62 protein-coding genes and 3 tRNA genes (1 of these 65 running past the window's edge) are annotated in these 54,505 nt (G+C 65.6%); 5 read left to right on the forward strand and 60 right to left on the reverse strand.

All coding sequences use genetic code 11. The features are described 5' to 3' along the window. Positions 1–45 precede the first annotated feature (45 nt). Together CLD20_RS15045 and CLD20_RS15050 are read left to right on the forward strand one after the other, a co-directional pair. The gene (locus CLD20_RS15045) at positions 46–1,002 is read left to right on the forward strand and encodes a DMT family transporter (protein ID WP_224407479.1); all 957 of its coding nucleotides are present in this window, start codon (positions 46–48) and stop codon (positions 1,000–1,002) included. An 81-nt stretch (positions 1,003–1,083) separates the two neighbouring features. Then, positions 1,084–2,055 (forward strand): DMT family transporter, encoded by a 972-nt coding sequence (locus CLD20_RS15050; RefSeq protein WP_224407480.1) that lies wholly within the window; start codon positions 1,084–1,086, stop codon positions 2,053–2,055. Here CLD20_RS15050 and CLD20_RS15055 read toward each other — a convergent pair. From CLD20_RS15055 to CLD20_RS15310, 52 genes are all read right to left on the reverse strand, one after another. Beyond that, entirely contained in the window at positions 2,033–2,821 is a 789-nt protein-coding gene (locus tag CLD20_RS15055; RefSeq protein WP_224407481.1) for a hypothetical protein, read from the reverse strand. The two genes, CLD20_RS15050 and CLD20_RS15055, sit on opposite strands and share 23 nt — an antisense overlap. A gap of 129 nt (positions 2,822–2,950) precedes the next feature. After that, positions 2,951–4,483, reverse strand: a complete 1,533-nt coding sequence (locus CLD20_RS15060) for an acyl-CoA carboxylase subunit beta (RefSeq protein WP_224407482.1) — start codon at positions 4,481–4,483, stop codon at positions 2,951–2,953. Between the two features lie 115 nt (positions 4,484–4,598). Further along, entirely contained in the window at positions 4,599–5,357 is a 759-nt protein-coding gene (locus CLD20_RS15065) for an ATP12 family chaperone protein (protein WP_224407483.1), read from the reverse strand. A 95-nt stretch (positions 5,358–5,452) separates the two neighbouring features. Beyond that, the gene (locus CLD20_RS15070) at positions 5,453–6,439 is read right to left on the reverse strand and encodes an RluA family pseudouridine synthase (protein WP_224407484.1); all 987 of its coding nucleotides are present in this window, start codon (positions 6,437–6,439) and stop codon (positions 5,453–5,455) included. A gap of 4 nt (positions 6,440–6,443) precedes the next feature. Continuing rightward, complete coding sequence (gene crcB, locus CLD20_RS15075; protein ID WP_224407485.1) at positions 6,444–6,824, reverse strand: fluoride efflux transporter CrcB; 381 nt, start codon at positions 6,822–6,824, stop codon at positions 6,444–6,446. Positions 6,825–6,965: 141 nt separating this feature from the next. Next, positions 6,966–8,606, reverse strand: a complete 1,641-nt coding sequence (locus CLD20_RS15080; protein WP_224407486.1) for a BCCT family transporter — start codon at positions 8,604–8,606, stop codon at positions 6,966–6,968. Between the two features lie 442 nt (positions 8,607–9,048). Beyond that, the gene (locus CLD20_RS15085) at positions 9,049–10,368 is read right to left on the reverse strand and encodes a replication-associated recombination protein A (protein WP_224407487.1); all 1,320 of its coding nucleotides are present in this window, start codon (positions 10,366–10,368) and stop codon (positions 9,049–9,051) included. Next, complete coding sequence (locus tag CLD20_RS15090; RefSeq protein WP_224407488.1) at positions 10,368–11,831, reverse strand: DegQ family serine endoprotease; 1,464 nt, start codon at positions 11,829–11,831, stop codon at positions 10,368–10,370. Before CLD20_RS15090 ends, CLD20_RS15085 begins: the two co-directional genes overlap by 1 nt. 200 nt (positions 11,832–12,031) lie before the next feature. After that, on the reverse strand, positions 12,032–12,451 hold the full coding sequence (rplQ, locus tag CLD20_RS15095) for a 50S ribosomal protein L17 (protein WP_224407489.1): 420 nt from the start codon (positions 12,449–12,451) through the stop codon (positions 12,032–12,034). 51 nt (positions 12,452–12,502) lie between these two features. Next, the gene (locus tag CLD20_RS15100) at positions 12,503–13,525 is read right to left on the reverse strand and encodes a DNA-directed RNA polymerase subunit alpha (protein ID WP_224407490.1); all 1,023 of its coding nucleotides are present in this window, start codon (positions 13,523–13,525) and stop codon (positions 12,503–12,505) included. A gap of 87 nt (positions 13,526–13,612) precedes the next feature. Continuing rightward, positions 13,613–14,002: a 30S ribosomal protein S11 gene (rpsK, locus tag CLD20_RS15105; protein ID WP_224407491.1), complete on the reverse strand. Its 390-nt coding sequence runs from the start codon at positions 14,000–14,002 to the stop codon at positions 13,613–13,615. Positions 14,003–14,017: 15 nt separating this feature from the next. Then, positions 14,018–14,386, reverse strand: coding sequence for a 30S ribosomal protein S13 (gene rpsM, locus CLD20_RS15110; RefSeq protein ID WP_224407492.1), 369 nt, complete (start codon positions 14,384–14,386; stop codon positions 14,018–14,020). 200 nt (positions 14,387–14,586) lie between these two features. After that, the gene (locus tag CLD20_RS15115) at positions 14,587–15,243 is read right to left on the reverse strand and encodes an adenylate kinase (protein WP_224407493.1); all 657 of its coding nucleotides are present in this window, start codon (positions 15,241–15,243) and stop codon (positions 14,587–14,589) included. Beyond that, on the reverse strand, positions 15,240–16,577 hold the full coding sequence (gene secY, locus CLD20_RS15120) for a preprotein translocase subunit SecY (protein WP_224407494.1): 1,338 nt from the start codon (positions 16,575–16,577) through the stop codon (positions 15,240–15,242). The genes CLD20_RS15115 and secY overlap by 4 nt, the downstream gene beginning before the upstream one ends. A gap of 20 nt (positions 16,578–16,597) precedes the next feature. Further along, entirely contained in the window at positions 16,598–17,089 is a 492-nt protein-coding gene (rplO, locus tag CLD20_RS15125) for a 50S ribosomal protein L15 (RefSeq protein WP_224407495.1), read from the reverse strand. A gap of 29 nt (positions 17,090–17,118) precedes the next feature. Beyond that, positions 17,119–17,307 (reverse strand): 50S ribosomal protein L30, encoded by a 189-nt coding sequence (gene rpmD, locus CLD20_RS15130; protein WP_224407496.1) that lies wholly within the window; start codon positions 17,305–17,307, stop codon positions 17,119–17,121. Positions 17,308–17,310: 3 nt separating this feature from the next. Beyond that, positions 17,311–17,895 carry a 30S ribosomal protein S5 gene (gene rpsE, locus CLD20_RS15135; protein ID WP_224407497.1) on the reverse strand — a complete coding sequence of 195 codons (585 nt, stop codon included), beginning with the start codon at positions 17,893–17,895 and terminating at the stop codon, positions 17,311–17,313. 64 nt (positions 17,896–17,959) lie between these two features. After that, complete coding sequence (gene rplR, locus CLD20_RS15140; RefSeq protein WP_304504365.1) at positions 17,960–18,334, reverse strand: 50S ribosomal protein L18; 375 nt, start codon at positions 18,332–18,334, stop codon at positions 17,960–17,962. Positions 18,335–18,346: 12 nt separating this feature from the next. Further along, positions 18,347–18,880, reverse strand: a complete 534-nt coding sequence (gene rplF / locus CLD20_RS15145; RefSeq protein WP_224407498.1) for a 50S ribosomal protein L6 — start codon at positions 18,878–18,880, stop codon at positions 18,347–18,349. 29 nt (positions 18,881–18,909) lie between these two features. Beyond that, positions 18,910–19,308 carry a 30S ribosomal protein S8 gene (gene rpsH / locus CLD20_RS15150; RefSeq protein WP_224407499.1) on the reverse strand — a complete coding sequence of 133 codons (399 nt, stop codon included), beginning with the start codon at positions 19,306–19,308 and terminating at the stop codon, positions 18,910–18,912. 10 nt (positions 19,309–19,318) lie between these two features. Continuing rightward, the gene (gene rpsN / locus CLD20_RS15155; RefSeq protein ID WP_224407500.1) at positions 19,319–19,624 is read right to left on the reverse strand and encodes a 30S ribosomal protein S14; all 306 of its coding nucleotides are present in this window, start codon (positions 19,622–19,624) and stop codon (positions 19,319–19,321) included. A 45-nt stretch (positions 19,625–19,669) separates the two neighbouring features. Continuing rightward, positions 19,670–20,242 (reverse strand): 50S ribosomal protein L5, encoded by a 573-nt coding sequence (gene rplE, locus CLD20_RS15160; RefSeq protein WP_224407501.1) that lies wholly within the window; start codon positions 20,240–20,242, stop codon positions 19,670–19,672. Next, positions 20,235–20,552, reverse strand: a complete 318-nt coding sequence (rplX, locus tag CLD20_RS15165; protein ID WP_224407502.1) for a 50S ribosomal protein L24 — start codon at positions 20,550–20,552, stop codon at positions 20,235–20,237. The genes rplE and rplX overlap by 8 nt, the downstream gene beginning before the upstream one ends. A gap of 16 nt (positions 20,553–20,568) precedes the next feature. Next, on the reverse strand, positions 20,569–20,937 hold the full coding sequence (gene rplN, locus CLD20_RS15170) for a 50S ribosomal protein L14 (RefSeq protein ID WP_092816581.1): 369 nt from the start codon (positions 20,935–20,937) through the stop codon (positions 20,569–20,571). 37 nt (positions 20,938–20,974) lie between these two features. Next, positions 20,975–21,247 carry a 30S ribosomal protein S17 gene (rpsQ, locus tag CLD20_RS15175; RefSeq protein WP_224407503.1) on the reverse strand — a complete coding sequence of 91 codons (273 nt, stop codon included), beginning with the start codon at positions 21,245–21,247 and terminating at the stop codon, positions 20,975–20,977. A 10-nt stretch (positions 21,248–21,257) separates the two neighbouring features. Continuing rightward, positions 21,258–21,464 (reverse strand): 50S ribosomal protein L29, encoded by a 207-nt coding sequence (rpmC, locus tag CLD20_RS15180; RefSeq protein ID WP_224407504.1) that lies wholly within the window; start codon positions 21,462–21,464, stop codon positions 21,258–21,260. An 11-nt stretch (positions 21,465–21,475) separates the two neighbouring features. After that, entirely contained in the window at positions 21,476–21,889 is a 414-nt protein-coding gene (gene rplP / locus CLD20_RS15185) for a 50S ribosomal protein L16 (protein WP_224407505.1), read from the reverse strand. Positions 21,890–21,911: 22 nt separating this feature from the next. Beyond that, positions 21,912–22,610, reverse strand: coding sequence for a 30S ribosomal protein S3 (gene rpsC / locus CLD20_RS15190; protein ID WP_224407506.1), 699 nt, complete (start codon positions 22,608–22,610; stop codon positions 21,912–21,914). A 17-nt stretch (positions 22,611–22,627) separates the two neighbouring features. After that, positions 22,628–23,008 (reverse strand): 50S ribosomal protein L22, encoded by a 381-nt coding sequence (gene rplV, locus CLD20_RS15195; RefSeq protein ID WP_224407507.1) that lies wholly within the window; start codon positions 23,006–23,008, stop codon positions 22,628–22,630. Between the two features lie 2 nt (positions 23,009–23,010). Continuing rightward, on the reverse strand, positions 23,011–23,289 hold the full coding sequence (gene rpsS / locus CLD20_RS15200; protein ID WP_224407508.1) for a 30S ribosomal protein S19: 279 nt from the start codon (positions 23,287–23,289) through the stop codon (positions 23,011–23,013). A gap of 34 nt (positions 23,290–23,323) precedes the next feature. Beyond that, positions 23,324–24,160 (reverse strand): 50S ribosomal protein L2, encoded by an 837-nt coding sequence (gene rplB / locus CLD20_RS15205; RefSeq protein WP_224407509.1) that lies wholly within the window; start codon positions 24,158–24,160, stop codon positions 23,324–23,326. 3 nt (positions 24,161–24,163) lie between these two features. Next, positions 24,164–24,457: a 50S ribosomal protein L23 gene (locus tag CLD20_RS15210; protein ID WP_224407510.1), complete on the reverse strand. Its 294-nt coding sequence runs from the start codon at positions 24,455–24,457 to the stop codon at positions 24,164–24,166. After that, positions 24,454–25,074, reverse strand: coding sequence for a 50S ribosomal protein L4 (rplD, locus tag CLD20_RS15215; protein ID WP_224407511.1), 621 nt, complete (start codon positions 25,072–25,074; stop codon positions 24,454–24,456). The genes CLD20_RS15210 and rplD overlap by 4 nt, the downstream gene beginning before the upstream one ends. Continuing rightward, on the reverse strand, positions 25,074–25,823 hold the full coding sequence (gene rplC, locus CLD20_RS15220) for a 50S ribosomal protein L3 (RefSeq protein ID WP_224407512.1): 750 nt from the start codon (positions 25,821–25,823) through the stop codon (positions 25,074–25,076). The genes rplD and rplC overlap by 1 nt, the downstream gene beginning before the upstream one ends. Before the next feature lie 27 nt (positions 25,824–25,850). Next, the gene (rpsJ, locus tag CLD20_RS15225) at positions 25,851–26,159 is read right to left on the reverse strand and encodes a 30S ribosomal protein S10 (protein ID WP_026380996.1); all 309 of its coding nucleotides are present in this window, start codon (positions 26,157–26,159) and stop codon (positions 25,851–25,853) included. A gap of 54 nt (positions 26,160–26,213) precedes the next feature. Further along, positions 26,214–27,389 (reverse strand): elongation factor Tu, encoded by a 1,176-nt coding sequence (tuf, locus tag CLD20_RS15230; protein WP_224407513.1) that lies wholly within the window; start codon positions 27,387–27,389, stop codon positions 26,214–26,216. Positions 27,390–27,430: 41 nt separating this feature from the next. Further along, complete coding sequence (fusA, locus tag CLD20_RS15235) at positions 27,431–29,521, reverse strand: elongation factor G (RefSeq protein ID WP_224407514.1); 2,091 nt, start codon at positions 29,519–29,521, stop codon at positions 27,431–27,433. A gap of 22 nt (positions 29,522–29,543) precedes the next feature. Continuing rightward, complete coding sequence (gene rpsG / locus CLD20_RS15240) at positions 29,544–30,014, reverse strand: 30S ribosomal protein S7 (RefSeq protein WP_224407515.1); 471 nt, start codon at positions 30,012–30,014, stop codon at positions 29,544–29,546. Positions 30,015–30,024: 10 nt separating this feature from the next. Beyond that, positions 30,025–30,396 (reverse strand): 30S ribosomal protein S12, encoded by a 372-nt coding sequence (gene rpsL / locus CLD20_RS15245; RefSeq protein WP_224407516.1) that lies wholly within the window; start codon positions 30,394–30,396, stop codon positions 30,025–30,027. Positions 30,397–30,750: 354 nt separating this feature from the next. Beyond that, complete coding sequence (locus CLD20_RS15250) at positions 30,751–32,346, reverse strand: ATP-binding cassette domain-containing protein (protein WP_224407517.1); 1,596 nt, start codon at positions 32,344–32,346, stop codon at positions 30,751–30,753. A 634-nt stretch (positions 32,347–32,980) separates the two neighbouring features. Further along, positions 32,981–37,204, reverse strand: coding sequence for a DNA-directed RNA polymerase subunit beta' (gene rpoC / locus CLD20_RS15255; RefSeq protein ID WP_224407518.1), 4,224 nt, complete (start codon positions 37,202–37,204; stop codon positions 32,981–32,983). A gap of 99 nt (positions 37,205–37,303) precedes the next feature. Beyond that, positions 37,304–41,458: a DNA-directed RNA polymerase subunit beta gene (gene rpoB / locus CLD20_RS15260; RefSeq protein ID WP_224407519.1), complete on the reverse strand. Its 4,155-nt coding sequence runs from the start codon at positions 41,456–41,458 to the stop codon at positions 37,304–37,306. A 190-nt stretch (positions 41,459–41,648) separates the two neighbouring features. After that, positions 41,649–42,029 carry a 50S ribosomal protein L7/L12 gene (gene rplL, locus CLD20_RS15265; protein WP_224407520.1) on the reverse strand — a complete coding sequence of 127 codons (381 nt, stop codon included), beginning with the start codon at positions 42,027–42,029 and terminating at the stop codon, positions 41,649–41,651. A gap of 51 nt (positions 42,030–42,080) precedes the next feature. After that, on the reverse strand, positions 42,081–42,599 hold the full coding sequence (gene rplJ / locus CLD20_RS15270) for a 50S ribosomal protein L10 (RefSeq protein WP_224407521.1): 519 nt from the start codon (positions 42,597–42,599) through the stop codon (positions 42,081–42,083). Between the two features lie 335 nt (positions 42,600–42,934). Then, positions 42,935–43,633, reverse strand: a complete 699-nt coding sequence (gene rplA / locus CLD20_RS15275) for a 50S ribosomal protein L1 (protein WP_224407522.1) — start codon at positions 43,631–43,633, stop codon at positions 42,935–42,937. A gap of 4 nt (positions 43,634–43,637) precedes the next feature. After that, the gene (rplK, locus tag CLD20_RS15280) at positions 43,638–44,066 is read right to left on the reverse strand and encodes a 50S ribosomal protein L11 (protein WP_224407523.1); all 429 of its coding nucleotides are present in this window, start codon (positions 44,064–44,066) and stop codon (positions 43,638–43,640) included. A 172-nt stretch (positions 44,067–44,238) separates the two neighbouring features. Further along, entirely contained in the window at positions 44,239–44,769 is a 531-nt protein-coding gene (nusG, locus tag CLD20_RS15285; RefSeq protein ID WP_224407524.1) for a transcription termination/antitermination protein NusG, read from the reverse strand. Between the two features lie 37 nt (positions 44,770–44,806). Beyond that, positions 44,807–45,004: a preprotein translocase subunit SecE gene (gene secE / locus CLD20_RS15290; protein WP_224407525.1), complete on the reverse strand. Its 198-nt coding sequence runs from the start codon at positions 45,002–45,004 to the stop codon at positions 44,807–44,809. Positions 45,005–45,131: 127 nt separating this feature from the next. Continuing rightward, positions 45,132–45,207 (reverse strand) — tRNA-Trp (locus CLD20_RS15295). A gap of 173 nt (positions 45,208–45,380) precedes the next feature. Beyond that, positions 45,381–46,556, reverse strand: a complete 1,176-nt coding sequence (gene tuf / locus CLD20_RS15300; protein ID WP_224407513.1) for an elongation factor Tu — start codon at positions 46,554–46,556, stop codon at positions 45,381–45,383. Positions 46,557–46,732: 176 nt separating this feature from the next. After that, positions 46,733–46,806: transfer RNA gene (locus tag CLD20_RS15305), tRNA-Gly, on the reverse strand. A gap of 17 nt (positions 46,807–46,823) precedes the next feature. Beyond that, positions 46,824–46,908: transfer RNA gene (locus CLD20_RS15310), tRNA-Tyr, on the reverse strand. A gap of 171 nt (positions 46,909–47,079) precedes the next feature. On the opposite strand from CLD20_RS15310, the gene rlmB reads away from it, so the two are divergent. Further along, positions 47,080–47,919, forward strand: coding sequence for a 23S rRNA (guanosine(2251)-2'-O)-methyltransferase RlmB (gene rlmB / locus CLD20_RS15315; RefSeq protein ID WP_224407526.1), 840 nt, complete (start codon positions 47,080–47,082; stop codon positions 47,917–47,919). A 4-nt stretch (positions 47,920–47,923) separates the two neighbouring features. Here rlmB and CLD20_RS15320 read toward each other — a convergent pair whose 3' ends face one another. The 3 genes from CLD20_RS15320 to CLD20_RS15330 all read right to left on the reverse strand — a co-directional run bounded on the left by CLD20_RS15320 (position 47,924) and on the right by CLD20_RS15330 (position 49,925). Next, positions 47,924–48,343, reverse strand: a complete 420-nt coding sequence (locus CLD20_RS15320; protein ID WP_224407527.1) for a BA14K family protein — start codon at positions 48,341–48,343, stop codon at positions 47,924–47,926. Positions 48,344–48,510: 167 nt separating this feature from the next. Next, positions 48,511–49,065, reverse strand: a complete 555-nt coding sequence (locus CLD20_RS15325; RefSeq protein WP_224407528.1) for a hypothetical protein — start codon at positions 49,063–49,065, stop codon at positions 48,511–48,513. A gap of 146 nt (positions 49,066–49,211) precedes the next feature. Continuing rightward, positions 49,212–49,925 carry a rhomboid family intramembrane serine protease gene (locus CLD20_RS15330; protein WP_224407529.1) on the reverse strand — a complete coding sequence of 238 codons (714 nt, stop codon included), beginning with the start codon at positions 49,923–49,925 and terminating at the stop codon, positions 49,212–49,214. Positions 49,926–50,175: 250 nt separating this feature from the next. On the opposite strand from CLD20_RS15330, the gene CLD20_RS15335 reads away from it, so the two are divergent. Both CLD20_RS15335 and CLD20_RS15340 read left to right on the forward strand, forming a co-directional pair. After that, a complete protein-coding gene (locus CLD20_RS15335; RefSeq protein ID WP_224407530.1) occupies positions 50,176–50,865 on the forward strand; it encodes a PilZ domain-containing protein in 690 nt (229 codons plus the stop codon). Positions 50,866–51,090: 225 nt separating this feature from the next. Beyond that, positions 51,091–51,744: a transglutaminase-like cysteine peptidase gene (locus CLD20_RS15340; RefSeq protein WP_224407531.1), complete on the forward strand. Its 654-nt coding sequence runs from the start codon at positions 51,091–51,093 to the stop codon at positions 51,742–51,744. A gap of 106 nt (positions 51,745–51,850) precedes the next feature. Here the strand turns inward: CLD20_RS15340 and CLD20_RS15345 are convergent, their stop codons facing one another. The 5 genes from CLD20_RS15345 to CLD20_RS15365 all read right to left on the reverse strand — a co-directional run. Further along, positions 51,851–52,378 carry a gamma carbonic anhydrase family protein gene (locus CLD20_RS15345; RefSeq protein WP_224407532.1) on the reverse strand — a complete coding sequence of 176 codons (528 nt, stop codon included), beginning with the start codon at positions 52,376–52,378 and terminating at the stop codon, positions 51,851–51,853. Next, positions 52,375–52,692, reverse strand: coding sequence for a hypothetical protein (locus CLD20_RS15350; protein ID WP_224407533.1), 318 nt, complete (start codon positions 52,690–52,692; stop codon positions 52,375–52,377). Before CLD20_RS15350 ends, CLD20_RS15345 begins: the two co-directional genes overlap by 4 nt. A gap of 187 nt (positions 52,693–52,879) precedes the next feature. Beyond that, positions 52,880–53,092 (reverse strand): DUF3126 family protein, encoded by a 213-nt coding sequence (locus CLD20_RS15355; RefSeq protein ID WP_224407534.1) that lies wholly within the window; start codon positions 53,090–53,092, stop codon positions 52,880–52,882. 101 nt (positions 53,093–53,193) lie between these two features. Then, a complete protein-coding gene (gene cysE / locus CLD20_RS15360) occupies positions 53,194–54,030 on the reverse strand; it encodes a serine O-acetyltransferase (protein WP_224407535.1) in 837 nt (278 codons plus the stop codon). A gap of 52 nt (positions 54,031–54,082) precedes the next feature. Beyond that, positions 54,083–54,505, reverse strand: partial view of an alpha/beta fold hydrolase gene (locus tag CLD20_RS15365; protein WP_224407536.1) — the end only. 534 nt of this gene lie beyond the right edge of the window; 423 of the gene's 957 nt are visible here — the last part of the coding sequence; its start codon lies off the right edge, out of view; its stop codon occupies positions 54,083–54,085.

Below are 54,505 nucleotides of genomic sequence, written 5' to 3' on the forward strand. Positions count from 1 at the left end.
GGCTTTCACTCTGGCGACACCGCTGCCGATATGCCATGCACGGCCATGAAGACGAGCATCGCCAGCCGCCTGGAAAACACCCCCGCGGAGACCGTCCGCGGCATCGCCATCTTCGTGACGGGGTCGGCGATCATTCCGTCGATGGATGCCGTCTGCAAGCTGCTCATCGTCGAGCATGGCCTGTCGCCGGCGGAGGTTTCCCTCATCCGCCTCGCCCTACAGGGCGTGCTGATCCTGCCGCTGCTGCTGCGCTTTGAGGGCCCGCAGGCCCTGCGCACCCGCCATCTCGGGCTCAACCTCATCCGCGGAGCGCTCCTCGGCATCGCCGGACTCGCCTTTTTCGGGGCCCTGCGCCTGATGCCGCTGGCCGACGCCACCGCCGTCTTCCTCGTCGAGCCGATGATCGTGACGCTCCTTTCCGCGATCTTCCTGAAGGAGACGATCGGCTGGCGGCGCATCACCGCCGTCCTCGTCGGCTTCGCCGGCGCGCTCATCATCATCCGGCCGAGCTACGCCCTCTTCGGCGCCGCCGCGCTGCTGCCCGCCGCCGCCGCGCTCCTGATCGCCGTCTATTTCATCCTGAGCCGCTACGTCTCGCGCAGCACGACGGCTTTCGCCATGCAGGTCTATGCGGCGGTCGGCGGCGTTTCCGTGCTCGCCCTGACGATGATGGTGGGAGACCGGCTCGGCATCGCCGATCTCGCCTTCACCATGCCTGGGGGAACGCTCGTCTGGGTCTTGCTGATCGCCTCTGGCGCCATCGGCACCTTCTGCCACCTGCTCTTCAACCGCGCCTATCAGCTGGCGCCGGCCTCGGTATTGGCGCCTTTCGGCTACATGGAGATCGTCTCCGCGCTCATCCTGGGCCTCGTCGTCTTCGGCGACTTCCCCGACGCGCTCAAATGGCTCGGAATGACGATCGTCGTCGGCTCAGGGCTCTTCATCTATGTTCGCGAGAAACAGCTCGCGCGGGTAACGCCGAAGCCGCCCGCGATGCACTGAGGCCGCTTCGCGCGCGGACGCTGAAGCTGCCACCCCGGGACAACAGGTGGCGGCGCCATCAGGTCTGTGTCATGGACGGCCATGGCCAGCACCTTCCAGAACCGCATCGAGAACACGCCCACAGAGACCCTTCAGGGGATCGGTATTGTGGTGGCGGCCTGCGCGGTGATTCCGGGCCTTGATGCGATCGGCAAGATTCTCGTCACCGAGCATGGCCTTTCCGTGGGCGAAGTCAGTCTCTATCGCTTCGTCCTCCAGGTCGCGCTCACCCTGCCCCTCGGCTTTGCCTTCGAGGGCGCGATGGTGCTGCGCAGCCCACACACCGGCCTCAACCTTCTGCGCGGCGTCTGCCTCGGCGTCACCGGGCTGTGCCTGCTCGGCGGCCTGCGCTTCATGCCGCTCGGCGACACCATCGCCATCTTCCTGATCAATCCGATGATCCTGACGCTGTTCTCGGCCCTCTTCCTGAAGGAGCAGGTCGGGTGGCGGCGCGTGGCCGCCGTGATGGTCGGCTTCGCCGGCGCCCTCGTCATCATCCGGCCGAGTTATGCCGTCTTCGGACCGGCGGCGCTCCTGCCGGCCTTCGCGGCGGCCTTCATCGCGATCTATCTGATCCTGAGCCGGCAGGCCTCGCGCGGCGCCACGCCGATGGCCATGCAATTCTGGGCGGGACTTGGCGCCTCGATCGTCATCCTGGGGGCGATGGGGCTCGGCCATCCCCTGTCCGTCGCCGAGCTAAGCTTTCACATCCCCGAAAGTGCCGTCGCGATCGCGCTCATCCTGACCACGGGCGTCTTCGGCACGGCCGCGCATCTTCTCTTCGTCGCGGCCTACAAGCGCGCGCCGGCCTCCGTGCTGGCCCCGTTCGGCTATGTGGAGATTGTCTCGGCCGTGCTTCTCGGCTTCATCTTGTTCGGCGAACTGCCGGACGCGCCGAAATGGTTCGGCATGGCCGTCATCGTCGGCTCGGGGATCTACATCTTCTGGCGCGAGCAGCGCACCGCGCGCGTAACGCCCCGCACAGATGTCCCTAAGCCGCCTGCGATGCACTGAAGCCGGTCGCACCCGGCACCTGCGAGGGGTCGACCTTCGACATCATCACGGCCGATTCCATGACGACCGAGGCGGCGGTGTCGGGCGCGAGCGCACTCCGCGTCTGCTCGATCAGCGTCCTTGCGGCGAGGGCGACCTCGATCGACCAGCGCGTCGGCGCCGTGCCGGCCCGTTCCAGGATCGCCCGCGTTTCGCTCCATCGCGCCTTGAGCGCATCGAGCGGCAGCTCCCGCAGCCGTCCCTCCCGCGCCATGCTCGGCTCTCCGAAGGCGCCCGTGCCAACCGTTCCCGAGATCCTCTCGAGCAAATCCCCCGGCTCGGGCAGCGTCATCCCCGCCTCGCGCGCCGGACCGGAGACGACCCGCCAGACGGAAAGTTCGCCTTCCTCGCCGCAGGCCAGGACCGTCTCCAGCGGCGTGCCGGAATAGTAGCTGCGCCCGTCGGCGCCGATGGCGATGGTGAAAAGCTTTTCGGACGGCATGCCCGCGGAGGCCGCAAAAGAGCGCACCACCATCTGGGCGGCGAAGCCGGCGAGCGCGCCGGCGCAACTCAGCGCCGTCTCCAGGTGCACGCCGCGCTCGTCGCGGCAGGCGGAAAGGAGATAGCGCAGGATCTCCGCATGCGCCTCCTCTTGCGGCGCGTCGGCGACGGCCCGCGGCACCGGCGGCGGCCCGCGGCGGCGTGCGAGATCGAGCAGCTTCGGCGCCACAAGGCGCGCGGGCGGAAATTCCGCCTCCACCGTCTGGCTCTTGCGCTTCCAGAACATCATGCCCTCCCGACAGTTCGCGGTGGCATGATGAAGACGAGACGCTAAACTTTACTGAATCCGTTCCGGCGAAGAAGGCAAGCCCGTCTGTCCCGGTCTGGCACGGCAGCAGACCTCAAGACCCGCGGATCAAAGCGGGATGTTGTCGTGCTTCTTCCACGGATTGGCGAGCTCCTTGCCGCGCAGCAGCCGGAAGGCGCGCGCCACGCGCTTGCGCGTGGAACGGGGCATGATGACGTCGTCGACATAGCCGCGCTCGGCCGCCACGAAGGGATTGAGGAAATGGTCCTCATAGGCGGCGGCATGCTCGGCGATCTTTTCCGGATCGCCGATATCCTTGCGGAAGATGATCTCCACCGCGCCCTTGGCGCCCATGACGGCGATCTGCGCCGTCGGCCAGGCATAGTTGATGTCGCCCCTCAGATGCTTGGAGGCCATGACGTCGTAGGCGCCGCCGAAGGCTTTTCGGGTGATGACCGTCACCTTCGGCACCGTCGCCTCCGCATAGGCGAAGAGGAGCTTGGCGCCATGCTTGATGAGGCCGCCATATTCCTGCGCCGTGCCCGGCAGGAAGCCCGGCACGTCGACGAAGGTGAGGATCGGGATGGAGAAGCAGTCGCAGAAGCGCACGAAACGCGCCGCCTTGCGCGAGGCGTCGCTGTCGAGGACTCCCGCCAGCACCATCGGCTGGTTGGCGACCACGCCGACCGTGCGCCCCTCGATGCGGCCGAAGCCGGTGACCATGTTCTTGGCGTGGTCTGGCTGGATCTCGAAGAAGGCCGCCTCGTCCACGGTCTTCAGGATCGCCTCGCGGATATCGTAGGGCTTCGTCGCCGAATCCGGCACCAGCGTGTCGAGCGAGACGTCCTGCCGGTCGGCGGGGTCGTAGGCCTCGATCTCCGGCAGCGGCGCCTTGTTGTTGAGCGGCAGGTAGTCGAACAGCCGGCGCATCTCCAGGAGCGTGTCGACATCGTTGTCGAAGGCGCCGTCGGCCACCGACGACTTCACCGAATGCACCGAGGCGCCGCCGAGCTCTTCCGGCGTCACGGTCTCGTTGGTGACGGTCTTCACCACGTCGGGGCCGGTCACGAACATGTAGGAGGTGCCGCGCACCATGAAGATGAAGTCGGTCATCGCCGGCGAATAGACGTCGCCGCCCGCGCAGGGGCCCATGATGACGGAGATCTGCGGGATGACGCCGGAGGCAAGCACGTTGCGCTGAAAAATCTCGGCATAGCCGCCGAGAGCCGCGACGCCCTCCTGGATGCGCGCGCCGCCGGCATCGAACAGGCCGATGATCGGCGTGCCGTTGCGGAGCGCCATGTCCTGCACCTTGCAGATCTTCTCCGCATGGGCTTCCGACAGCGAGCCGCCGAAGACGGTGAAATCCTTGGCGAAGATGTAGACGGGGCGGCCGTTGATCGTGCCCCAGCCGGTGACGACGCCGTCGCCGGAAATCTTCTGCTTTTCCATGCCGAAGGCGGAGGAGCGGTGCTCGACGAACATGTCGAATTCCTCGAAGGAATCCTCGTCGAGCAGGACGGTGATGCGCTCGCGCGCGCTCAGCTTGCCCTTTTCGTGCTGGGCCGCGACGCGCTTCTCGCCGCCGCCGGCCTTGGCGGCCGCCCGCCTTCTCTCAAGCTCCACCAAGACGTCGCGCATCGCGTGCCCCGTTTCCTCCGCAATTGGAAACTGCCTAGCATGGCTTCCAAGAGGTTTGAAACGCCCTTGTCCGGCATCGGCCGGCCTGCGGCCATCCGCGCGCGATGCGCGCGGCCTAGGCGCCCTGCAGCACAAAGACGGAGGCCGAAAACTCCCTCTGGCGTGCCTCCCGGCGGCGCCGTGCCTCAAAGTCCTCGCCCCATCTTGAGATGTTGAAGTCCTCGTCGACATGCGCGGCCGCCCAGGCGGCGTCTCCATCGAGGGCGCCTTCGGCGAGCGCCAGGGCGATGAGCGCCGAGCCCGTCAGCGTCGTCGCGGTATGGAGAGCGGCAAGCTTCAGCGGCTCGTCGACGATGTCGAGCTCGGCCGCGATGGCGGCCAGCGCCGGCTCCGGCTGATCCACCGGCATCACGCCCTCCACCAACGCAAAGCGCGCGCCGAAGCGCCCCTCCGCCCAGACGAGTACCGGGTCCCATGCGGCGCGCTGGCGGGCGACCAGCTCCTCCGGCTCGCCGGCGCGGTAGAAGATGAGGTCGGTGCCGGCATATTCGCCGATCTGGGCGCGCACTGCCTCCATCGCATCGGCGACCCCGTCGATGGCGACATTGGCGAGCCGCGTGAAGGGCATCGTCGCCGGGTCGATATGCTCGCCCTGCGCGTTCCATTCGGCGGCGAGCCGCGCGCCCTGCTCGGGACGCGGCACGGCAAGAGCGCGCCTGGCCGGCGTGCGGGCGGAGCGCCCGTCGAGCCGGAGCTCGAATCCCGATTCCGCCTCAACGGCTTCCGCCGACTTGTAGAATCTCTTTGGCAGGACGGGCTGGGTCAGCCGCTGCGCCTTCAGGATCGGATTGTCCGTGTCCGCAGTTTCGGGCAAAAGCCCCTCCTTGTGTCGTTCCGTGCCCGCCGAGGGGCTTTCGGGTCCAGATAGGCGCCGGCAGTGGCGAGGAAAAGAGGCGAAGGCGCGGGCGGTCAGAGACGCTCGGCAGCCGCCTCGCCGCTCGCTTCCTCGAAACCGAGCACCGCCCAGCTCTGCGCCATGTGCGGCGGCAGCGGCGCGGTGACGTCGATCGTGCCGCCCGAGGGATGCGGCAGGATGATCCGCCTGGCGAGCAGGTGCAGCCGGTTCTGGATGCCGCCCGGCAGCTCCCAGTTCTCCACGTCGAAGTATTTCGGATCGCCGATGATCGGATGGCCGATATGGGCGGCATGGGCGCGCAGCTGGTGCGTGCGCCCGGTCACGGGGCGCATGACGACCCAGGAGAGCCCGCTGCCCGCCTGATCCGCGAGCGCATAATGCGTGAGCGCGTGGTCGGCGCCCTTGTCGCCATGCCGGGCAACGAGCATGCGCTCCGCCTCCTCCCCCTCGCCTCTCGCCAGAAAGGTCGAGATCTTGCCGGAAGAGGGCTTCGGCACGCCCTTCAGCACCGCCCAGTAATATTTGCGGCTGTCGCGGTCCTTGAAGGCCTTTCCGAGGAAGGCGGCGGCGCTTCGCGTGCGGGCCACGACGAGGACGCCCGAGGTCTCGCGGTCGAGCCGGTGCACGAGGCGCGGCTTGCGTCCCTTGCGGTCGCGAAACGCCTCCAGCATTCCGTCGACATGCCGGTTGAGGCCCGAGCCCCCCTGCACGGCGAGGCCGGCCGGCTTGTTGAAGACGTAGACGTCGCTGTCCTCGTAAAGAAGCGCGTCGTTGAGAACATCCGCATCGCGCTTGTCGCGGATGGTGGCGATCGTCTGCGGGCGCGCATCCCCGGTGGCGAGCGGGGGAACGCGCACCTCCTGCCCGATGGCGAGGCGCGTACTGGTCTTCACCCGCGCTCCGTCCACCCGCACCTGCCCGGAGCGCAGGAGCTTCTGCAGATGGCCGAAGCCGAGCCCCGGATAATGCAGCTTGAACCAGCGATCGACGCGCATGCCGGCTTCCTCGCCGTCGACCTTGCGTGTTGCGACTGTGCCCATCGGATCAGCCGAAGCTGCGGCCGAGCGCGAGCCCGGCAACGAGTGCTGCGATGGAAACCGCCACGGACAGGACGGCGTAGAGGATGGCCTTCTCCACCAGCCCGCGCTCCCACAACAGGACGACGTCCAGCGAGAAGGCGGAGAAGGTGGTGAAGCCGCCGAGCACGCCGGTCGCCAGGAACAGGCGCAGATTGCCGCCGCCATGCGTCGCCCGCAGCGCCAGCCAGGCGATCAGCAGCCCCATCATGAAGGAGCCGAGCACGTTGACGATGAGCGTGCCGTGCGGAAAGCCGGAGCCGAAAAGCTTCAGCGCTCCGCCGGAGACGAGATGCCGTCCGGCCGCGCCGATGGCTCCGCCCGCCGCCACGAGAAGAAGATGTGTCATGGGATGTGCGCTTAGAGCGTTTTCGCGGCGAGATGAAGCCCGCTTCGCCGCCGCGGCATCGGTATCACCGACGTGCCATGCCGCCGGCGGCTCGGCACGAAGGAAAAAGGGCGCGGCCTTCGCCGCGCCCTTGTCTCGTTTCTAGGCGGTCGCGGAGGCTTCCTGCGCCGCCGCCTCGGCCTCGTCGAGGGCCTTCTTCTCGCCCCTCAGCCCCTGATAGGTGCAGTAGACCATCAGCACGAGGATGATGGCGAAGGGAAAACCCGTCGCGACGGCCGCCGATTGCAGCGCCGTCAGCCCGCCGCCGAGCAGGAGCGCGATGGCGACGAGACCTTCGAAGCTCGCCCAGAAGACGCGCTGGGCGACGGGAGCGTCCATCTTGCCGCCGGCCGTGATCGTGTCGATGACGAGCGAACCTGAATCCGACGACGTGACGAAGAAGACGATCACCAGGACGATGCCGATGAAGGAGGCGATGGAAGCCAGCGGCAGCTGCTCCAGCACCACGAAGAGCTTCAGCGGCAGGTCGGCCTCGACGGCACCCTGAAAGCCGCTCTGCAGCTGCGAGATCGCCGTGCCGCCGAAGGCCGTCATCCACAGGACGCTGACGACGGTCGGCACGATCAGCACGCTGATCATGAACTCGCGCACCGTGCGGCCGTAGGAGACGCGGGCGATGAACATGCCCACGAACGGCGACCAGGAAATCCACCAGGCCCAGTAGAAGGTCGTCCAGCCCGTGCGGAAGCCGTCATCCTCGCGGCCGATGAAGTTCGACAGTGGAACGATCTTCTCCGCATAGGCGAGCATGTTGGTGAAGAAGCCGGTCAGGATCGCCAGCGTCGGGCCGACGATGATGACGAAGACGAGCAGCAGGAAGGCGAGGACCATGTTGATCTCGCTGATCCGCCGCACGCCCGCGTCGAGGCCCGCCACGACCGAGGTCAGCGCGCAGCCGGTGATTGCCACGATGAGGCCGACCTTCCACGGATCGGTATCGGGGATGCCGAAGATATGGTTGAGGCCCGCCAGCGCCTGCTCCGCCCCGAAACCGAGCGAGGTGGCAAGGCCGAAGAGGGTCGCGAAGACGGCGAGCGTGTCGATGACGTGGCCGAGCCAGCCCCAGACCGCCTCGCCGAAGATCGGATAGAAGGCCGAGCGGACGGTGAGCGGCAGGCCCTTGTTGAAGGAAAAGAGCGCCAGAGCCAGCCCGACCACGGCATAGATCGCCCAGGGATGCAGCCCCCAATGGAAGATCGTGGCGGCCATCGCCAGACTGCGTGCGGCCTCCGGATCGTTGGCGGCGCCCATCAGCGGCGCATCGCCGGAGGTTGCGGCATCGGCGGCGACGGAGGCGCTATAATGCGTCAGAGGCTCCGACACGCCGTAGAACATGAGGCCGATGCCCATGCCGGCGGCGAACAGCATGGCGAACCAGCCCGCATAGTTGAACTCCGGCTTGGCATCCGGCCCGCCGAGGCGAACCTTCCCGAGCGGCGAAAAGATCAGGAACACGGCGAAGATGACGAAGATGTTGCCGACGATCAGGAACAGCCAGTCCAGATTGGAGGTGAGGAAGGGCCTCAGCCAGGTGAAGAAGCTTTCTGCCTGCGCCTGAAACAGAAGGCTGAGCGCGACGAACACGACGATCACGCCGCCGGAGACGAGAAAAACCGGGTTATGAATATCCAGGCCCCACTTCTGGATATTGTCCTGCCCGACCTCGTAATCGGTCTGTATATCTTCTGTTGCGTCGACTGCGTCGACCGTTGGCTCGCTCATATGGCTCCCCGTTGCCTGTTGGACGAATAGCGCGCGCCACGTCGATGACGTGGCGATCCGTCGCATCTATTGGTGAATGTCCGTCGAACTAGCAGTCCCAACGCCAAGGTCAAGGAAGGGTTGCCAGGATTCCGCCACTCTGCCCGTCGCCCGGGCGGACCCGCAAACCGGAAAGGCGGCATCGCCGAAAGGCCGGCGTTCCGGCCCTCAGGAGGAGTCCGATAGCCGCCTCAGGAGGTTAGATCGACTTGTGGGAACCCTCGGGAGCCGCCTCGGGCAGGCTGGAAAATCGCCGCAAACTCGACAGACTCACGGCACATTTTGTCCGACGAGAATGGCGGAAAGACACGCCTGACGCGTATTTTTAGGGAAGACTCGACCTGCTATAGATTCTATTCGCCCTGCGCAGAGCAAGGAAAGAGACTTCCGGCGCCTGCGACGGCTACCTTTCCTTCTTCGCCCGCTCGCGGCGAAGCTTCTCCCAGTGCGCCAGACGCTTTTCGAGCTCCGCCTCGAAGCCGCGCCCGGTCGGCGCATAGAATTCCTGCCGGCCCATGCTTTCGGGAAAATAGTCCTGGCCCGAAAACGCCTCTTCCTCGGCATGGTCGTAGGCGTAGCCGGCCGAATAGCCTTCCGCCTGCATCAGCTTGGTAGGCGCGTTGAGGATGTGCTTGGGCGGCGGCAGGGAGCCGTGCTCCTTGGCGGCGCGCCGGGCGGCCCCGTAGGCTTTGTAGAGCGCGTTCGATTTCGGCGCCGTGGCGAGATAGACGACGGCCTGCGCGATCGCGAGTTCGCCCTCGGGCGTGCCCAGCATGTGAAAGGCGTCCTTGGCCGCATTCGCCTGGACGAGGCCCTGCGGATCGGCAAGGCCGATATCTTCGACCGCCATGCGCACGACGCGGCGGGCGAGATACATCGGGTCCTCGCCGGCATCGAGCATGCGGGCGAGATAATAGAGCGCCGCCTGCGGATCGGAGCCGCGCACCGATTTATGCAGCGCCGAGATCAGGTTGTAGTGCCCGTCCTGGCTCTTGTCGTAGATCGGCGCGCGCCGCTGCAGCACTGCCTGCAGGCGGTTCGCATCGAAAATCTCGTCCTTGCCGGCGGCGCGCCACACTTCCTCGGCGAGCGCCAGAACCGCCCGTCCGTCGCCGTCGGCCATGCGCACGAGCACGCCCCTCGCCTCCTCGTCGAGCGGCAGCTTGTGCCCCTCCGCCTCTTCGGCCCGCTCCACAAGCTTCAGGAGCGCCGCCTGGTCGAGCGGGCGGAAGACCAGCACCGCAGCGCGCGAAAGAAGCGCCGCGTTGAGCTCGAAGGAAGGGTTTTCCGTGGTGGCGCCGACGAGCGTGACGGTACCGTCCTCCATCACCGGCAGGAAGCTGTCCTGCTGGGCGCGGTTGAAGCGATGGATCTCGTCGACGAAGAGGAGCGTGCCCTGCCCCGCCTGACGGCGGGCGCGCGCCTGCTCGAAATGCTTCTTGAGGTCGGCGACGCCGGAGAAGATCGCCGAGAGCTGCTGGAAATGAAGGTCTGTCTCTCGCGCCAAGAGGCGCGCGACCGTCGTCTTGCCCGTCCCCGGCGGGCCCCAGAAGACGAGCGAGCCGAGCGAACGCGTCCGCAGCATGCGCGTCAGCGTGCCTTCCGGGCCCGTCAGATGCGGCTGTCCCACGACCTCGGCGAGGCGCCGGGGCCGGAGGCGGTCCGGGAGCGGTTGCGGCGCGGCCTTTTCCAGCCCCGCCGCGGTGAAGAGATTGTCGGCCATCAGCCCCCGATCATAAGCTGCGAGACACGCCCGCGCCGGTCGATCGTCAGCCGCCAGAGGCGCTGGCGCTCGCCGGTCATCTTGTGAAGGTCGCGCGCCGAGCCGATCCGCCTGCCCTGCACGGCGACGACGACGTCGCCCGGCTGCAGGCCGAGCTGCGCCGCGGGCGAGCGCGGCTCCACATCGGTGACCGCGACGCCTTCCTGGCTGGTCGGCAGGCGGAGCTTTTCGCACAGCCGCGGCGACAGATTGGCGACGGTGGCGCCGGTGAGCGGCGAATAGCCGTCGAGAAGCTGCTCGTCGGCCCGCACCGTTTCCGGTGCCTGCTGCAGGGCAAGAACAAGGTCCCTCTCGCGGCCCTGCCGGATAATCGCCAGCTTCTCGTCCTTGCCGACGCCGCGGATGGCAAGCCGGTATTCCAGCGCTCTCGGGCTCTCGATCTCGCGCCCGCCCGCCGACATGACGAGGTCGCCGGCCTCGAGCCCGGCCTTCTCGGCCGGCGAGCCCTTCTCCACGCTGACGACGAGCGCGCCACGCGGACGGTCGAGGCCGAGCGAGGATGCAATGTCGGGGGTCACCTTCTGGAAGGTCGCGCCGACCCAGGGGCGCACCACTTCGGTGCCGCCGGCGAGCGCCTGCGTCACGACCGATTGCGCCATGTTGGAGGGAATGGCGAAGCCGATGCCGTTGGAGCCGCCCGAGCGTGAGAAGATCGCCGAATTGATGCCGACGAGCCGGCCCTTCACGTCGATCAGCGCGCCGCCGGAATTGCCCGGATTGATGGCCGCGTCGGTCTGGATGAAGAAGGCCATGTCGTTGATGCCGACATCGGTGCGGGCGACCGCCGAGACGATGCCGCTCGTCACCGTCTGGCCGACGCCGAAGGGATTGCCGATGGCCAGGACGAGGTCGCCCACGTCGAGCGCGTCGGAATCGGCAAACTCGATGACCGGGAAATCCTCCTCGCCGCTATCGATCTTGAGCACCGCAAGGTCGCTCTTCTCGTCGCGCAGGAGGATCTTGGCCTCGAATTCGCGCCCGTCCGTCAGCGCCACCTTCACTTCGTCGGCGTCGCGGATGACGTGGTAGTTGGTGAGCACAAGGCCGGAACCGTCGACGATGACGCCGGATCCGAGCGAGGAGCGGGCCCGCTCGCGCGGCACGCCGTAGGGCGAGCCGAAGCGGTCGCCGAAGAAGTGCCGGAAGAAGGGATCGTCCGCGAAGGGCGAGCCGGAACTCTGCACGATCTGCTTGGCGTAGACATTGACGACGGAAGGCGCCGCCTTCTTCACGATCGGGGCGAAGGTGAGCTGGATCTCGCCCTTCGACTGCGGCACTTCCTCGGCGCGCGCGGGGGCGACGGCGCTGCCCTGCCCGGACAGGCTGAGCGCCACCGGCACGCCAATGGCGAGCGGCAGGGCGAGAAGCGCGGCGTAGCGGAGCTTGCGGGAGATGGGGGGCACGGGGGTCTTTCCTCCGGTCTTGTGTTCCGGAAAGGCATGGCGGCGGCAGCAAGGGCGGGACGCCCTCGCCTTCCCGCCAGGAAGAAGCAGCGCAATGGCGAGGATTCTATGGTGCTTCGCCGAACCGAGACAACTAAAAAGCCGGAAAGAAAAAGGGGCCCGGCGGGCCCCTTTGAACGTCTCAGGCAGGATCGGGCGGCTTACGCGGCCTCCGCCTCCTCCGCTTCCATGCGGGCGCGATCGCCCGCGCCACGGGCGCTCTCGTCGCGATCGACGAACTCGATCACGCCAACCGGGGCGCTGTCGCCATAGCGGAAGCCCGCCTTCATGATGCGGGTGTAGCCGCCGTTGCGCTCGCCGTAGCGCGGCCCGATGGTCGCAAACAGCTTCTTGACCATCTCCTCGTCGCGCAGGCGCGACATGGCGATGCGCCGTGCATGCAGGTCGCCGCGCTTGCCGAGCGTCACGAGCTTCTCCACGAAGGGACGCAGCTCCTTGGCTTTCGGCAGGGTCGTGACGATCTGCTCGTGGCGGATGAGCGCCGCTGCCATGTTGGCGAACATCGCCTGGCGATGGCTCGACGTACGGTTCAGCTTGCGGCCGGTTTTCCTGTGGCGCATGGCCTTGTCTCCTCTGCGGACGGCGGCTCCCGCCGCGGTCCATTCAATCGCTCAGTACTGGTCCTCGAAGCGCTTGGCCAGGTCGTCGATATTGTCCGGCGGCCAGTTCGTCACTTCCATGCCGAGATGCAGACCCATGGAAGCCAGCACCTCCTTGATCTCGTTCAGCGACTTGCGGCCGAAGTTCGGGGTGCGCAGCATCTCCGCCTCGGTCTTCTGGATGAGGTCGCCGATATAGACGATGTTGTCGTTCTTCAGGCAGTTCGCCGAGCGGACCGAAAGCTCCAGCTCGTCGACCTTCTTCAGCAGCGCCGGGTTGAAGGCAAGCTCCGGAGTGGTCTCGTGGACCTCTTCCTTCTTCGGCTCGTCGAAGTTGACGAAGATGGAGAGCTGGTCCTGCAGGATGCGCGCGGCATATGCGACTGCATCGTCCGGCGAGAGCGAGCCGTCCGTCTCCAGCGACAGCGTCAGCTTGTCGTAGTCGAGCACCTGGCCCTCACGGGTGTTCTCCACCCGGTAGGAAACCTTCTTGACCGGCGAATAGAGGCTATCGACCGGGATGAGGCCGATCGGCGCGTCTTCCGGGCGGTTGCGGTCGGCCGGGACGTAGCCCTTGCCGATGTCGACGGTCAGCTCCATGCGGATGTCGGCGCCCTCGTCGAGGGTGCAGATCACATGCTCGGGATTGAGGACCTCGATGTCGCCAACGGTCTGGATGTCGCCGGCAACGACGACGCCCGGACCGGACTTGCGCAGGGTCATGCGCTTGGGACCCTCGCCTTCCATCTTGATGGCGACTTCCTTGACGTTGAGGACGATGTCGGTGACGTCCTCACGCACGCCGGCGATGGAGGAAAACTCGTGCAGCACGCCGTCGATCTGCAGGCTGGTGACGGCCGCGCCCTGCAGGGAGGAAAGCAGCACGCGCCGCAACGCGTTGCCGAGCGTCAGGCCGAAGCCACGCTCGAGCGGCTCGGCGACGACCGTCGCAAGACGGCTCGCATCGGAGCCGTGCTTCACCTCAAGCTTGTTCGGCTTGATCAGATCCTGCCAGTTCTTCTGAATGACGTTCACGGGGGCGAACCTTTCGTTTTGGATGACCGGTCGCGAAGCTGAAGCGAGCCCGCGGCGGCGCCGCAGGCTCGCAGGAGCCTGGCTCGGTCAGACGCGGCGCCGTTTCGGCGGGCGGCAGCCGTTGTGCGGGATCGGCGTCACGTCACGGATCGAGGTGATCGTAAAGCCGGCCGCCTGTAGAGCGCGCAGCGCCGACTCGCGTCCGGAGCCGGGCCCGGAGACCTCGACCTCGAGCGTGCGCATGCCGTGTTCCTGCGCCTTCTGGGCGGCGGTTTCGGCAGCGACCTGCGCGGCGTAAGGGGTGGATTTGCGCGAGCCCTTGAAGCCCTGCGCACCGGCCGACGACCAGGAGATCGTGTTCCCCTGCACGTCGGTGATGGTGATCATGGTGTTGTTGAACGTCGAACTCACATGGGCGATGCCCGAAGTGATGTTCTTGCGTTCACGCCGGCGAATGCGGGTGGTGTCCTTAGCCATATTCGTAAAGGCCCCTTACTTTTTCTTGCCGGCGATGGCTTTGGCCGGGCCCTTGCGGGTCCTGGCATTGGTATGCGTGCGCTGACCGCGAACCGGCAGGCCGCGGCGATGCCTCAGGCCGCGGTAGCAGCCGAGATCCATCAGACGCTTGATGTTCATCGCGGCTTCGCGGCGAAGATCGCCTTCCACGATGTAGTCGCGGTCGATCGCCTCGCGAATCAGCAGAATCTCGGAATCGGAGAGTTCGTTCACCCTCCGCGCCATGTCGATATTGGCCTTCTCCACGATCTCTCGGGCCATGGCCGGACCGATACCGTGGATCGCCTGGAGGGCGACGACGACGCGCTTGTTCGTCGGAATGTTGACGCCAGCAATACGTGCCACGCCTGTGCTCCTTCTTGTCTGGCGCTACCCGCGTCTCGCGGAGCGCCCCGTCTTCACCTGTTCGGGACGAAACGCCAAAAAACGACGCCCCAAGCTCAATCAAGCTTCGGCGCCGTTATCCGCACTTCAGGATTGCGCCGGAGATAGTCTTTCAGCGGCCTTTCGTCAACCGCTCCGCCCGAAATACGCAGGCGGGAAACTCAGCCTTTCAGCTCCCCCATCACATCCTCGATCGCCGCGGCGACCTTCTCGGGCGTCGCCATGCCGTCGACCGTCCTCAGCCTGCCCTTGGCGTAGTAGTAGCCAACCAGCGGCGAGGTATCCTTGTAGAACGCGTGCAGTCGGGTTCGCATCGTTTCCGCGTTGTCGTCGGCGCGACGCTTGAACTCGTGCGAGCCGCAGACGTCGCACACGCCTTCCACGGCAGGCTTCTTGTTCGCATCATGGTAGATTTCGCCGCACTTGGCGCAGGTGTAGCGCCCCCCGACGCGTTCCACCAGTGCATCGTCGTCAACGGCGAGAAGAATCACGCCGTCGAGCGGCAATCCCTTCTCCGCCAGAAGCCCCTCGAGCGCGTCGGCCTGCTTCAGCGTGCGCGGAAACCCGTCGAGCACGAAGCCCTTGCGCACGTCGGGCTCGTCAAGGCGTTCGGAGATGATGTTGATCACCACCTCGTCGGGAACGAGCGAGCCCTGATCCATCAGAGCCTTGGCCTGCTTGCCGACCGGCGTTCCGGCAGCGGCGGCATCGCGCAGCATGTCGCCGGTGGAGAGCTGTACGAGACCGTGCTTTTCCACCAGCCTCTGGGCCTGGGTGCCCTTGCCAGCGCCCGGAGGCCCGAGAATGATAAGCCTCATCTGCGACGGCTCCCCCGGAGCTTCGTCTTCTTGACCAGGCCTTCATACTGATGCGCCAGCAGATGCCCCTGCACCTGGGAGACCGTATCCATCGTCACCGACACCACGATCAGAAGCGAGGTGCCGCCGAAGTAGAAGGGAACCGAAAGCTCCGCGATCAGGAATTCCGGCAGCAGGCAGACGATGACCAGATAGGCGGCACCGGCGACCGTGATGCGGGTCAGAACGTAGTCGATGTACTCGGCCGTACGCTGGCCCGGACGGATGCCCGGAATGAAGCCGCCATGCTTCTTCAGCTGGTCGGCGGTGTCCTGCGGATTGAAGACGATCGCCGTGTAGAAGAAGGCGAAGAAGATGATCAGCGCCGCATAGATCGCCATGTGCAGCGGCTGGCCGCGGCCGAGCATCGCCGTCACCTGGGTGAGCCAGGCCGGACCCTGCGCCGCCGAGAAGTTCGCCACCGTGATCGGCAGCAGCAAGAGCGAGGAGGCGAAGATCGGCGGGATGACGCCCGACGTGTTGAGCTTCAGCGGCAGGTGCGAGGTGTCGCCCTGGAACATCCGGTTGCCCATCTGCCGCTTGGGATACTGGATGATGAGGCGGCGCTGCGCCCGCTCCATGAAGACGATGAAGGCGATGACGACGACGGCCAGAATGATCACCGTCAGGATCACCGGCGTCGAAAGCGCGCCCTGGCGCCCGAGCTCCAGCGTTCCGGCGGCGGCCGTCGGCAGGTTCGCCACGATGCCGGAGAAGATGATCAGCGAGATGCCGTTGCCGATGCCCCGCGAGGTGATCTGCTCGCCGAGCCACATCAGGAACACGGTGCCGCCGGTCAGCGTCACCACTGCGGTGAAGCGGAAGAACCAGCCCGGATCGGCGACGATGCCCGAGGACGAGCCTTCCAGCCCGACGGCGATGCCGTAGGACTGCACGGTCGCCAGGACCACCGTCAGATAGCGGGTATACTGGTTGATGATCTTGCGGCCCTGCTCTCCTTCCTTCTTCAGCTGGTCGAGCTGCGGGATCACAGTCGTCATCAGCTGGATGATGATGGAGGCGGAGATGTAGGGCATGATGCCCAGGGCGAAGATCGCCATACGTCCGACGGCACCGCCGGCGAACATGTTGAAGACCCCGAGGATGCCCTGGGACTGCTGCTCGAAGGCCTGCTGAAGGGCCTCGATGTTGATGCCCGGCAGCGGGATGTACGTGCCCAGCCGATAGACGAGCAGCGCGCCGAGGGTGAACCAGATCCTTTTCTTCAGCTCCGTCGCCTTCGAGAAGGCGCCGAAGTTGAGATTGGAGGCGAGCTGTTCGGCGGCGGAGGCCATCAGAACTCCGAAGTGCTGGGTTACGCGTCTTCTTTGGCTTCAGGCGTCTGCGCCGGAGCGCTGACCTTGACCGAGCCGCCGGCCTTCTCGACCGCCTCGATCGCCGAGCGCGAGGCGCCCGCGACATCGATGGTGAGCTTGGCCGTCAGTTCGCCGCCGCCGAGGAGGCGGACGCCGTCCTTCGTGCGACGGATCACGCCGGCTTCCTTCAGCGCGGCGGCGTCGACCGTCTTCTTGGCGTCGAGCTTGCCCGCATCCACGGCCTGCTGCAGCCGGCCGAGATTGACCGTCGTGTAGTCCTTGCGGAAGATATTCGTGAAGCCGCGCTTCGGCAGGCGCCGATGCAGCGGCATCTGGCCACCCTCGAAGCCCTTGATGGCGACGCCCGAGCGCGAGGTCTGGCCTTTCACGCCGCGGCCGCCGGTCTTGCCGAGGCCCGAGCCGATGCCGCGGCCGGGGCGCTTGCGCGCCTTGCCGGAGCCCGGATTGTCGGAAAGTTCATTGAGTTTCATGGGTTAAGCCCTGACTCGGAATCGATTTCTCAGCTCTCTTCGACGACGCGAACGAGATGCTGCACTTTGGCGATCATGCCGCGCGTTGCCGGCGTATCCGGCAGCGTCGAGCGGCGGCGCTGTTTGTTGAGGCCGAGGCCGATCAGCGTCTGGCGCTGGTCGGCGGGCCGGCGCAGAGGGCTGCCCGTCTGCTCAACGGTGACAGTCTTGTCAGCCATTTCTTAGGCTCCCTGCGCTTCGGTGCCGGCCTCCGCCTGACGGCGGGACTGCAGCGTCGAGATCTTGATGCCACGGCGCGCTGCGACGGCCCGGGGGCTGTCCTGACGCTTCAGCGCGTCGAAGGTGGCGCGCACCATGTTGTAGGGGTTCGAGGTGCCGAGCGACTTGGCGACGACATCGTGCACGCCGAGCGTCTCGAAGACCGCGCGCATCGGACCGCCGGCGATGATGCCGGTACCGGCCGGAGCAGCGCGCATCAGCACCCGGCCCGCACCGTGGCGGCCGGCAATGTCGTGATGCAGCGTACGGCCCTCGCGCAGCGGCACGCGGATCATGGTGCGCTTTGCCGCCTCGGTCGCCTTGCGGATCGCCTCCGGCACCTCGCGCGCCTTGCCGTGGCCGAAGCCGACGCGGCCGCGCTGGTCACCGACCACCACGAGCGCGGCGAAGCCGAAGCGACGACCGCCCTTCACCACCTTGGCGACGCGGTTGATGTGCACGAGCTTGTCGACGAATTCGCTGTCGACCTTGTCGTCACGCTCCCTGCGTCCGCCACCGCGATTTGATCGTTCTCTGTGCTGCGCCATGAATTTTTCGTCCGTGTGTCTGCTCGTCTGCCGGGCGTCCCGGCGGGCTCGCTGGCTTTATTGCTTAGAACTGCAGCCCGGCTTCACGCGCGGCATCCGCCAGCGCCTTGATCCGGCCGTGATAGATATAGCTTCCGCGGTCGAACTGCACGTTTTCGACGCCCGCCGCCTTCGCCCTTTCGGCGACCAGGCGGCCGACTTCCGAAGCCGCGTCCCGGTTGGCGCCGGTCTTCAGCTTCTCGCGCAGCTCCTTGTCGAGCGTGGAGGCAGCCGCCACCGTATGCCCGCGCACATCGTCGATGATCTGCGCATAGATGTGCTGCGAGGAGCGGAAGACCGAGAGCCTCGGCCGACCGAACGCCACTTTCCTCAGCGCGCTGCGAACCCGGCCCCTGCGGCGGTCCGTGCGCATGCGCTGGCGCGTATTTGAGATACCCATCGTCCCGCTCCGTTACTTCTTCTTGCCTTCCTTGCGGAAGATGCGTTCCTCGGCGTACTTCACGCCCTTGCCCTTGTAGGGCTCCGGCGGACGCCAGCCGCGAATTTCGGCGGCCACCTGGCCCACCACCTGCTTGTCGATGCCGGAGATGATGATCTCCGTCGGCCTCGGCGTGGCAATCTCGATACCCTCCGGCACGGGGTAGTTCACCTCGTGGCTGTAGCCGAGCGACAGGGAAAGGTTCTTGCCCTGCGCCGCGGCGCGGTAGCCGACGCCGTTGATCTCAAGCCGCCGCTGAAAGCCCTCGCTCACCCCGGTGACGATGTTCTGCACCAAGGTGCGCGACATGCCCCAGGCCGAACGGGCCTCCTTGGACTTGTTGATCGGATCGATCTGGATGCCGTCCTCGCCCATGGCGACCGTCACTTCGTCGACCAGCTCCACGGAAAGCTCGCCCTTCGGGCCCTTCGCCTTCACCGTCTTGCCTTCGACCGAAGCGTTGACCCCGGAGGGGATGACGACCGGCTTTTTGCCAATTCGCGACATGATTTCTGTCTCGCTTCTTCAGGCCGGCCCTAAAAGACCCGGCACAGAACCTCGCCGCCCACATTGTGCTCGCGCGCGTCGTAATCGGCCATCACGCCCTTCGGCGTCGACAGGATCGACACGCCCAGCCCCTTGTGGACGACGGGGATGGATTTCACGGAGGTGTACACCCGGCGGCCCGGCGTGGACACACGCTGAATCTCGCGGATCACCGGCGTGCCCTCGGCATATTTCAGCTCGATCTGCACTTCGGCGGTGCCGTTGGAATGCTCGACTTCCGAATAGCCGCGGATATAGCCTTCGGCCTGGAGCACGTCGAGGACGCGCACCCTCAGCTTGGAGGACGGCGATGAAACCGAGGTCCGCCCGCGGCTCTGCGCGTTGCGGATACGTGTCAGCATATCGCCGAGAGGATCGTTCACAGACATGGTCTTGCCCTTACCAGCTCGACTTCACGAGGCCGGGGATCTTCCCCTCATTGCCCAGATCGCGCAGCGCCACACGGCTCATCTTGAGCTTGCGATAGAAGGCGCGCGGACGACCGGTCACCTCGCAACGGTTGCGCACTCGCGAAGGCGAGGAATTACGCGGAAGCTTGGCGAGCTTCAGCCGCGCGGCGAAGCGCTCCTGGTCCGACAGGCTCTCGTCCGCCGCCAGTGCCTTCAGCGTCTCGCGCTTGGCCGCATACTGCTTCACCAGCTTCATCCGCCGCTGGTTCTTCTCGATCGCGCTCTTTTTCGCCATCTAATAAGCCTCTCTCGTCCCTGCCGCGTCTAGCGGGCTCGCCCGCTACTGCCGGAAGGGGAAGTTGAATGCCTTGAGGAGCGCACGCCCCTCTTCGTCCGTCTGCGCCGTCGTGCAGACGATGATGTCCATACCCCAGATCTGCTCGACCTTGTCGTAGTTCACTTCCGGGAACACGATGTGCTCCTTGATGCCGAGGGCGTAGTTGCCCCGCCCGTCGAAGCTCTTCGGGTCGAGGCCGCGGAAGTCGCGCACGCGCGGCAGGGCGACGTTGATCAGACGGTCGACGAACTCGAACATCCTCTCGCGCCGCAGCGTCACCTTGGTGCCGACGGCCATGCCCTCGCGCAGCTTGAAGGTGGCGATCGACTTGCGTGCCCGGGTGATGACCGGCTTCTGGCCGGCGATCAGCGCCAGATCCTCGGCGGCCGACTGCACCTTCTTGGAATCGCTCACGGCCTCGCCGATGCCCATGTTGAGCACGACCTTGTCCAGCCGCGGCACGACCATGGGATTGGCGTAGCCGAACTCTTCCTTGAGCTTCGGCACGACCTCGTCGCGGTAGAGTGCCCGGAGCCGCGGCTCGTAGGACTCAATGTCGAAAGCGGCCTCAGCCATCGATGGTTTCTCCCGAACGCTTGGAGACGCGGACCTTGCGACCGTCGTCCAGGAAGCGGAAGCCGACACGCGTCGCCTTGCCCGATTCCCGGTCCTCGATCGCCAGGTTGGAAAGATGGATCGGCGCTTCCTTGCGCACGATTCCGCCTTCCTCGCTCGCGGTCTGGCGCTGATGCCGGGTGATCATGTTCACCCCGCGGACCAGCGCCCGGTTGTCTTTCGGCATCACACGGATCACCTCGCCCGACCGGCCTTTATCCTTGCCGGCGAGCACTACGACCCTGTCGCCCTTCTTGATCTTCGCGGCCATCGTCAAAAAACCCTTTTCACAGCACTTCCGGCGCCAGCGAGATGATCTTCATGTGGTTCTTGGCGCGCAACTCGCGCGGAACCGGGCCGAAGATACGCGTGCCGACCGGCTCTTTCTGGTTGTTGACCAGAACGGCCGCATTCTTGTCGAAGCGGATGACGCTTCCGTCCGCCCGACGGATGTCCTTGGCCGTGCGAACCACGACCGCCTTCATCACATCGCCCTTCTTCACGCGACCGCGCGGAATGGCCTCCTTCACGGAAACCACGATGATGTCGCCGACATGGGCATATTTGCGCTTCGAGCCGCCGAGCACCTTGATGCACTGCACGCGGCGCGCGCCGGAATTATCCGCCACATCGAGGTTGGTCTGCATCTGGATCATCGCCCGACGTCCTTCTTGTTCTTCGCTTGCCGGAGCCTCAGCCCCGGGCCTCGTCCGTTGCGCCGGCTTCGCTCGGAATATCCTTGCCGAGCGCGAGCCACTTTTTCGATTTCGAGATCGGACGCGTCTCCTGGATGAAGATCACGTCACCGACCTTGAACTGGTTCTCCGGATCGTGCGCCTGGTACTTCTTCGTACGACGCACGGTCTTCTTCAGGAGCGGGTGCGTGAAGCGGCGCTCCACGTCGACGGTGACCGTCTTGTCGGAGCTGTCGCTCACCACCGTCCCCTGCAACACGCGTTTCGGCATCGTTCGCTCCTTAAGCCTTCTTCGCCGAGGCGCGCTTCTGCTGCGCCGCGATCGTCTTGATGCGCGCAATCGTGCGACGGACCTCGCGAACGCGCGCGGTCTTTTCCAGCTGGCCGGTCGCCTGCTGGAAACGCAGATTGAGCTGCTCTTTCTTCAACCGCGCCAGCTCGTCCGTGAGCTCGTCGGCGGTCTTGGTGTTCAATTCGCTCGCCTTCATGGCCTTGTCCCTTACTCGCCGATCCGGGTGACGACACGCGTCTTCACCGGCAGCTTGGCCGCGCCGAGGCGAAGCGCCTCGCGCGCCGTGACCTCGGCAACGCCGTCGATCTCGAACATGATGCGACCCGGATGGACGCGGGCGGCCCAGTATTCCGGCGTGCCCTTGCCCTTACCCATGCGCACTTCCGTCGGCTTGGAAGAAACCGGCAGGTCGGGGAAGATGCGGATCCACACCCGGCCGGCACGCTTCATGTGACGCGTGATGGCGCGGCGGGCCGCCTCGATCTGGCGCGCGGTGATCCGCTCCGGCTCGACGGCCTTCAGGCCGAAAGAGCCGAAATTGAGGTCCGTTCCACCCTTCGCCGTGCCGTGGATGCGGCCCTTATGCGCCTTGCGGAACTTTGTGCGCTTGGGTTGCAGCATTTTCTTCTCTCAATCCTTCGGGTCAGGCCGAGGCGCCGCGACGGGAAGCCTCGGGCCCCTCAAGGAGGCGCTTCTCGGAGGCGAACGGGTCGTGCTCCAGGATCTCGCCCTTGAACACCCAGACTTTGATGCCGATCGTGCCGTAGGCCGTATGGGCCGTGGCCGTGCCGTAATCGATATCGGCGCGCAGCGTATGCAGCGGCACCCGCCCCTCGCGATACCATTCCGCGCGGGCGATCTCGGCGCCGCCGAGGCGGCCGCCGCAGGCGATCCGAATGCCCTGGGCGCCGAGGCGCATCGCCGACTGCACCGAGCGCTTCATGGCGCGCCGAAAGGCGACGCGGCGCTCCAGCTGCTGGGCGATCGACTGCGCGATCAGCGTGGCGTCGATCTCCGGCTTGCGGACTTCCACGATGTTGATGTGGACTTCCGAGTCGGTGAGGCGCGCCACCTTGCGGCGCAGCTTCTCGATGTCGGCGCCCTTCTTGCCGATGACGATGCCCGGCCGGGCAGTATGGATCGTGACGCGGCACTTCTTGTGCGGACGCTCGATCACGATCTTGGAGACCGCGGCCTGCTTCAGGTCGTCCATCAGCGCGGCGCGGATCCGCAGATCCTCGTGCAGCAACGGACCGTATTCCGCGTCATTGGCGAACCAGCGCGAATCCCAGGTCTTGTTGATGCCGAGCCTCAGCCCGATCGGATTGACTTTCTGTCCCATACCTTGCTCCCCGGCGCTTAGGCCGCGTCCTCGACTTCGCGCACGACGATGGTGAGATTTGAAAACGGCTTGGTGATGCGTCCCACCCTGCCGCGTGCCCTGGGCGAGAAACGCTTCATCACCAGCGCCTTGCCCACATGGGCTTCCGCCACGACCAGGCTGTCCACGTCCAGATCGTGATTGTTCTCCGCATTCGCAATGGCGCTTTCCAGGGTCTTTTTCACCTGGAAGGCGATCCGCTTGCGCGAGAAGGTCAGGTCGGCGAGCGCCGACGACACCTTCTTGCCGCGGATAAGGCCGGCGACGAGGTTCAGCTTCTGCGGGGAAACGCGGATCATCCGCGCCACCGCCCTGGCCTCGTTGTCGCCGAGCGCCCGCTCACGCTTGGGCTTGCCCATCGTTACTTCCTCTTCGCCTTCTTGTCCGCCGCATGCCCGTAATAGGTGCGCGTCGGAGCGAATTCGCCGAACTTGTGTCCGATCATGTCCTCGGTCACGAGCACGGGAATGTGCTTGTGACCGTTGTGGACGCCGAAAGTGAGCCCGACGAACTGGGGCAGGATCGTGGAACGACGGCTCCAGATCTTGATCACTTCCTTGCGGCCGGACTCGCGCGCCTTCTCTGACTTCTTGAGAAGGAAGCCGTCGAAGAACGGGCCTTTCCAAACTGAACGTGCCACTTCGCCTAAACTCCTGATGCTCGTTCCCGGCCCGTCACTTCTTACGGGTGTGCCGGGAGCGGACGATGTACTTTTGCGACGCCTTGTTGGAACGCGTGCGCTTGCCCTTGGTCGGCTTGCCCCAAGGCGTGACCGGATGCCGGCCGCCCGAGGTACGCCCTTCACCACCGCCATGCGGATGGTCGATCGGGTTCATTGCAACGCCGCGCACGCTCGGACGACGTCCGAGCCAGCGCGAACGCCCGGCCTTGCCGAGGTTGACGTTGGAATGATCCGGGTTCGAAACCGCACCGACGGTCGCCATGCAGGTGCCGTGGACGAGACGCTGCTCGCCCGAACCGAGACGGATGACCGTGTAGCCCTGGTCGCGGCCGACGATCTGCGCATAAGCACCCGCCGAGCGCGCCATCTGGCCGCCACGGCCCGGCTTCAGCTCCACATTGTGGATGATCGTGCCCACCGGCATGGAGCGCAGCGGCATGGCGTTACCCGGCTTCACGTCGACATTCGACTGGCCGGCGATGATCGTGTCGCCTTCCGCCAGGCGCTGCGGCGCCAGGATGTAGGAAATCTCGCCGTCCTCGTAACGCACGAGGGCGATGAACGCGGAGCGGTTCGGATCGTATTCCAGACGCTCCACCTTGCCGGCCACGTCGAACTTGCGACGCTTGAAGTCGATGATGCGGTAGGCGCGCTTGTGCCCGCCACCACGACGACGCGCGGTCGCCCGGCCGAAATTGTTACGCCCGCCCGACTTCGTCAGACCCTCCGTCAGGCTCTTTTCCGGCTTGCCGGTCCAGAGGCCAGAGCGGTCGACGAGAACCAGCTGGCGCTGGCCCGGCGTACGCGGATTGAAGGTTTTCAAAGCCATGGCTTAAAGACCCGTCGTCACGTCGATCGAGTGACCTTCTTTGAGGGTCACGATCGCTTTTTTGAAATCTTTCTGCCGGCCCTTGATGCCGCGGAAACGCTTCGTCTTGCCCTTGCGGAGCAGCGTGTTCACGCTCTCCACCTTGACCTTGAAGAGCGCCTCGACCGCATCGCGGATCTCCGGCTTCGTCGCGCCGATCGCAACCTTGAAGACAACCTGGTTGTGCTCCGAGGCGAGCGTCGATTTTTCGGTGATCACCGGCGAGACGATCGTGTCGTAGTGCTTGAGGCTGGTCATTTGAACCGCTCCTCCAGCGCCTCGAGCGCGGCCTTCGTCAGGACCAGCGTGTCGCGGCGCAGAATGTCGTAGACGTTGATGCCCTGCACCGGCAGCACGTCGACGCCCTTCAGGTTGCGCGCGGCACGGGCAAAGCCGTCATCCAGCGCGGCACCGTCGACGATCAGCGCGCTCGTCAGGCCGAGCCCGGCGAACTGCACGGCGAGCGCCTTGGTCTTGGCGTCGCCCGCCTTCGCCTCGTCGATGACGATGAGGCTGTCGCTCTTGGCACGCACCGAAAGCGCATGCTTGAGGGCGAGGGCGCGCACCTTCTTCGGCAGGTCGATCGCATGCGAGCGCACGACCGGGCCGAAGGACTTGCCGCCGCCCCGGAACAGGCCAGGCTTCTTGGAGCCGTGGCGGGCGCGGCCGGTGCCCTTCTGGCGGTACATCTTGGCCGTGGTCATGGAGACCTCGCCGCGATCCTTCGCCTTGTGCGTGCCCTGCTGGCGCTTCAGCAGCTGGTAGCGGATCATCCGCTGCAGGATGTCGGTGCGGGGCTCAAGGCCGAAGACCTCGTCCGAGACCGATACCTTGCCAGCCGACTTGCCGGCGAGCGTGGTGACATTGAGTTCCATTATTCCTCGCCCCCTTCGCCCGCAGGCGCTTCGGACGTTGCCTGTGCCTGGGCCGTCTCGGCCGAATTACCGTTCGCCTTGCGCAGAGCCGCAGGAGTCGGCACGCCATCCGGCGCGGACTTCTTGATGGCATCGCGCACCAGCAGCAGGCCGCCCTTGGCACCCGGCACCGCGCCGCGGATCAGGATGAGGCCCCTCTCCGCGTCGGTGCGCACCACCTGCAGGTTCTGCGTGGTGACGCGGGTGTCGCCCATATGGCCGGCCATCTTCTTGTTCTTGAACACCTTGCCCGGATCCTGGCGATTGCCGGTGGAACCGTGCGAGCGGTGCGAAACCGAGACGCCGTGGGTGGCCCTGAGGCCGCCGAAACCATGACGCTTCATGGCGCCGGCGAAGCCCTTGCCGATCGAGGTGCCGGTGACGTCGACATACTGGCCGGGCAGGAAGTGCTCGGCCGTGATCTCGGCGCCCACCTCGATGAGGTTCTCCGGGCTCACACGGAACTCCGCAACCTTGCGCTTGGGCTCCACTTCCGCCTTGGCGAAGTGGCCACGCATGGCCTTGGGCGTATTCTTGGCCTTGGCGAGGCCGACGCCGAGCTGAACGGCCGTATAGCCGTCCTTCTCCGCCGTCCGCTGCGCGACGACCTGGCAATTGTCGAGCCGAAGCACGGTAACCGGCACCTGTTCGCCAGCCTCCGTGTAGACCCGGGTCATGCCGAGCTTTTTTGCGATGACGCCAGAACGCATCCTGGTGTTCCCTTCGTCAGGTATCCGCTAGAGCTTGATCTCGACATCGACGCCAGCGGCGAGGTCGAGCTTCATGAGTGCGTCGACCGTCTGCGGCGTCGGATCGAGAATATCGAGAAGACGCTTGTGCGTGCGGATCTCGAACTGCTCGCGGCTCTTCTTGTCGATGTGCGGCGAGCGGTTCACAGTGAACTTCTCGATCCGGGTCGGCAGCGGGATAGGTCCGCGCACCTGCGCACCGGTCCTCTTGGCCGTCGAGACAATCTCGGCGGTGGAGCTGTCGAGCACACGGTGATCGAAGGCCTTTAGCCGGATACGGATGTTCTGCCCGTTCATTATCTTGCCTCGTCAGAAGCCGGCGCGGACGGGATCGCCCGCGCCAGATCCTTGTTACTCGATGATGGAAGAGACGATACCGGCGCCGACGGTCCTGCCGCCTTCACGGATGGCGAAGCGCAGCTTCTCCTCCATGGCGATCGGCACGATCAGCTCCACCGTCATTTCCACGTTGTCGCCCGGCATCACCATCTCCGTGCCTTCCGGCAGATGCACGACACCCGTGACATCCGTCGTGCGGAAATAGAACTGCGGGCGGTAGTTGGTGAAGAACGGCGTGTGACGGCCACCCTCCTCCTTCGTCAGGATGTAGGCCTCGGCCTTGAACTTCGTGTGCGGCGTCACCGAGCCCGGCTTGCACAGGATCTGCCCGCGCTCCACGCCCTCGCGGTCGATGCCGCGCAGAAGCGCGCCGATATTGTCGCCCGCCTGGCCCGAATCCAGCAGCTTGCGGAACATCTCCACACCCGTCACCACCGTCTTGCGGGTGTCGCGGATGCCGACAATCTCCACTTCCTCGCCGACCTTCACCTGGCCGCGCTCCACGCGTCCCGTCACCACCGTGCCGCGCCCGGAAATCGAGAACACGTCCTCGATCGGCATCAGGAACGGCTGGTCGATCGGGCGCTCCGGCGTCGGGATGTAATCGTCCACGGCCGCCATCAGCGCCCGCACCGAATCCTCGCCCATCGTCTTGTCGCCGTCTTCCAGCGCCACAAGGGCCGAGCCCTTCACCACCGGAATGTCGTCGCCCGGGAACTCGTAGGAGGAAAGCAGCTCGCGAACCTCAAGCTCGACGAGCTCCAGAAGCTCCTCGTCGTCCACCTGGTCGACCTTGTTCATGTAGACGACCAGCGCCGGAACGCCGACCTGACGGGCGAGAAGAATGTGCTCGCGCGTCTGCGGCATCGGGCCGTCCGCGGCCGAAACCACCAGGATCGCGCCGTCCATCTGCGCCGCGCCCGTGATCATGTTCTTCACGTAGTCGGCATGCCCCGGGCAGTCGACATGGGCGTAGTGACGGTTCTCCGTCTCGTACTCCACATGCGCCGTCGAGATCGTGATGCCGCGCGCCTTCTCCTCAGGCGCCGCGTCGATCTGGTCGTAGGCACGATACTCGCCGAAGAACTTCGTGATCGCCGCCGTCAGCGTCGTCTTGCCGTGGTCGACGTGACCGATCGTCCCGATGTTCACATGCGGCTTCGTGCGCGAAAACTTCTCTTTTGCCATCAGCTCTCTCCGTCTGACTTCTCAACCTGTTTCAGTAGAAATCAGGCGTACTTGGATTGAATTTCCTGGGCGACCTGGCTCGGCACCGGCGAGTAATGGTCGAACTGCATCGTGTACTGCGCCCGGCCCTGGCTCATGGAGCGCAGCGTGTTGACGTAGCCGAACATGTTGGCGAGCGGGACCATGGCGTTGATGACGGTGGCGTTGCCACGCATCTCCTGCCCCTGCACCTGGCCACGGCGGGAGTTGAGGTCGCCGATGACCGACCCGGTATATTCGTCCGGCGTCACCACCTCGACCTTCATCACCGGCTCCAGAAGAACCGGCTTCGCCTTCTGGGCACCTTCGCGGAAGGCGGCACGCGCCGCGATCTCGAAGGCCAACACCGAGGAATCGACGTCATGGTAGGCGCCGTCGAGCAGCGTCGCCTTGATGTCGACCATCGGGAAGCCGGCGAGGACACCGTTGCCGAGCACGCTTTCGAGGCCCTTCTGGACGCCCGGAATGTACTCCTTCGGCACGTTGCCGCCGACGATCTTGGAATTGAACGTGAAGCCTTCGCCCGGCTCCTGCGGCTCGAACATGATCTTGACGCGGGCGAACTGGCCCGAACCGCCGGTCTGCTTCTTGTGGGTGTAGTCGATCTCGGCCTGCTGCGTGATCGTCTCGCGATAGGCGACCTGCGGCTGACCGATATTCGCCGCGACCTTGAACTCGCGCTTCATGCGGTCGACCAGAATGTCGAGATGCAGCTCGCCCATGCCGGCGATGATCGTCTGGCCCGATTCCTCGTCCGTCTTCACGCGGAAGGACGGATCCTCCTGTGCCAGGCGGTTGAGGGCGATGCCCATCTTCTCCTGGTCGGCCTTGGAGGCGGGCTCGATGGCGATCTCGATGACCGGCTCGGGGAACTCCATGCGCTCCAGGATGACCGGCTTGTTCGGATCGCAAAGCGTGTCGCCGGTCGTCGTGTCCTTGAGGCCAACGAGAGCGACGATGTCGCCGGCAAAGGCCTCCTTGATGTCTTCACGGTTGTTGGAGTGCATCAGCAGCATGCGGCCGATGCGCTCGCGCTTCTCCTTCACCGTGTTCACCAGCGCAGAACCCGCTTCCAGCTTGCCGGAATAGATGCGCGCGAAGGTGAGCGAACCGACGAACGGGTCGTTCATGATCTTGAAGGCCAGCATCGAAACCGGCTCGTCGTCGGAGGAGATGCGCTTCACCTCCTCGCCGGACTTCGGGTCGATGCCGCGAATGGAAGGAACCTCGATCGGGCTCGGCAGGTAGTCGACGACAGCGTCCAGAAGGAGCTGCACGCCCTTGTTCTTGAAGGCGGAGCCGGCGAGCACCGGGAAGAACTGCACCGCGCAGGTTCCCTTGCGTACGAGCCTGCGGATGGTGTCGTTGTCCGGAGCGTTGCCCTCCAGATAGGCTTCCATCACCTCGTCATCGAGCTCCACGACGGTCTCGATGAGCTTCTCGCGCCACTCCTCGGCCTTCGCCTGAAGCTCGGCCGGGATTTCCACGTCGTCCCACTGGGCGCCGAGGGTCTCGTCGCGCCAGAGGCGGGCATTCATCTCGATGAGATCGACGACGCCCTTGAAGTCGCTTTCCGCGCCGACCGGAAGCTGCAGCACCAGCGGCTGGGCGCCGAGGCGCTCCTCGATCATTTCCACGCAGCGGTAAAAATCGGCGCCGATCTTGTCCATCTTGTTGACGAAGATCATGCGCGGAACTTTGTACTTGTCCGCCTGCCGCCAGACGGTCTCCGTCTGCGGCTCAACGCCCGCATTGGCATCGAGAAGCGCGATGGCGCCGTCGAGCACGCGCAGCGAACGCTCCACCTCAATGGTGAAGTCCACATGGCCCGGCGTGTCGATGATGTTGAGGCGCCGCTTCTTGCCGTCGCGGCCTTCCCAGAAAGTGGTCGTGGCAGCCGAGGTGATCGTGATGCCCCGCTCCTGCTCCTGCTCCATCCAGTCCATGGTGGCAGCGCCCTCATGGACCTCGCCCATCTTGTGGGACTTTCCGGTGTAGAAGAGGATCCGCTCCGTAGTCGTGGTCTTCCCGGCATCGATGTGAGCCATGATGCCGAAGTTGCGGTAGTCCTCGATCTTATAGTCGCGGGGCATAGGTGGTCTCGTCTGTCTGCTGCTACCAGCGGTAATGCGAGAAGGCGCGGTTGGCCTCGGCCATCCGGTGCGTATCCTCGCGCTTCTTCACGGCATTGCCGCGGTTGTTGGCGGCGTCCAGAAGCTCGCCGGAAAGGCGCTCTTCCATGGTCCGCTCGTTACGTCCGCGCGCCGCCGTGATCAGCCAGCGGATGGCGAGGGCCTGACGGCGATCCACGCGCACCTCGACCGGCACCTGATAGGTGGCACCGCCGACACGGCGGGAGCGCACCTCGACATGCGGCATGACGTTGTCCAGCGCCTGGTGGAAAATCGCCACCGGGTCCTGGCGCATGCGGCCCTCCACCGATTCGAGCGCCCCGTAGACGATCGATTCGGCAGCCGATTTCTTGCCGTGATACATCACGGAATTCATGAACTTCGAGATCACCCGGTCCCCGTATTTCGGATCCGGATTGATCTCACGCTTCTCGGCACGCCGGCGTCGCGACATCCCTGTCTCCTTACTTCGGCCGCTTGGCGCCGTACTTCGAACGGCGCTGGCGACGATCTTTGACGCCCTGGGTATCGAGCACGCCGCGCAGCACGTGATAGCGCACGCCCGGCAGATCCTTCACGCGCCCGCCGCGGATCATCACCACGGAGTGCTCCTGAAGGTTGTGCCCTTCGCCCGGGATATAGCCGACGACCTCGTAGCCGTTGGTCAGGCGAACCTTGGCGACCTTACGAAGCGCCGAGTTCGGCTTCTTCGGGGTCGTGGTGTAGACGCGCGTGCAAACGCCGCGCTTCTGCGGATTGGCCTCGAGAGCCGGCACCTTGTTGCGCCGCGGCTTGTCGTGGCGCGGTTTGCGGATGAGCTGGTTGATCGTCGGCATAAAGATCCGGCTTCCCGTTCCTCAAGAATTCCTTGTCGAGCGCGACGAAAATCGCACCGCATCGCCAAACCGGCCGCGGTGCACAGAAACAGAGGATTACGGGTATTCCCCGCAATCATGATCCGACTTCGATCGCATTCAAACCCGGGCAGCGTCTAAACCTTGAAGTCCCGCGCTATGGACGCACGAAACAGGGCTTGGCTTACCGCCTGCCCGCTGGGTTGTCGTCATCTAGACGTGGTGAGGTTTTACGTCAACCCCGCGCGGCGAGGTTTTGTCCCGCGCATGGCCGCAAAAGGCCTAGAAACCCGCGAAGCAGCCATGCGGCGAAGTGACGATAGGCCAGTCGCCACGTCAACCCGCGCCTTTTCCGGTCCCCAAACGAATCTCTCCGCTCAGTCCGAGCGAATCCAGGAACGTCTCGTCGTGGCTCGCGACGATGAAGGCCCCGTCATACGCGCGAAGGGCCGCCTCGAGAACCTCGATCGATTCGATGTCGAGGTGGTTGGTCGGCTCGTCGAGGAGGAGGAGCTGGATCGTGCCCGACGAGAAGACGCAGGCAAGCCCTGCCCTGAGGCGCTCGCCGCCGCTGAGATTCTCCACCCGCTGCAGCGCCGCCTCGCCGCGGAAAGCGAATCGCGCGAGCCCCGCCCTGGCGCCGTTCTCATCAAGCGCCGGCGCAAGGCGCCTGATGTTGGCAAGGACCGTCTCCCCAGGGTCGAGAATCCGCACCCACTGGTCAAGAAGCGCAATCGCACCCTCAAACCGGCGAACATGGCCGGCGGTTGGACGGAGAGCGCCCATGGCGAGCGCGAGCAGGCTGCTCTTGCCCGACCCGTTCGGGCCGCGCAGCGCCAGGCGCGTCGGCCCCCTGACGACAAGCGAGAGCGGTTCGAAGAGTGTGCGCCCGCCCCGCATGAGCGTCACCTCCTCGAAAGCAAGCAGCTCCCGGCTTGCCGCAAGGCCGCTCGGCGGCAGGCGCATTTCCAGCGGGGTGAGAACCTCAACCGCCCGGCGCGCCGCTTCAAGCTCCCCTGCCCGCTCCTCGACAATTCGTTCGCCGAGAAGCCTGTCGCGTGATGCGGTGCGCTCCGATCTCTCCTTGGCCGCGTCGAGCAGCAGCTTGCTGTTGCTGCGCTCGGCGCGCGCCCGGAGCCCGGGCTTTGCGCGCTGCGCCTTGCGTTCGCGCCGCGCCTGAACGTCCCTTTCGCTTCGCGACAGCGCGGCCTTCGCCTGCGCGAGCTCCGCCTCCGCCCCGCGCCGCCTTGCCGCGCGCGCCTCGGCGAACGCGCTCCAGCCCCCACCGAAGGATGTCGCACCGACAGCGCTGAGCTCGACGATGCGATCCATGCCCTCAAGAAGCTCGCGGTCGTGCCCCGCGACCAGAACCCCTCCCCGCCAGCCCGCGACGAGATCGGCGATCACCTGCCGTCCGGAACGGTCGAGATTGTTGGTCGGCTCGTCGAGGAGAAGGAGGTCCGGACTTTCAAGAAGCAGTCGGGCGATCGAGAGGCGGGTCCGCTCGCCGCCACTGAGCGAGGCAAGGGGCAGGCCGAGCGAGAGGCCGCCAAGACCGAGACGCGACATCGTCGCGCCGATACGCTCCTCCAGCCCCCACTCCTCGTCCGCGAGCGTCTCGGCGCCCCAGCCGGCGCGCTGCACCTCGGCGAGGCGCGCGAGCCTGGCTGCCACGCCGAGCGCCTCCGCCAGCGTCACCGAGCCGTCCGGCCAGTCCTGGCGCAGCACGGAAATCCGCCCGAAGCGGGCAACGGTTCCCGCCGCAGGCTCGCGCTCGCCGGCGATGACACCGATCAGTGTCGACTTGCCGGAGCCGTTTCGCCCGACGAGCCCGACGCGCTCGCGCCCAAGGGTCAGGGAAAGATCATGGGCGAGAGGACGCCCGTCAGGGGTGGAGAGAAAGATGTGCCGGATGCTGGCAAGGGCGTGCATGAGAGACCTCGACGCGAAGAGCTGAAGAAAAAATGCTCTGCCGGTCGTTCATCGGTCCCTCCATTGGCCTCGCCTCAGATAGGCACTGTGAGCGCGGGGTGAAAGCCCGCGAGGGTGCGTCCAAGAGAGCCCGCGATGGCGCCCCCAAAAAGAAAAAGGCCGGCGTTGCGCCGGCCTCTTCGTGAAGCTCTGCCGGGCCGCGTTGCGCGGCCGCCTGCCCCTCAGCTCAAATACGGAATGGCCGCCAGCAGCGTGTAGCCGAAGGTCAGTCCGAAAAACAGGATCGTCCGCTTGAAAAGATGTCCAGCCATTTCTTGTTCCGTTGCGTTCCAGTCCCCTCGGCGTCAGTAACGACAGGCCGTGAAAAAGGTTCATCCCCGAGGTGAAAAAATTCGCCGGGGCAGGACGCCGCGGCGAGCAGGCCGCGCTCCTCTACCGCAATCGCCTGCCCTCGCAAGCGATTTTTGCCGTCAGATATGACGAGGAGGTAAACGGCGAAAGACTTCGCTAACCACTGTGCCCGCCCTGCCACAGGGGCCGGTTCGCACGCCCTCGGCCAGCCCTCGAACGGCCACGAAAAAGCCCCGGCCGATGGCCGGGGCTTCGCTTCTTTCAGAAAAGATTTGGAGGCGGCCTACTCGCCGACCTCGACGGTCTCCGTCTCGCTCTCGCCGCTGCCCATATCGACGAGGGCTGCACGCGCAGAGATCTCGGCGCGCTTGCGCTCGTCCTCTGCGATGAGCTCGTCGCGACGGGTCGCGATCTGGCGCAGACGACTGATCGTGCCGCCGGTGCCGGCCGGGATGAGACGTCCGACGATGACGTTCTCCTTGAGGCCTTCCAGCGTATCTATCTTGCCGTTGACAGCCGCGTCCGTGAGCACCCGCGTCGTCTCCTGGAAGGAGGCGGCGGAGATGAAGGAGCGCGTCTGCAGGCTCGCCTTGGTGATGCCGAGAAGGACCGGAACGCCTTGGGCGGGCGTCTTGCCCTCTTCCTGAATGCGGGCGTTGATCGCATCGAATTCGATGCGGTCGATCTGCTCGCCGGAAATCAGGTCCGTCTCGCCCTGCTCGGTGATCTCGACCTTCTGCAGCATCTGCCGGACGATGACCTCGATGTGCTTGTCGTTGATCAGCACGCCCTGCAGCCGGTAGACCTCCTGGATCTCGTTGACGAGGTAGGCGGCAAGCTCTTCCACGCCCTTGATCGCCAGGATGTCGTGCGGTGCCGGAAGCCCGTCGAGAATGAAGTCGCCCTTCTCGATGACGTCGCCTTCCTGAAGATGGAAAGGACGTCCCTTCGGGATCAGGTACTCCACCGGCTCGCCTTCGCCCTCGAGCGGCTCGATGACGATGCGGCGCTTGTTCTTGTAGTCCCGGCCGAAACGCACCATGCCCGCCTGCTCGGCGATGATGGCATGATCCTTCGGACGCCGGGCCTCGAACAGCTCCGCCACCCGCGGCAGACCGCCGGTGATGTCGCGCGTCTTGGCACTCTCCAGCGGGATACGCGCAAGCACGTCGCCCGGGAAGACCTCCTCGCCCGGCTCCACCGAGAGGATGGCGTCGACCGAGAGCTGGTAACGGGCGTCGCCGCCGCGCTCGAGCTTGGCCGGCTTGCCGTCCGCACCGAGCACCACGAGGGCCGGCTTCAGGTTGGCGCCGCGCGGGGTCGCCCGCCAGTCGATGACGACGCGCTTGGTGATGCCCGTCGATTCGTCCGCCGTCTCGGCGACCGAAGCGCCTTCCACCATGTCCTCGAACGATGCCTTGCCGCCGACCTCGGTGACGATCGGGCGGGTATAGGGATCCCATTCGGCGATCCGCTGGCCGCGCTTGATCGCGTCGCCATGGTCGACGAACAGGCGTGCGCCGTAAGGCACACGGTGGCTCGCACGCTCCTTGCCCTTCTCGTCGATGATGGCGACCTGCATGTTGCGGCCCATGGTGACGAGCCGTCCCTCGCGGTTGCGCACGACGGAGCGGTTGGTGACCTGCACCGTGCCCTCGAAGGTCGCCTCGATGAACGACTGGTCGACCACCTGCGCCGTGCCGCCGATATGGAAGGTACGCATGGTGAGCTGCGTGCCCGGCTCGCCGATCGACTGCGCCGCGATGACGCCGACGGCCTCGCCCATGTTGACGGGCGTGCCGCGGGCCAGATCGCGGCCGTAGCACTTGCCGCAGACGCCGTACTTGGTCTCGCAGGTCAGCACCGAGCGGATGAGGACCGACTGCACGCCGGCACCTTCGATGGTGTCGATGTGCCGTTCCTCGATCAGCTCGCCCTTCGGCACGATCACCTCCCCGCTCGCCGGATCGGTGATGTCCTCCGCGGTCGTGCGGCCGAGGATGCGCTGGCCGAGCGTGGCCACGACGGTGCCGGCATCGACGATCGCCTGCATGGTCAGCCCGTTCTCCGAGCCGCAATCCACCTCGGTGATGATGCAATCCTGCGCCACGTCGACGAGGCGGCGGGTCAGATAGCCGGAATTGGCCGTCTTCAGCGCCGTATCGGCGAGGCCCTTACGGGCGCCATGGGTGGAGTTGAAGTACTCCAGGACCGACAGGCCCTCCTTGAAGTTGGAGATGATCGGGCTCTCGATGATCTCGCCGGAAGGCTTGGCCATCAGGCCGCGCATGCCGGCAAGCTGCTTCATCTGCGCAGGCGAGCCGCGGGCGCCCGAATGGCTCATCATGTAGATGGAGTTGATCGGCTTCTGCCGCTTCGTCTCCTTGTCGTACTCGACGGCCTGAATGCCCTTCATCATCTCGTCGGCGACCTTGTCGGTGCACTTGGCCCAGGCGTCGACCACCTTGTTGTACTTCTCGCCCTGGGTGATGAGGCCGTCATTGTACTGCTGCTCGTATTCGGCAGCGAGCTGACGGGTCTCTTCCACGAGCTGGATCTTCGCCTCCGGGATGACCATGTCGTCCTTGCCGAAGGAGATGCCGGCACGGGCCGCATGGCGGAAACCGAGCTGCATGATCCGGTCGCAGAAGATGACCGTCTCCTTCTGCCCCGTATGACGATAGACCGTATCGATCATCCGGCTGATTTCCTTCTTGGTCATCAGCCTGTTGCAGATGTCGAACGGGATCGCCGGGCTCTGCGGGAGGAGCTCGCCGATCAGCATGCGGCCGGGGGTCGTCTCGTAGATCTTCGAGTTCGGCGTGCCGTCCTCGTCGAGCCCCTTGTAGCGGCCCTTGATCTTGGCGTGCATCGTCACCGCGCCGACTTCCAGCGCGTGATGCAGCTCGTTGATGGAGCCGAAGAGCATGCCCTCGCCCGGCTCGTTGTCCTGCATCAGCGACAGGTAGTAGAGGCCGAGGACGATATCCTGCGACGGCACGATGATCGGCTGACCATTGGCCGGATGCAGGATGTTGTTCGTCGACATCATCAGGACGCGCGCCTCAAGCTGCGCCTCCAGCGACAGCGGCACGTGCACGGCCATCTGGTCGCCGTCGAAGTCGGCGTTGAAGGCCGCGCAGACGAGCGGATGCAGCTGGATCGCCTTGCCTTCCACCAGCACCGGCTCGAAGGCCTGGATGCCGAGACGGTGCAGCGTCGGGGCGCGGTTCAGCAGCACCGGATGCTCGCGGATGACCTCGTCGAGGATATCCCAGACTTCCGGCTTTTCCTTCTCCACGAGCTTCTTGGCCTGCTTCACCGTCGCCGAATAGCCCTTGGCGTCGAGCCGCGAATAGATGAACGGCTTGAACAGCTCGAGCGCCATCTTCTTCGGCAGGCCGCACTGGTGCAGCTTCATCTCCGGGCCGACCACGATGACCGAACGGCCGGAATAGTCGACGCGCTTGCCGAGCAGGTTCTGGCGGAAGCGGCCCTGCTTGCCCTTCAGCATGTCGGAGAGCGACTTCAGCGGGCGCTTGTTGGTGCCCGTGATGACGCGGCCGCGGCGGCCGTTGTCGAACAGCGCATCGACGGATTCCTGCAGCATCCGCTTTTCGTTGCGGATGATGATGTCCGGCGCGCGGAGCTCGATCAGCCGCTTCAGGCGGTTGTTGCGGTTGATGACGCGGCGATAAAGGTCGTTGAGGTCTGACGTGGCGAAGCGTCCGCCGTCGAGCGGCACCAGCGGGCGCAGATCGGGCGGGATCACCGGCACGACGGTCATGACCATCCATTCCGGGCGGTTGCCGGAAGCCATGAAGGCCTCGATGACCTTGAGCCGCTTGGCGAGCTTCTTCGGCTTCAGCTCGGTCGTCGCCTCGGCGATCTCCTGGCGCAGACGCACGGCCTCGCTCTCAAGGTCGATCGCCATCAGCAGCTCGCGCACGGCCTCCGCGCCGATCATCGCGGTGAAGCTGTCGGCGCCGTACTGGTCCTGCGCCTCCAGGAACTCGTCCTCCGACAGGAGCTGTCTCTCCTGCAGCGGCGTGATGCCCGGCTCGATGACGATGTAGTTCTCGAAGTAGAGGACCCGCTCGATGTCCTTCAGCGTCATGTCGAGCATGAGGCCGATGCGGGACGGCAGCGACTTCAGGAACCAGATATGGGCGACGGGAGCGGCAAGCTCGATATGGCCCATGCGCTCGCGCCGAACCCGCGCGAGCGTGACTTCCACGCCGCACTTCTCGCAGATGATGCCCTTGTACTTCATCCGCTTGTACTTGCCGCACAGGCACTCGTAGTCCTTGATCGGACCGAAGATGCGGGCGCAGAAAAGCCCGTCCCGCTCCGGCTTGAACGTGCGGTAGTTGATGGTCTCCGGCTTCTTGATCTCGCCGAAGGACCAGGAGAGGATCTTTTCCGGGCTCGCCAGCGAGATGCGGATCTGATCGAAGGTCTGCTGCTGGGCCTGGGGGCTGAAGATGTTCATGACCTCTTGGTTCATAGGGTCATTCTCCTTGCCATGGTTGCGGGCGCCGGGGGGCGACGCCGCGCCGCGCGGAGCGCGGCAGGGTTAAGCCGGTCGTCGATGAGGGATGCCGCACTATTCTGCGGCATCCTTGTTGTAGCTCTGCGGCAGGGCGCGAGCCTTTTCGGAATCCTCCAGATCGACGCTGAGGCCGAGGGAGCGCATTTCCTTGACGAGCACGTTGAAGCTCTCCGGGATGCCCGCCTCGAAGGTGTCGTCGCCTCTGACGATCGCCTCGTAGACCTTGGTGCGGCCCGCGACGTCGTCCGATTTCACCGTCAGCATCTCCTGTAAGGTATAGGCCGCGCCGTAAGCTTCCAGTGCCCAGACCTCCATTTCGCCGAAACGCTGGCCGCCGAACTGGGCCTTGCCGCCCAGCGGCTGCTGGGTGACGAGCGAGTACGGGCCGATCGAACGAGCGTGGATCTTGTCGTCGACGAGATGGTGGAGCTTCAGCATGTAGATGTAGCCCACCGTGACGTTGCGGTCGAACGCTTCGCCGGTCTTGCCGTCGAAAAGCTGCGCCTGGCCGGACCGGTTGAGGCCCGCCTTCTCCAGCAATTCGTCGATATCGGCTTCCTTGGCGCCGTCGAAGACCGGGGTCGCGATCGGCACGCCCGTCCTCAGCTGCTCGCCGAGGCGCACGACCGAATCGTCGTCGAAGGACGAGATCTTCTCGTTCTTGTCGTTGTCGTCGTAGAGGCTCGAAAGCTCCTCGCGCAGCGGCTTGAGGTCGGCGTCCCTGCGGTAGAGGTCGACGAGCTCGCCCACCTTCTTGCCGAGATTGGCGCAGGCCCAGCCGAGATGCGTCTCCAGGATCTGCCCGACATTCATCCGGCTCGGCACGCCGAGCGGATTGAGGACGATGTCGGCATGCGTGCCGTCGGCCAGGAACGGCATGTCCTCGATCGGCACGATCTTGGACACGACGCCCTTGTTGCCGTGGCGGCCGGCCATCTTGTCGCCGGGCTGGATCTTGCGCTTCACCGCGACGAAGACCTTGACCATCTTCATGACGCCGGGAGGCAGCTCGTCGCCGCGCTGCAGCTTCTCCACCTTGTCGATGAAGCGGCTCTCGAGGCGCTTGCGGCTCTCGTCGTACTGCGCCTTCAGGCCCTCGATGTCCTGCATCTTCTTGTCGTCGGAGACGGCAAACAGCCACCACTGAGAGCGCGGATACTCCGCCATCGCCGCATCGGTGATCTCGGCGCCCTTCTTGAAGCCCTTCGGCCCGGCAGCACCCGCCTCGCCGCGCAGCATGTCGGCCAGACGGCCGTAGATGTTGCGGTCGAGGATCGACTGCTCGTCGTCGCGGTCCTTGGCCAGACGCTCGATCTCCTCGCGCTCGATCGCCATGGCGCGCTCGTCCTTCTCCACGCCGTGGCGGTTGAAGACGCGCACTTCCACGACCGTGCCGTAGGCGCCCGGGGGCATGCGGAGCGAGGTGTCGCGCACGTCGGAGGCCTTCTCGCCGAAGATGGCGCGCAGGAGCTTCTCCTCCGGCGTCATCGGGCTCTCGCCCTTCGGCGTGATCTTGCCGACGAGAATGTCGCTCGGCTGCACTTCCGCGCCGATATAGACGATGCCCGCCTCGTCGAGGTTGCGAAGCGCTTCTTCCGAGACGTTCGGAATGTCGCGCGTGATCTCTTCCGGCCCGAGCTTGGTGTCGCGCGCCATGACCTCGAACTCCTCGATATGGATCGAGGTGAAGACGTCGTCGCGCACGATGCGCTCGGAAAGGAGGATGGAATCCTCGAAGTTGTAGCCGTTCCACGGCATGAACGCGACGAGCACGTTGCGGCCGAGCGCCAGGTCGCCGACATCCGTCGACGGACCGTCGGCAATCACCTCGCCCTTGCCCACCTGCTCGCCGACGCGCACCAGCGGACGCTGCGTGATGCAGGTGTTCTGGTTGGAGCGCTGGAACTTCTGCAGCCGGTAGATATCGACGCCGGACTTGGAGGAATCGATCTCGTCCGTCGCACGGATGACGATACGCGTGGCATCCACCTGATCGACGACGCCGGTGCGCCGCGCGGTGATCGCAGCGCCCGAATCGCGCGCCACGATCGGCTCCATGCCGGTGCCGACAAGCGGCGCCTCGGCGCGCACCAGCGGCACGGCCTGACGCTGCATGTTGGAGCCCATCAGGGCCCGGTTTGCGTCATCGTTTTCCAGGAACGGGATCAGCGCCGCGGCGACCGAAACGAGCTGCTTCGGCGACACGTCCATGAGGTCGACCTTCTCGCGCGAGACCATCGACACGTCGCCGCCATGGCGGCAGGTGACGAGCTCGTTGGCGAAGCGCCCCTGCTCGTCGAGCTGGGCGTTAGCCTGCGCGACTGTGTACTTCGCCTCTTCCATGGCCGAGAGGTAGACCACCTCGTCGGTCACGTGCCCGTCGACGATCCGCCGGTACGGGCTCTCGATGAAGCCGTACTTGTTGACGCGCGCGAAGGTTGCGAGCGAGTTGATCAGGCCGATATTCGGGCCTTCCGGCGTCTCGATCGGGCAGATGCGGCCGTAATGCGTCGGATGCACGTCGCGGACCTCGAAGCCCGCCCGCTCGCGGGTGAGACCGCCCGGGCCGAGCGCCGACAGGCGCCGCTTGTGGGTGATCTCCGACAGCGGGTTGGTCTGGTCCATGAACTGCGATAGCTGCGAGGAACCGAAGAACTCGCGCACCGCGGCGGCAGCCGGCTTGGCGTTGATCAGGTCCTGCGGCATCACCGTGTCGATTTCCACCGACGACATGCGCTCCTTGATGGCGCGCTCCATGCGCAGCAGACCGATGCGGTACTGGTTCTCCATCAGCTCGCCGACCGAGCGCACGCGCCGGTTGCCGAGATTGTCGATGTCGTCGATCTCGCCGCGGCCGTCCCTGAGGTCGAGCAGCGTGCGGATGACGGCGAGGATGTCCTCGCGGCGCAGGATGCGCACCGTGTCTTCGGCCTGGAGGTCAAGACGCATGTTCATCTTCACGCGGCCGACGGCCGAAAGGTCGTAGCGCTCCGAATCGAAGAACAGCGACTGGAACATCGCCTCGGCAGTCTCGATCGTCGGCGGCTCGCCCGGACGCATGACGCGGTAGATGTCGAAGAGCGCATCCTCGCGGCCCTCGTTCTTGTCGGCCGCCAGCGTGTTGCGCATGTAGGCGCCGACATTGACGTGGTCGATCTCCAGGATCGGCAGCTCGTCGCGACCGAGCTCGGCCGCCTGCTGCAGCATCTTCTCGGAGATCTCCTCGCCGGCCTCCGCGTAGATCTCGCCGGTGTCGAAGTTGACGATGTCCTCGGCGAGATAGCGGCCGATGAGCTGCTCGTGCGAGACGGCGAGCGCCTTCACGCCCTTCTCGGCGAGCTGCTTGGCCAGGCGCGCGGTGATCTTCTTGCCGGCCTCGACCACGACTTCGCCGCTGTCGGCGTCGACGTAATCCTCGCCGGCCTTGGTGCCGCGCAGCTTCTCGGCGTCGAACGGCATGACCCAGCCATCGCCCTTCCGCGTCGCGGTGATCCGCTCGTAGAAGGTCGACAGGATCTCCTCGCCGTCCATGCCGAGCGCCATCAGGAGCGAGGTGACCGGGATCTTGCGGCGACGGTCGATGCGCGCATGCACGATGTCCTTGGCGTCGAACTCGATGTCGAGCCAGGAGCCGCGATACGGAATGATGCGGGCGGCGAAGAGCAGCTTGCCGGAAGAATGCGTCTTGCCCTTGTCATGGTCGAAGAAGACGCCCGGCGAGCGGTGCATCTGCGAGACGATGACGCGTTCGGTGCCGTTGATGATGAAGGTGCCGTTATCCGTCATGAGCGGCATGTCGCCCATGTAGACGTCCTGCTCCTTGATGTCCTTGACGGACTTGGCGCCGGTATCCTCGTCGATGTCGAAGACGATGAGGCGTAGCGTCACCTTCAGCGGCGCGGCATAGGTCATGTCGCGCTGGCGGCATTCCTCCGTGTCGTACTTCGGCGGCTCGAACTCGTAGCGGACGAACTCCAGCATGGCCGATCCGGAGAAATCCGTGATCGGAAAGACCGACTTGAAGACGGCCTGCAAGCCTTCGTCGCCGCGACCGCCCTTGGGCTCTTCCACCATCAGAAACTGATCGTAGGAGGATTTCTGAACCTCGATCAGGTTCGGCATCTCGGCGGCTTCGGTGATGTGGCCGAAGAACTTGCGGATGCGGCGGCGGCCTGAAAAGCTGGCGGTCGATACGGCAGTAGTGGCCATGGATATCCTCGTCCTCGCTCGCAACGGATGAGACGGAGCCGGGGAGCTCGCTCATCCTTTATGTCCCGAATGGCTGTCTGGAACGTCGTCCTCGTGAGACGACCTTCGAGAAAGCCGCAAGGGCGGCCCCGAAAAACGGGACCGCCCGGTTCAATCAGCGCAAGAATGTTTCCCCGCGCAAATCGGATCCTTACTTCAGCTCGACGGAGGCGCCTGCTTCCTCGAGCTTCTTCTTGATCTCTTCGGCCTCGGCCTTGGCGACGCCTTCCTTCACCGGCTTCGGCGCGCCCTCGACGAGATCCTTCGCCTCCTTCAGTCCGAGGCCGGTCACGGCGCGGACTTCCTTGATGACGTTGATCTTCTTGTCGCCGGCGGCGGTCAGCACGACGTCGAAGGAATCTTTCTCCTCCTCGGCCGCGGCCTCGCCGGCGCCGCCACCAGCGGCGGCCGCCATGGCCACCGGAGCGGCGGCGGAAACGCCCCACTTCTCTTCCAGCATCTTGGAAAGCTCGGCAGCCTCCAGGACGGTGAGGTTGGACAACTCGTCCACAATCTTCGCAAGATCAGCCATTTTGTCTCTTCCTAGTCGGTTCGAACCTGATTGATGTCTTCAAGGTCGGTCTCAGGCCGCCTCGTCCTTTTTCGCATAAGCTCCGAAGACCCGGGCCAGCTGGCTTGCGGGCGCCTGCACGACGCCGGCAATGCGCGTGGCCGGCGTGTTGATCATGCCGACCAGCTTGGCACGCAGTTCATCCAGCGACGGAAGCTTGGCGAGTGCCTCCACTCCGTCCTTGTCCAGGTTGGTTGCGCCCATGGCGCCGCCGAGAATGACGAACTTGTCCTTCGCCTTGGCGAAGTCGGCGGCGACCTTGGGGGCTGCGACGGGATCATCCGAATAGGCGATGACCGTCGGGCCCTGGAACAGATCGCTGATATGCTCGGCGTCCGTATCCTTCAGAGCAAGCTTGACGAGGCGGTTCTTGACCACCTTGAGGCTGCCTCCCGCATCCTTCATGCGGACCCGCAGGTCCGTCATGTCGGCGACGGTCAGGCCGGAATAGTGGGCGACCACGACAACGCCGGCGTCCGAAAACACCCCGTTGAGCGCGGCGACCATTTCGCTCTTTTCGGCTCTATCCACTGCCTCTTCCTCATCTGCCTCCCGGCCGGATGGCGTGGGAGACGGCTTCGCTTCTGTCGCCCCTTGCGGCCGAAGCCGCTTCGGGACGACGGTGAACGCCTGTCCCCCAGGCCCTCCCACAGGGAAGGCTCGGGCCCCGGAAAGCCGGGGGCTGAGGTTCGAACCGGACCTGCCCGGCATGCCGGGCGAATTCGGTTCCTCACCGTCTCATGCAGGCCCTTTGCGCAAGGCGCGGGCTTAAGAGGACCAGATCCTCGCCTGCAATCTCGGACAGGTCGGCCGCCGTTGCATGGCGGCCTTTCCGGCCGGATCGCTCCGGCCGAAATTCCTTTGCTTCAGCTCGCCGAAAGCGAGCCGAGATCGACTTTCACGCCGGTTCCCTGGGTGGAGGCGACCGTCACGCGCTTCAGGTACGAGCCCTTAGCGCCGGTCGGCTTGGCCCGGTTCACCGCATCGGTGAAGGCGCGCAGGTTCTCGATCAGTGCTTCCTCGCTGAAGGAGGCCTTGCCGATGCCGGCATGGATGATGCCGGCCTTCTCCACACGGAACTCCACGGAGCCACCCTTGGCATCCTTCACCGCCTTGGAGACGTCCATCGTCACCGTGCCGACCTTCGGGTTCGGCATCATGCCGCGCGGGCCGAGAATCTTGCCCAGGCGTCCGACGAGCGGCATCATGTCGGGTGTGGCGATCACCCGATCGAAGTTTATTTGGCCATTCTGGACCTGTTCGACAAGGTCCTCCGCGCCAACCACGTCGGCGCCGGCCTTCTGGGCCTCGTCCGCCTTCTCGCCGCGGGCGAAGACGGCCACGCGCACCGTGCGGCCCGTGCCGTTCGGCAGCGAGACGACGCCGCGGACCATCTGGTCGGCGTGGCGCGGATCGACGCCGAGATTCATCGCCACCTCGACGGTCTCGTCGAACTTGGCCTTGGCCCGCTCCTTGACGAGGCGGATCGCCTCGTCGGCGGGATAGAGCTTCATCCGCTCGACGCCCTCGCGGATTTCCTTCAAGCGCTTTCCGACTTTGGCCATGACGTTACCCCACCACCTCAAGGCCCATGGAGCGGGCGGAGCCCTCCACCATGCGCATCGCGGCCTCGACGCTCGCAGCGTTGAGGTCCTTCATCTTCTGCTCGGCGATCTCCTTCACCTGGGAGCGCGTGACCTGTCCGGCCGAATCGCGACCCGGGGCCTTGGAGCCCTTCTGCAGCTTGGCGGCCTTCTTCAGGAAGAAGGACACCGGCGGCGTCTTCATCGCGAAGGTGAAGGACTTGTCGGCGAAGATGGTGATCACCACCGGCACCGGGGCGCCCTTTTCCATCTCCTGCGAAGCGGCGTTGAAGTCCTTGCAGAACTGCATGATGTTGAGACCGCGCTGACCCAGCGCCGGCCCGATCGGCGGGGACGGATTGGCCGCGCCCGCCGGCACCTGAAGCTTCAGGTAGCCCGTAATTTTCTTTGCCATCTCTCACTCCGTTTCTGCCGCCCTGCGGCTCACCCGCAGGCGGCTCGGCGCGTTCCGTGGTGCGGCTTTGCGAACGATGTGGCGCATCGTTCCGGCCTTCCACGCGTTTAGGCGGAAGGGCGCGCGGCCTTTCCGCCTGTTCGGGAAGCCGTCGGCTTCCTCCACTTCCGGGTCAGAGCTTCTCGACCTGCCCGTATTCCAGTTCGACGGGCGTGGCCCGTCCGAAAATCGACACCGCAACCTTGAGCCGGGCGCGGCCTTCGTCGACCTCTTCCACATTGCCCTCGAAGGAGGCGAAGGGGCCGTCGGCGACGCGGATGCGCTCGCCGATCTCGAAATTGACCGACGGCTTCGGCCGATCGACGCCTTCCTGGACCTGCGCCATGATGCGCTCGGCCTCCGAATCGGGAATCGGCACCGGGCGGTTGTCGGCACCGAGGAAGCCGGTGACCTTGGGTGTGTTCTTGATCAGATGGAATGCCTCGTCGGTCATGTCCATCTTCACCAAAACGTAACCCGGAAAGAACTTGCGCTCCGCGTCCACCTTGCGGCCGCGACGCACTTCCACCACCTTCTCCTTCGGAACGAGGATTTCCTCGATCAGGTGATCGAGGCCGGCGGCAGCCGCCTTTTCACGGATCGCCTCCGCCACCTTGTTCTCGAAGTTCGAGTAGGCGTGGACGATATACCAGCGTTTCGCCATCAATCTCTGCCTTGCGGGGGCCGCCGCCTTGACGCGCTCAACCGGCTGCGCCGAGCAGGAAGCTGACACCCCAGCTCATGATCTGATCGGCGACGAAGAAAAAGATCGCCGCCAGGAACACCATCACGAAGACCATGACGGTCGTTATGAGGGTTTCGCGGCGGGTCGGCCAGGTAACCTTGCCGACCTCGGTGCGTACCTGTTGTAAGAATTGAAAAGGGTTGGTTTTCGCCATGCCGCCGAATTGGAAGACGCGCGATCTCCGGACCGCGCGCCTTCGGACCTTCTAGTTAGTCAGTTTCCACCACCGACGCAAGCCCTCTCGGCCTTTTCGTCGTTGCCGCCGGCACAAGCCGGTAAATTGGCAGGGGCGGAGGGATTCGAACCCCCGACCACCGGTTTTGGAGACCGGTGCTCTACCAGCTGAGCTACACCCCTATGTAGTCGACCGCGCTTTAGCGGCGCCCCGGCCCCACTGCAAGCTCAATGTGGCCGCGCCCTGGCCGGTCGGCTCTGTCGTCCGGCCTCGCAAGGCCGCCGCGCCGCCTTTCGGTCGCCGCGTCAGAAAAACGGCCGGCGCCCCCTCAAGGAGCGCCGGCCGCATGAACGTCTTACTCGATGATGGAAGAGACGATACCGGCGCCGACGGTCCTGCCGCCTTCACGGATGGCGAAGCGCAGCTTCTCCTCCATGGCGATCGGCACGATCAGCTCCACCGTCATTTCCACGTTGTCGCCCGGCATCACCATTTCCGTGCCTTCCGGCAGATGCACGACACCCGTGACATCCGTCGTGCGGAAATAGAACTGCGGGCGGTAGTTGGTGAAGAACGGCGTGTGACGGCCACCCTCCTCCTTCGTCAGAATGTAGGCCTCGGCCTTGAACTTCGTGTGCGGCGTCACCGAGCCCGGCTTGCACAGGATCTGCCCGCGCTCCACGCCCTCGCGGTCGATGCCGCGCAGAAGCGCGCCGATATTGTCGCCCGCCTGGCCCGAATCCAGCAGCTTGCGGAACATCTCCACACCCGTCACCACCGTCTTGCGGGTGTCGCGGATGCCGACAATCTCCACTTCCTCGCCGACCTTCACCTGGCCGCGCTCCACGCGTCCCGTCACCACCGTGCCGCGCCCGGAAATCGAGAACACGTCCTCGATCGGCATCAGGAACGGCTGGTCGATCGGGCGCTCCGGCGTCGGGATGTAATCGTCCACGGCCGCCATCAGCGCCCGCACCGAATCCTCGCCCATCGTCTTGTCGCCGTCTTCCAGCGCCACAAGGGCCGAGCCCTTCACCACCGGAATGTCGTCGCCCGGGAACTCGTAGGAGGAAAGCAGCTCGCGAACCTCAAGCTCGACGAGCTCCAGAAGCTCCTCGTCGTCCACCTGGTCGACCTTGTTCATGTAGACGACCAGCGCCGGAACGCCGACCTGACGGGCGAGAAGAATATGCTCGCGCGTCTGCGGCATCGGACCGTCCGCGGCCGAAACCACCAGGATCGCGCCGTCCATCTGCGCCGCGCCCGTGATCATGTTCTTCACGTAGTCGGCATGCCCCGGGCAGTCGACATGGGCGTAGTGACGGTTCTCCGTCTCGTACTCCACATGCGCCGTCGAGATCGTGATGCCGCGCGCCTTCTCCTCAGGCGCCGCGTCGATCTGGTCGTAGGCACGATACTCGCCGAAGAACTTCGTGATCGCCGCCGTCAGCGTCGTCTTGCCGTGGTCGACGTGACCGATCGTCCCGATGTTCACATGCGGCTTCGTGCGCGAAAACTTCTCTTTTGCCATTTCGCTCTTCCAAGGATGAGTTCGACGGAATTTCGGCGGGGGTACTACGCTGCAAAGCCGCCCTGTGCAAGGCCCGCCGCGTCACATCCCTTCCGGCAGGCAGGCAGATAGCGATGCCCGCGAGCCGGGACAAGCGCCCAGCCGGGTTTTGTCGTGATGGGGCGGGACGAAGGTGCTGGAGCGGGTAGCGGGAATCGAACCCGCATATTCAGCTTGGAAGGCTGCTGCTCTACCATTGAGCTATACCCGCGCCGCACGCCGGGCCGCTGGTGGAGGGGGTTGGATTCGAACCAACGTAGGCATAGCCAACGGGTTTACAGCCCGTCCCCTTTAGCCACTCGGGCACCCCTCCAGGATGCGGCCGGCGAAGCGGATGGCAGGCAGGCCGCGCAAGCGGCCGGTGCCTCCAGTGGCGGGCTATATGCAGACGGTGCCCCGCAGTGTCAACGCCCCGCCACGCGCAACACGGGCCGGAGCGGGGGAAGATTGCAACGCCCGGCCACCAGTGCCAAAGAGCCCGATCATGTCAGAGCATCCACCCAGGAAGGGCCGGCGCCGCCCCGGCCCGCAGCAGCGCCCCGGCCAGCACCGCGGACGCCCCTCCCCCCGCCGTTCCGGCCCACCGGCCGGCGGGGCCGAGGGACAGTCCGTCATCTACGGTTTCCACAGCGTCGCGGAGGCGCTGAAGAATCCGGCCCGCCGCGCCCACAGGCTGCTGGCGACGGCCAACGCGCTCCACCGACTCGCCGAGATGGTGCCGGGCCACGACTGGCCCGAACCCGTCCTCGTCAAGGAGATCGACAGGATGCTCGGCGCCGACGCCGTGCATCAGGGTGTCGCGCTCCTGTGCGAGCCCCTGCCCGAGCCGGAGCTCGAGGACGTTGCCGGCGCCGCGCTCATCGTCGCGCTTGACCAGGTCACCGATCCCCACAATGTCGGCGCCGTGCTGCGCTCTGCCGCAGCCTTCGGCGCGAGCGCCCTTCTCGTCACCGCGCGCCATTCGCCGCCGGAAACGGGGGTTCTGGCCAAATCCGCCTCGGGCGCGCTGGAGCATGTGGCGCTGGTGCGTGTGCGCAACCTGTCGAAAGCACTGGAGGAACTGCGCGAGGCGGATCACCATCTCGTCGGCCTCGACGGCGAGGCCTCGGAGAGCCTCGGCGAGAACGCCCTGCCGGAACGCCTCGTCCTCGTCCTCGGCGCGGAGGGCAAGGGCCTCAGGGAGAAGACGAAAGAGACCTGCGACCGGCTGGTGCGCCTTCCGACGCGCCCGCCGATCGCAAGCCTCAATGTCTCCAATGCTGCGGCAATCGCGCTCTACGAGGCGAGCCGCAGCAGATCTTCAGGCAGCTCTGCGAGAGGCTGAGCGCCTAGCGGCAGAGCTGGCGCGGCCCGTGATAGGGCTGGAAGGTGCCCGAGCCGGGATCGAAGCTGCGATACCTGGAGGCGCAATAGGCATACCAGTCCGGCGTCCAGGGGGCCGGACGGCCGGCATAGACAGGCGCCGGGGCGTAGACGACGGGCGGCGGCGGGGGAGCCGCGTAGACGACCGGCTCTTCGTAGTAATAGCCCGTGCGCGGGTTATAGTAGTAAGGCGAGCCGTTGTAATAGTGCACCCGCGGCCGGCTGGCGGCGGCAAGTGCCCCGAGGCCGATGGCGCCCGCGGCGATACCGACGGCGAAGGCGGCGTGACGGCCATCCCTCGCCTGGACCGGGGTCGAAAGCGTCGTCGCCGAGGCGGCAATGCCGACCGCCAGGGCAAGGCCGGTAAGAAGGGTTCGCTTCAACATTTCTTCCTCCAAACATATCGCCGCGACTCAAGGGCCGCACGCGAGCCGGTCTCTTTCCACCCCACGCCCCATGCTACAGGCTCACCTTGCGTCATGCCATCGCGAAACTGCGCGTTACTGCGCAAATCGCTAACGCAAAGGTCATGCAGCACCGATGGCGCCTCTGCTCAGCAGGAACAGAAGCGCTTCCGGCCGGGCTTGTAGAAATAGTAGCCGGTACGGGGATTGAAGGTCTTGAAGCGCGAGCAGCGCTGATACCAGGCCTGCGTCCAGGGACGACAGACGCCGGCATAGACTGGGGCCGAACGATAGTAGCGCGGCTGCGCAAAGGTATTGCCGAGTGCGAAGCCGAGCCCGAGGCCGAGAGCGCCGGCCGTGAAGCCGCCGTCATAGCGATGCTGGCGGTAGTAGCGGCGACGATCGTAGCGATCGCTGCGGTAGTAGCGAGGGCTCCGGTAGTAGCGCCGATCGCGGTAATTGTAGCTGCGATAGCGGGGGCCCGAACCGTCGAATCGTGTGCCCGGTCCGTAGGTGCGGGCGCCGGGGGGAGGATAGGGTACAGCCCCTGAGGAGCCCGGCAGGTATTCGCCGACCTCGATGATCGGGGCGGTGGACATGGCCTCCGTATTGCCGGGAAGGCGCGGCATTTCGGCGAAAGCCGGGAACGAGCTCGCCGCGAAGGCGAAGCTGAGGACAACCGAGAGGGCTGCTCTTCGGGCCATGGAATCTCTCCTGTTAAGCCGGTTTCAGAAACCGAACCCCCCTCTGGCGCGGCTTCTCCTGCAACGTAACCCCCGGGAGACCCAATCGTTCCTTAACGCAGATTAACCCTGGCGGCCGGCACACGTCGAAACGCTCACGCCGGGCCTCAGATCCGCCGTGCGGGCGCGACCGGATCGAATAGCGGAAAGAGCACGAGGCCGGCGACGAAACCGCCGATATGCGCCTGCCAGGCGATCTGTCCCTCCGCGCCCGGGACGAGGCCACTCTGGAGCCCGAACAGAAGATTGATGGCGAACCAGATCCCGATGAAGAAGGCGGAATACGGATTGAGAAGGCTCGCCTTCAACCCCGGATCGGGCACGAAGAAGCCTTCCTCCCTGCCGCGTCCGCCCGCGAGCGGACCGCCGGGCACGAAGGCGAAGCGCGCCACGGCGGCCGTCAGGCCCGAGACGGATGCCGAAGCGCCGATCACCAGCGTCTGGTCGGCCGGCATCGCAAGATACTGCGCGGCGGCACCGGCGACCGCTGTCACCGCGAAGAAACCGAGGAAGCGTGCCGAACCGAAGCGGCGCGCCACGGCGCTGCCGAACGCCACCATCCACATGACGTTGACGCCGACATGCATCCAGTCGGCGTGCAGGAAGGCGTAGGTGAGCGGCGTCCAGATCATGGCGCCCTCGCCCCCTGGCAGCGAGGCGGCTACTTCGCCGTAGCGCGCCGGGATGAAGCCGAACGTCATCAGCAACCCGACGTCGCTCGCATAGGGAAGGAAGCCTCGCACAAGCTGAATGGCGAAGAGTGCCCCCGACAACCAGACGATTGTCGCAGGCAGATTGAACATGCGCTCGCGCTGATCCATCGGTTTCCTGGTCTGGACGGGTCATCCGGCTGTCCCGAGCCGGCCTGTCCATCGTGAGTGAAGGCGGGTCCGCCGACATAGGCGCCGGAGGGCTTGCCATCAAGCGCTCCTCGTTCGGCGCTAGTATCGGGCTGGCTGGCGAGGTCCGTTTTCTTTCCGGCCTCTCGCCGGCTCACGTCTGGCCGAATGCTTACACACGGTTAACTCGCCGCGTGCTAGCGTTCGTCCAGCGAAGGACACATTTGAACTCATGTCAGCCGCGATGCCAGCCGAACGGCCCGAAATTGACGACGCCTCCAACCGGCGCGAGCACGAACGCGTCGAGGTCAGTCTCCTCGGGCGCTGCATGCTTGCCGACACGCGCGAACATCCCTGCGAGCTGCGCAACATTTCCGCCGGTGGCGCCGCCATCATAAGCCCGGTCAAGGGCGAGGTGGGCGAGCGGATCATCATCTATGCCGACGAGATCGGCCGGATCGAGGGCGTCATCACACGCCATACCGCCGACGGCTTTGCCATCACCATCACCGCCTCGGCGCGCAAGCGCGAGAAACTCGCCAACACGCTGACTTGGCTCAACCGCCGCAACCTGCAGCACCTGAACGAGGGGCGCCGCGCCCCGCGTCATGTCCCGCTCAAGAGCGATGCGCGTGTCGTCCTGCCGGACGGCAGCGAGGCCGATTGCAAGATCATCGACATGTCGAAGACGGGCGCCGCGCTCGCCATGACGACGCGCCCGCCGATCGGCTCGCGCATCACGCTGGGCAAGCTGGGCGGACGCGTGGTCCGCCATTTCAATGACGGCATCGCCATCGAGTTCATGCGCATTATGTCCCAGGAAGAAATCGAGCGTATCCTGGAGCAGGACTACTTCCCCGAATTGTCTGAAGGCGACAAGGCGCGCGGAAGCGATCAGGGCCGCGGCGACCCTCTGGCCTGAGCGCCGACCCCCGGGCGAGCGCCCTCCTCCTCGCCGATCTCTCAATATCCCGAATTCTCAAATCCCGCGGAATGTTAAGTCTTCGCGAAGAGCCTTTGGCGCGCGCCGTCCTATTCCGCCTTTGCGTAAACAAGCTCTTGCAGGGCACCGGAAAACCCGAACGGTCCACTTAGCGCTGCTCTAATTTGCACCTGCTAGTCTTCCCGCAATTGGGGAGACGAATACATGCAGTGGGACAAGATAGGGGCGGCTGCGATCGGCATCTGTATGATCGCGCTCGCGCCGGCAGCGGCACAGGGATCGCAAAGGGCGGTGACCGTCAGCCTGGGCCATGGCTCGGAACGGTCCGAGCCGATGATGCGCACCGGGAGCTGGGCTTCCCAGCCGGTGGGGCATCGCGACTTCTGCCGCAACTTTCCGGCCGAATGCCAGGCACGGGGAAGCCTGCAGCCCGCGCGTCTGACGCAGGGGCTGTGGGACCAGCTGACCTCGGTCAACGATGAGGTCAACCGGCAAGTCCAGCCGGTCACCGACAAGGAATATTATGGCACCGAGGAGGTCTGGACCCTTCCGGACAGCTATGGCGACTGCGAGGACTACGTCCTGTTGAAGCGCAAGCGCCTGGTCGATCTCGGCTGGTCGACCGCCGATACGCTCGTCGCCGTCGTCTTCGACGAGGTCGGCGCCGGCCATGCGGTGCTCGTCGTGCGCACCGACAGGGGCGACTTCGTTCTCGACAACAAGGTGGATGCGATCCGCCTCTGGAGCGACACGGGATACCGCTACGTCAAGCGGCAGGACGTCTCCAATCCGATGCGCTGGGTGGCCATCGACGATACGCGCTGGCAGATGAACGGCCCGACGGCCGGGATTCGCTGACGCCACGGGACGGCCCGGTCGCGTCCCCACTCTCCCCGTCCCAGACCGGGCCTAGGGGCCGGCTTCCTTACCGAGGCCGGCCCTTCACTTGTCGCCGACCCGCCCTTCAGATCTCGCCGAAGAGCTCGCGAAAGCGCGCCGCGTTCGCCACATAATTGGCCGCCGAGCCGAGAAGCTTTTCCTTGGCCTCCGGCTCCAGCGTCCGCACGACCTTGCCGGGCGAGCCCATCACCAGCGAAAAATCGGGAATCTCCTTGCCCTCGGTGACGAGGGCCCCTGCCCCGATCAGGCAGAAGCGGCCGATCTTCGCGCGGTTGAGGATGATCGCGCCCATGCCGACGAGCGAGCCGTCGCCGATCGTGCAGCCGTGCAGGATCGCCCGGTGGCCGATCGTGCAATCCTCCCCCACCGTGCAGGGGCAACCCGGATCGGTATGCGCGACGGACAGATCCTGGAAGTTGGAGCGCGCGCCGAGCGTGATCGGCTCGTTGTCGCCGCGCAGCACGGCACCGAACCAGACCCCGGCATCTTCGCCGAGACGCACGTCTCCGATGACGCTCGCATTCGGCGCGATGAAGTAGCGCCCCGCCTCAGGCAGCGAAGGACGGCGCTCGCCAAGACGATAAAGGCTCATTGCGGGATGAAGAGGATGACGCTGAGGAAGAGCGTTCCGGCGCAGGCGCTCCACAGGCCGCAGACGGTGACCCCGAAGATCACCGGCACGAGCTGGGCATTGCGCGCCGCGAAGGCCTCGCGGACCCGCCGCGCCACGATGAAGGGCCCGGCCGCGACGCACAGGAGCACGGATACCGAAAGCGCCCGCCAGGTGAAGTCGCTGATGCGGAAATCGGCCGGCTCGGACGTCACCCACTGGTAGAAGCTTGCTACCGCCCCGGCAGCCGCGAACCCCGTCACCGCGCAGAACGCAAGAACCTCCAACTCAGACACGACGCCACCCGTTTACGCTTCCTTAACCCTTACGCGACGTTAAACGCGCGAAGGTCCGGACACAAGACGGGCGGCGGGCACCATGCACCCTCCGCTGCAAGCGTCGTTAATTCCAAAAATGGTTATGGGGATGCCGGCCCGGCCGGCTGCGGCAGGACGGCCGCCCCTCGGGGCGGCGCGTCGCTGCTCAGGCGGTCAGGTCGAAATCGAGGATCGCCATGGAGAAATTGTAGGAGAGGTCTTCGTCCTCATCATCGCGGAAGATGATGCCGACGAACTCCTCGCCGACGAAGACCTCGGCCGAGTCGTCCTTGCGCGGACGCGCCTTGACGGTGATCGTCTCGGTGCCGAACAGGCGGCGCAAATAGGCCTGCAGCTTCTTAAGTTCGTCGATGCTCACGTGTCTTCCCTAGGCTGATTGGAGCCCCTCCTCGCATAACGAGGCGCCGATCTCAACCGCGGCTGAGCCGGCCTTTCGGAGCCTTTGGAGCGCGCGCGGGCTCAGAGCTCGCCGTTCTCGGCGGCGTCGCGCAACAGCTGGTCCATCGTCCGCGAAGGTTCGCCGCGCCCCGCTTCGCCGACCACCCGTGCCGGCACGCCGGCGACGGTCGTCATCGGGGGAACGGGCTTCAGCACGACCGAGCCCGCCGCCACGCGCGAGCATTGCCCGATCTCGATATTGCCGAGCACCTTGGCGCCGGCGCCGATCAGCACGCCATGGCGGATCTTCGGATGCCGGTCGCCGCAATCCTTGCCGGTACCACCCAGCGTCACGTTCTGGAGGATCGAGACGTCGTCCTCGATGACGGCCGTCATGCCGACGACGATGCCGGTCGCATGGTCGATGAAGATCCCCCGCCCCATCGGCACGGCGGGATGGATGTCGACCTGGAAGACCTCCGACACGCGGCTCTGCAGGTAGAGCCCGAAATCCTTGTGGCCGCGCTCCCACATCCAGTGCCCGAGCCGCTGCGCCTGGATGGCATGAAAGCCCTTGAAGTAGAGCACCGGCTCGATGAAGCGCTCGCAGGCCGGATCGCGGTCGTAGACGGCGACGAGGTCGATCCGCAGCGTCTCGCAAAGATCCGGCCGGTCGGCGTACATCTCCGCGAAGGCGCGCACCAGCTGGCCGCCCGGCAGGCTGGAATGGCGCAGCCTCTCCGAGACGCGATAGGCGACGGCCTCCTCGAGGCTCTTGTGGTTGAGGATGGAGGAATAGATGAAACCGGCCAGCGCCGGCTCGCGCTCGACCACGTCCTCGGCTTCGCGGCGAAGCTGGGTCCAGACCGGATCGAGGGCTTCCGGACCCGGCGCTGCAAGGCTCTGCTCGCCAACCATGGCTCATCCCTTCTTCAGGCGCGCGCGCTCGCGCGCGAGCATATCGAGCTTATTATGTGGTGCGCGGCCCAGGTTCGGCTAGGGCCGATCGCGGCGCTCCCGCCGCCTGCGCCGGCCCGCCCGTCATAAGGGCACGCTGCAAAAAGTCGATGACGGCCTCGGCGAAGATGTCGTTGCGGTCGCCCGCCACCATATGCCCGGCGCCGGACACGTCGACCACCTGCGCATGCGGAGCGAGAGCGAGAAGCTCGTCGACATGTTCCGGTTCCACCAGTTCGGAGCGCGCGCCGCGCACGAGCAGGAGCGGCGCCGAAAGCCCGCGCACCCCGGCCGCAAGGCGCTCCTCCACCGGCTCGGCGCCGACCGGGCGCGGACCGTCCAGAAAGCGCGGGTCCCAGTGCCAGTGATAGCGTCCGTCCTCGCGCAGCCTCAGATTCTTCTTCAGCCCCGCGAGCGATTTCGGCCGCTTGCGATG

Origin of the sequence: Afifella sp. IM 167 (assembly GCF_020144925.1) — a bacterium.
Taxonomy (GTDB): domain Bacteria; phylum Pseudomonadota; class Alphaproteobacteria; order Rhizobiales; family Afifellaceae; genus Afifella.

Bases quoted from the DNA above. Each gene is read 5' to 3' on its own strand.
- tuf (WP_224407513.1), bottom strand. From the start codon at position 27,389: ATGGCAAAAGAGAAGTTTTCGCGCACGAAGCCGCATGTGAACATCGGG.
- nusG (WP_224407524.1), bottom strand. From the start codon at position 44,769: ATGGCGAAACGCTGGTATATCGTCCACGCCTACTCGAACTTCGAGAAC.
- CLD20_RS15085 (WP_224407487.1), bottom strand. From the start codon at position 10,368: ATGGCCGACAATCTCTTCACCGCGGCGGGGCTGGAAAAGGCCGCGCCG.
- CLD20_RS15325 (WP_224407528.1), bottom strand. From the start codon at position 49,065: ATGGCCCGAAGAGCAGCCCTCTCGGTTGTCCTCAGCTTCGCCTTCGCG.
- rplF (WP_224407498.1), bottom strand. From the start codon at position 18,880: ATGTCGCGAATTGGCAAAAAGCCGGTCGTCATCCCCTCCGGGGTCAAC.
- rplL (WP_224407520.1), bottom strand. From the start codon at position 42,029: ATGGCTGATCTTGCGAAGATTGTGGACGAGTTGTCCAACCTCACCGTC.
- rplQ (WP_224407489.1), bottom strand. From the start codon at position 12,451: ATGCGCCACAGGAAAACCGGCCGCAAGCTGAACCGTACGTCGAGCCAT.
- rplB (WP_224407509.1), bottom strand. From the start codon at position 24,160: ATGGCTTTGAAAACCTTCAATCCGCGTACGCCGGGCCAGCGCCAGCTG.
- CLD20_RS15070 (WP_224407484.1), bottom strand. From the start codon at position 6,439: ATGGGCACAGTCGCAACACGCAAGGTCGACGGCGAGGAAGCCGGCATG.
- rpsH (WP_224407499.1), bottom strand. From the start codon at position 19,308: ATGTCTGTGAACGATCCTCTCGGCGATATGCTGACACGTATCCGCAAC.
- fusA (WP_224407514.1), bottom strand. From the start codon at position 29,521: ATGCCCCGCGACTATAAGATCGAGGACTACCGCAACTTCGGCATCATG.
- CLD20_RS15055 (WP_224407481.1), bottom strand. From the start codon at position 2,821: ATGTTCTGGAAGCGCAAGAGCCAGACGGTGGAGGCGGAATTTCCGCCC.
- tuf (WP_224407513.1), bottom strand. From the start codon at position 46,556: ATGGCAAAAGAGAAGTTTTCGCGCACGAAGCCGCATGTGAACATCGGG.
- CLD20_RS15250 (WP_224407517.1), bottom strand. From the start codon at position 32,346: ATGCACGCCCTTGCCAGCATCCGGCACATCTTTCTCTCCACCCCTGAC.
- CLD20_RS15335 (WP_224407530.1), top strand. From the start codon at position 50,176: ATGTCAGCCGCGATGCCAGCCGAACGGCCCGAAATTGACGACGCCTCC.
- CLD20_RS15340 (WP_224407531.1), top strand. From the start codon at position 51,091: ATGCAGTGGGACAAGATAGGGGCGGCTGCGATCGGCATCTGTATGATC.
- CLD20_RS15080 (WP_224407486.1), bottom strand. From the start codon at position 8,606: ATGAGCGAGCCAACGGTCGACGCAGTCGACGCAACAGAAGATATACAG.
- CLD20_RS15210 (WP_224407510.1), bottom strand. From the start codon at position 24,457: ATGACCAGCCTCAAGCACTACGACACGATCGTCTCGCCGGTGATCACC.
- rpmD (WP_224407496.1), bottom strand. From the start codon at position 17,307: ATGGCTGACAAGACTGTCACCGTTGAGCAGACGGGCAGCCCTCTGCGC.
- rplR (WP_304504365.1), bottom strand. From the start codon at position 18,334: ATGGGTATCTCAAATACGCGCCAGCGCATGCGCACGGACCGCCGCAGG.
- rlmB (WP_224407526.1), top strand. From the start codon at position 47,080: ATGTCAGAGCATCCACCCAGGAAGGGCCGGCGCCGCCCCGGCCCGCAG.
- rpsK (WP_224407491.1), bottom strand. From the start codon at position 14,002: ATGGCTAAGGACACCACCCGCATTCGCCGGCGTGAACGCAAGAACATC.
- CLD20_RS15060 (WP_224407482.1), bottom strand. From the start codon at position 4,483: ATGCGCGACGTCTTGGTGGAGCTTGAGAGAAGGCGGGCGGCCGCCAAG.
- CLD20_RS15345 (WP_224407532.1), bottom strand. From the start codon at position 52,378: ATGAGCCTTTATCGTCTTGGCGAGCGCCGTCCTTCGCTGCCTGAGGCG.
- rplK (WP_224407523.1), bottom strand. From the start codon at position 44,066: ATGGCAAAGAAAATTACGGGCTACCTGAAGCTTCAGGTGCCGGCGGGC.
- rpsC (WP_224407506.1), bottom strand. From the start codon at position 22,610: ATGGGACAGAAAGTCAATCCGATCGGGCTGAGGCTCGGCATCAACAAG.
- secY (WP_224407494.1), bottom strand. From the start codon at position 16,577: ATGGCCTCCGCCGCCGAACAGCTCGCCTCCAATCTCAACTTCGGCGCC.
- rplC (WP_224407512.1), bottom strand. From the start codon at position 25,823: ATGCGTTCTGGCGTCATCGCAAAAAAGCTCGGCATGACCCGGGTCTAC.
- rplE (WP_224407501.1), bottom strand. From the start codon at position 20,242: ATGGCTGAGGCCGCTTTCGACATTGAGTCCTACGAGCCGCGGCTCCGG.
- CLD20_RS15320 (WP_224407527.1), bottom strand. From the start codon at position 48,343: ATGTTGAAGCGAACCCTTCTTACCGGCCTTGCCCTGGCGGTCGGCATT.
- rpsQ (WP_224407503.1), bottom strand. From the start codon at position 21,247: ATGCCGAAACGCGTGTTGCAGGGGACGGTGGTGAGCGACAGCTCCGAC.
- rpsG (WP_224407515.1), bottom strand. From the start codon at position 30,014: ATGTCGCGACGCCGGCGTGCCGAGAAGCGTGAGATCAATCCGGATCCG.
- CLD20_RS15115 (WP_224407493.1), bottom strand. From the start codon at position 15,243: ATGAGGCTTATCATTCTCGGGCCTCCGGGCGCTGGCAAGGGCACCCAG.
- cysE (WP_224407535.1), bottom strand. From the start codon at position 54,030: ATGGTTGGCGAGCAGAGCCTTGCAGCGCCGGGTCCGGAAGCCCTCGAT.
- rplP (WP_224407505.1), bottom strand. From the start codon at position 21,889: ATGCTGCAACCCAAGCGCACAAAGTTCCGCAAGGCGCATAAGGGCCGC.
- rpoB (WP_224407519.1), bottom strand. From the start codon at position 41,458: ATGGCCACTACTGCCGTATCGACCGCCAGCTTTTCAGGCCGCCGCCGC.
- rplN (WP_092816581.1), bottom strand. From the start codon at position 20,937: ATGATCCAGATGCAGACCAACCTCGATGTGGCGGATAATTCCGGCGCG.
- CLD20_RS15050 (WP_224407480.1), top strand. From the start codon at position 1,084: ATGGCCAGCACCTTCCAGAACCGCATCGAGAACACGCCCACAGAGACC.
- rplA (WP_224407522.1), bottom strand. From the start codon at position 43,633: ATGGCCAAAGTCGGAAAGCGCTTGAAGGAAATCCGCGAGGGCGTCGAG.
- rpsE (WP_224407497.1), bottom strand. From the start codon at position 17,895: ATGGCGCAGCACAGAGAACGATCAAATCGCGGTGGCGGACGCAGGGAG.
- rpoC (WP_224407518.1), bottom strand. From the start codon at position 37,204: ATGAACCAAGAGGTCATGAACATCTTCAGCCCCCAGGCCCAGCAGCAG.
- CLD20_RS15045 (WP_224407479.1), top strand. From the start codon at position 46: ATGAAGACGAGCATCGCCAGCCGCCTGGAAAACACCCCCGCGGAGACC.
- rplX (WP_224407502.1), bottom strand. From the start codon at position 20,552: ATGGCCGCGAAGATCAAGAAGGGCGACAGGGTCGTAGTGCTCGCCGGC.
- crcB (WP_224407485.1), bottom strand. From the start codon at position 6,824: ATGACACATCTTCTTCTCGTGGCGGCGGGCGGAGCCATCGGCGCGGCC.
- CLD20_RS15330 (WP_224407529.1), bottom strand. From the start codon at position 49,925: ATGGATCAGCGCGAGCGCATGTTCAATCTGCCTGCGACAATCGTCTGG.
- rplD (WP_224407511.1), bottom strand. From the start codon at position 25,074: ATGGAACTCAATGTCACCACGCTCGCCGGCAAGTCGGCTGGCAAGGTA.
- rpmC (WP_224407504.1), bottom strand. From the start codon at position 21,464: ATGAAGGCGAGCGAATTGAACACCAAGACCGCCGACGAGCTCACGGAC.
- rplV (WP_224407507.1), bottom strand. From the start codon at position 23,008: ATGGGCAAGCCCAAGCGTGAGCGGGCGCTCGGCGACAACGAGGCCAGG.
- rplO (WP_224407495.1), bottom strand. From the start codon at position 17,089: ATGAAACTCAATGAACTTTCCGACAATCCGGGCTCCGGCAAGGCGCGC.
- rpsN (WP_224407500.1), bottom strand. From the start codon at position 19,624: ATGGCGAAAAAGAGCGCGATCGAGAAGAACCAGCGGCGGATGAAGCTG.
- rpsJ (WP_026380996.1), bottom strand. From the start codon at position 26,159: ATGAACGGGCAGAACATCCGTATCCGGCTAAAGGCCTTCGATCACCGT.
- rpsL (WP_224407516.1), bottom strand. From the start codon at position 30,396: ATGCCGACGATCAACCAGCTCATCCGCAAACCGCGCCACGACAAGCCG.
- secE (WP_224407525.1), bottom strand. From the start codon at position 45,004: ATGGCGAAAACCAACCCTTTTCAATTCTTACAACAGGTACGCACCGAG.